51 protein-coding genes (2 of these 51 running past the window's edge) are annotated in these 57,076 nt (G+C 65.7%); 22 read left to right on the forward strand and 29 right to left on the reverse strand.

Annotated features, from left to right (window positions below; all coding sequences use genetic code 11):
- The 3 genes in view from paoC to paoA are tightly spaced (at most 5 nt apart) and all read right to left on the reverse strand, a layout consistent with a single transcriptional unit that may run on beyond the window.
- Positions 1-304: the 5' end (the start) of an aldehyde oxidoreductase molybdenum-binding subunit PaoC gene (gene paoC / locus ASE69_RS00880; protein WP_056481618.1), read on the reverse strand. 1,889 nt of this gene lie to the left of the window's left edge; the window shows 304 of its 2,193 coding nt (coding positions 1-304); the start codon lies at positions 302-304; its stop codon lies off the left edge, out of view.
- A 5-nt stretch (positions 305-309) separates the two neighbouring features.
- A complete protein-coding gene (locus tag ASE69_RS00885; RefSeq protein WP_056481621.1) occupies positions 310-1,260 on the reverse strand; it encodes an FAD binding domain-containing protein in 951 nt (316 codons plus the stop codon).
- Positions 1,257-1,901 (reverse strand): aldehyde dehydrogenase iron-sulfur subunit PaoA, encoded by a 645-nt coding sequence (gene paoA, locus ASE69_RS00890; RefSeq protein WP_056481624.1) that lies wholly within the window; start codon positions 1,899-1,901, stop codon positions 1,257-1,259. Before paoA ends, ASE69_RS00885 begins: the two co-directional genes overlap by 4 nt.
- Positions 1,902-2,011: 110 nt before the next feature.
- On the opposite strand from paoA, the gene ASE69_RS00895 reads away from it, so the two are divergent.
- A complete protein-coding gene (locus ASE69_RS00895; RefSeq protein WP_056481627.1) occupies positions 2,012-2,212 on the forward strand; it encodes a hypothetical protein in 201 nt (66 codons plus the stop codon).
- Positions 2,213-2,355: 143 nt separating this feature from the next.
- Here the strand turns inward: ASE69_RS00895 and ASE69_RS00900 are convergent, their stop codons facing one another.
- The gene (locus tag ASE69_RS00900; protein WP_056481630.1) at positions 2,356-3,771 is read right to left on the reverse strand and encodes a dihydrolipoyl dehydrogenase; all 1,416 of its coding nucleotides are present in this window, start codon (positions 3,769-3,771) and stop codon (positions 2,356-2,358) included.
- Between the two features lie 102 nt (positions 3,772-3,873).
- Between ASE69_RS00900 and ASE69_RS00905 the strand changes: the two genes are divergently transcribed.
- Complete coding sequence (locus ASE69_RS00905; protein WP_056481633.1) at positions 3,874-4,500, forward strand: glutathione S-transferase family protein; 627 nt, start codon at positions 3,874-3,876, stop codon at positions 4,498-4,500.
- A gap of 27 nt (positions 4,501-4,527) precedes the next feature.
- Here the strand turns inward: ASE69_RS00905 and ASE69_RS00910 are convergent, their stop codons facing one another.
- From ASE69_RS00910 to ASE69_RS00920, 3 genes are read right to left on the reverse strand one after another with little or no spacing between them, the layout of a single operon-like run.
- Positions 4,528-5,097 carry a DUF1190 domain-containing protein gene (locus ASE69_RS00910; protein WP_056049223.1) on the reverse strand — a complete coding sequence of 190 codons (570 nt, stop codon included), beginning with the start codon at positions 5,095-5,097 and terminating at the stop codon, positions 4,528-4,530.
- An 11-nt stretch (positions 5,098-5,108) separates the two neighbouring features.
- Complete coding sequence (locus ASE69_RS00915; protein ID WP_056481637.1) at positions 5,109-5,522, reverse strand: DUF350 domain-containing protein; 414 nt, start codon at positions 5,520-5,522, stop codon at positions 5,109-5,111.
- Between the two features lie 32 nt (positions 5,523-5,554).
- Positions 5,555-6,196, reverse strand: coding sequence for a DUF2491 family protein (locus ASE69_RS00920; protein WP_056481639.1), 642 nt, complete (start codon positions 6,194-6,196; stop codon positions 5,555-5,557).
- Between the two features lie 226 nt (positions 6,197-6,422).
- Between ASE69_RS00920 and ASE69_RS00925 the strand changes: the two genes are divergently transcribed.
- Genes ASE69_RS00925 through ASE69_RS00940 form a run of 4 tightly spaced genes read left to right on the forward strand, consistent with a single transcriptional unit; the run spans position 6,423 to position 9,312 of the window.
- A complete protein-coding gene (locus ASE69_RS00925) occupies positions 6,423-6,857 on the forward strand; it encodes a YjfI family protein (RefSeq protein WP_056049210.1) in 435 nt (144 codons plus the stop codon).
- Between the two features lie 25 nt (positions 6,858-6,882).
- Positions 6,883-7,632, forward strand: a complete 750-nt coding sequence (locus tag ASE69_RS00930; protein ID WP_056481642.1) for a PspA/IM30 family protein — start codon at positions 6,883-6,885, stop codon at positions 7,630-7,632.
- On the forward strand, positions 7,632-8,801 hold the full coding sequence (locus tag ASE69_RS00935) for a glutathionylspermidine synthase family protein (RefSeq protein WP_056481645.1): 1,170 nt from the start codon (positions 7,632-7,634) through the stop codon (positions 8,799-8,801). The genes ASE69_RS00930 and ASE69_RS00935 overlap by 1 nt, the downstream gene beginning before the upstream one ends.
- On the forward strand, positions 8,794-9,312 hold the full coding sequence (locus ASE69_RS00940; RefSeq protein WP_056482917.1) for an ankyrin repeat domain-containing protein: 519 nt from the start codon (positions 8,794-8,796) through the stop codon (positions 9,310-9,312). Before ASE69_RS00935 ends, ASE69_RS00940 begins: the two co-directional genes overlap by 8 nt.
- A 67-nt stretch (positions 9,313-9,379) precedes the next feature.
- Here ASE69_RS00940 and ASE69_RS00945 read toward each other — a convergent pair whose 3' ends face one another.
- The 5 genes from ASE69_RS00945 to hppD all read right to left on the reverse strand — a co-directional run bounded on the left by ASE69_RS00945 (position 9,380) and on the right by hppD (position 14,021).
- Complete coding sequence (locus tag ASE69_RS00945; RefSeq protein WP_056481648.1) at positions 9,380-10,366, reverse strand: rhodanese-related sulfurtransferase; 987 nt, start codon at positions 10,364-10,366, stop codon at positions 9,380-9,382.
- A gap of 55 nt (positions 10,367-10,421) precedes the next feature.
- Entirely contained in the window at positions 10,422-10,787 is a 366-nt protein-coding gene (locus ASE69_RS00950; protein WP_056481651.1) for a Rieske (2Fe-2S) protein, read from the reverse strand.
- Positions 10,784-11,428 (reverse strand): maleylacetoacetate isomerase, encoded by a 645-nt coding sequence (maiA, locus tag ASE69_RS00955; RefSeq protein WP_056481654.1) that lies wholly within the window; start codon positions 11,426-11,428, stop codon positions 10,784-10,786. The genes ASE69_RS00950 and maiA overlap by 4 nt, the downstream gene beginning before the upstream one ends.
- Positions 11,425-12,750, reverse strand: a complete 1,326-nt coding sequence (gene hmgA, locus ASE69_RS00960; protein WP_056481657.1) for a homogentisate 1,2-dioxygenase — start codon at positions 12,748-12,750, stop codon at positions 11,425-11,427. The genes maiA and hmgA overlap by 4 nt, the downstream gene beginning before the upstream one ends.
- 200 nt (positions 12,751-12,950) lie before the next feature.
- Positions 12,951-14,021 carry a 4-hydroxyphenylpyruvate dioxygenase gene (hppD, locus tag ASE69_RS00965; protein ID WP_056481660.1) on the reverse strand — a complete coding sequence of 357 codons (1,071 nt, stop codon included), beginning with the start codon at positions 14,019-14,021 and terminating at the stop codon, positions 12,951-12,953.
- Between the two features lie 79 nt (positions 14,022-14,100).
- Between hppD and ASE69_RS00970 the strand changes: the two genes are divergently transcribed.
- Positions 14,101-14,589 carry a MarR family winged helix-turn-helix transcriptional regulator gene (locus ASE69_RS00970; RefSeq protein WP_056481664.1) on the forward strand — a complete coding sequence of 163 codons (489 nt, stop codon included), beginning with the start codon at positions 14,101-14,103 and terminating at the stop codon, positions 14,587-14,589.
- Here ASE69_RS00970 and ASE69_RS00975 read toward each other — a convergent pair.
- A complete protein-coding gene (locus tag ASE69_RS00975) occupies positions 14,544-15,419 on the reverse strand; it encodes a LysR family transcriptional regulator (protein ID WP_056481667.1) in 876 nt (291 codons plus the stop codon). The two genes, ASE69_RS00970 and ASE69_RS00975, sit on opposite strands and share 46 nt — an antisense overlap.
- Before the next feature lie 102 nt (positions 15,420-15,521).
- On the opposite strand from ASE69_RS00975, the gene ASE69_RS00980 reads away from it, so the two are divergent.
- Both ASE69_RS00980 and ASE69_RS00985 read left to right on the forward strand, forming a co-directional pair.
- The gene (locus ASE69_RS00980; RefSeq protein ID WP_414882898.1) at positions 15,522-17,621 is read left to right on the forward strand and encodes a malate synthase G; all 2,100 of its coding nucleotides are present in this window, start codon (positions 15,522-15,524) and stop codon (positions 17,619-17,621) included.
- On the forward strand, positions 17,621-18,148 hold the full coding sequence (locus ASE69_RS00985) for a gamma carbonic anhydrase family protein (RefSeq protein WP_056481672.1): 528 nt from the start codon (positions 17,621-17,623) through the stop codon (positions 18,146-18,148). Before ASE69_RS00980 ends, ASE69_RS00985 begins: the two co-directional genes overlap by 1 nt.
- A 131-nt stretch (positions 18,149-18,279) precedes the next feature.
- Here the strand turns inward: ASE69_RS00985 and ASE69_RS00990 are convergent, their stop codons facing one another.
- From ASE69_RS00990 to ASE69_RS01005, 4 genes are all read right to left on the reverse strand, one after another.
- Entirely contained in the window at positions 18,280-19,614 is a 1,335-nt protein-coding gene (locus ASE69_RS00990) for an OmpP1/FadL family transporter (protein ID WP_056481675.1), read from the reverse strand.
- Positions 19,615-19,664: 50 nt separating this feature from the next.
- Positions 19,665-20,075 carry a DUF2147 domain-containing protein gene (locus ASE69_RS00995; protein ID WP_056481678.1) on the reverse strand — a complete coding sequence of 137 codons (411 nt, stop codon included), beginning with the start codon at positions 20,073-20,075 and terminating at the stop codon, positions 19,665-19,667.
- Between the two features lie 289 nt (positions 20,076-20,364).
- Entirely contained in the window at positions 20,365-22,683 is a 2,319-nt protein-coding gene (locus tag ASE69_RS01000) for a 3-hydroxyacyl-CoA dehydrogenase/enoyl-CoA hydratase family protein (RefSeq protein WP_056481681.1), read from the reverse strand.
- Positions 22,683-23,819, reverse strand: coding sequence for a thiolase family protein (locus ASE69_RS01005; protein WP_056481684.1), 1,137 nt, complete (start codon positions 23,817-23,819; stop codon positions 22,683-22,685). Before ASE69_RS01005 ends, ASE69_RS01000 begins: the two co-directional genes overlap by 1 nt.
- 131 nt (positions 23,820-23,950) lie before the next feature.
- On the opposite strand from ASE69_RS01005, the gene ASE69_RS01010 reads away from it, so the two are divergent.
- Both ASE69_RS01010 and ASE69_RS01015 read left to right on the forward strand, forming a co-directional pair.
- Positions 23,951-25,636, forward strand: coding sequence for a long-chain-fatty-acid--CoA ligase (locus tag ASE69_RS01010; protein ID WP_056482920.1), 1,686 nt, complete (start codon positions 23,951-23,953; stop codon positions 25,634-25,636).
- Positions 25,633-26,025 (forward strand): MerR family transcriptional regulator, encoded by a 393-nt coding sequence (locus ASE69_RS01015; RefSeq protein WP_056481687.1) that lies wholly within the window; start codon positions 25,633-25,635, stop codon positions 26,023-26,025. Before ASE69_RS01010 ends, ASE69_RS01015 begins: the two co-directional genes overlap by 4 nt.
- Positions 26,026-26,352: 327 nt before the next feature.
- Here ASE69_RS01015 and ASE69_RS01020 read toward each other — a convergent pair whose 3' ends face one another.
- Both ASE69_RS01020 and ASE69_RS01025 read right to left on the reverse strand, forming a co-directional pair.
- Complete coding sequence (locus ASE69_RS01020; protein WP_056481690.1) at positions 26,353-28,827, reverse strand: PhoX family protein; 2,475 nt, start codon at positions 28,825-28,827, stop codon at positions 26,353-26,355.
- 49 nt (positions 28,828-28,876) lie between these two features.
- Positions 28,877-31,276 (reverse strand): TonB-dependent receptor, encoded by a 2,400-nt coding sequence (locus ASE69_RS01025; RefSeq protein WP_056481693.1) that lies wholly within the window; start codon positions 31,274-31,276, stop codon positions 28,877-28,879.
- A 170-nt stretch (positions 31,277-31,446) separates the two neighbouring features.
- Here ASE69_RS01025 and ASE69_RS01030 point away from each other — a divergent pair, with 170 nt between their 5' ends.
- From ASE69_RS01030 to ASE69_RS01060, 7 genes are all read left to right on the forward strand, one after another.
- The gene (locus tag ASE69_RS01030; protein WP_056481696.1) at positions 31,447-33,126 is read left to right on the forward strand and encodes an alkaline phosphatase D family protein; all 1,680 of its coding nucleotides are present in this window, start codon (positions 31,447-31,449) and stop codon (positions 33,124-33,126) included.
- Between the two features lie 249 nt (positions 33,127-33,375).
- Entirely contained in the window at positions 33,376-34,269 is an 894-nt protein-coding gene (locus ASE69_RS01035) for a fatty acid desaturase (RefSeq protein ID WP_082452758.1), read from the forward strand.
- Positions 34,266-35,063: a phosphate/phosphite/phosphonate ABC transporter substrate-binding protein gene (locus ASE69_RS01040; protein WP_156362080.1), complete on the forward strand. Its 798-nt coding sequence runs from the start codon at positions 34,266-34,268 to the stop codon at positions 35,061-35,063. The genes ASE69_RS01035 and ASE69_RS01040 overlap by 4 nt, the downstream gene beginning before the upstream one ends.
- A 1-nt stretch (position 35,064) precedes the next feature.
- Positions 35,065-36,027 carry a serine O-acetyltransferase EpsC gene (gene epsC / locus ASE69_RS01045; RefSeq protein ID WP_056481704.1) on the forward strand — a complete coding sequence of 321 codons (963 nt, stop codon included), beginning with the start codon at positions 35,065-35,067 and terminating at the stop codon, positions 36,025-36,027.
- The gene (locus tag ASE69_RS01050; RefSeq protein WP_200924084.1) at positions 36,024-36,794 is read left to right on the forward strand and encodes a gamma-glutamyl-gamma-aminobutyrate hydrolase family protein; all 771 of its coding nucleotides are present in this window, start codon (positions 36,024-36,026) and stop codon (positions 36,792-36,794) included. Before epsC ends, ASE69_RS01050 begins: the two co-directional genes overlap by 4 nt.
- 65 nt (positions 36,795-36,859) lie before the next feature.
- Positions 36,860-39,349: a TonB-dependent receptor plug domain-containing protein gene (locus ASE69_RS01055; RefSeq protein WP_056481707.1), complete on the forward strand. Its 2,490-nt coding sequence runs from the start codon at positions 36,860-36,862 to the stop codon at positions 39,347-39,349.
- A gap of 122 nt (positions 39,350-39,471) precedes the next feature.
- Positions 39,472-39,690: a hypothetical protein gene (locus ASE69_RS01060; RefSeq protein ID WP_056481709.1), complete on the forward strand. Its 219-nt coding sequence runs from the start codon at positions 39,472-39,474 to the stop codon at positions 39,688-39,690.
- A gap of 376 nt (positions 39,691-40,066) precedes the next feature.
- Here the strand turns inward: ASE69_RS01060 and ASE69_RS01065 are convergent, their stop codons facing one another.
- From ASE69_RS01065 to ASE69_RS01075, 3 genes are all read right to left on the reverse strand, one after another.
- Complete coding sequence (locus ASE69_RS01065; protein WP_056482924.1) at positions 40,067-40,651, reverse strand: DedA family protein; 585 nt, start codon at positions 40,649-40,651, stop codon at positions 40,067-40,069.
- Between the two features lie 86 nt (positions 40,652-40,737).
- Positions 40,738-41,238, reverse strand: a complete 501-nt coding sequence (locus tag ASE69_RS01070) for a DUF1993 family protein (protein ID WP_056481712.1) — start codon at positions 41,236-41,238, stop codon at positions 40,738-40,740.
- Between the two features lie 22 nt (positions 41,239-41,260).
- Positions 41,261-41,764, reverse strand: coding sequence for a DNA-deoxyinosine glycosylase (locus ASE69_RS01075; protein WP_056481715.1), 504 nt, complete (start codon positions 41,762-41,764; stop codon positions 41,261-41,263).
- A gap of 111 nt (positions 41,765-41,875) precedes the next feature.
- Here ASE69_RS01075 and ASE69_RS01080 point away from each other — a divergent pair, with 111 nt between their 5' ends.
- Both ASE69_RS01080 and ASE69_RS01085 read left to right on the forward strand, forming a co-directional pair.
- Positions 41,876-43,387, forward strand: coding sequence for an ATPase domain-containing protein (locus tag ASE69_RS01080; protein ID WP_056481718.1), 1,512 nt, complete (start codon positions 41,876-41,878; stop codon positions 43,385-43,387).
- Position 43,388: 1 nt separating this feature from the next.
- Entirely contained in the window at positions 43,389-45,368 is a 1,980-nt protein-coding gene (locus tag ASE69_RS01085) for a PAS domain-containing hybrid sensor histidine kinase/response regulator (protein WP_056481721.1), read from the forward strand.
- A 45-nt stretch (positions 45,369-45,413) separates the two neighbouring features.
- On the opposite strand, the gene ASE69_RS01090 is transcribed toward ASE69_RS01085, so the two are convergent.
- From ASE69_RS01090 to ASE69_RS01120, 7 genes are all read right to left on the reverse strand, one after another.
- Entirely contained in the window at positions 45,414-47,810 is a 2,397-nt protein-coding gene (locus tag ASE69_RS01090; RefSeq protein WP_056481724.1) for a TonB-dependent receptor domain-containing protein, read from the reverse strand.
- Between the two features lie 203 nt (positions 47,811-48,013).
- Positions 48,014-49,423 carry a coniferyl aldehyde dehydrogenase gene (locus ASE69_RS01095; protein WP_414882900.1) on the reverse strand — a complete coding sequence of 470 codons (1,410 nt, stop codon included), beginning with the start codon at positions 49,421-49,423 and terminating at the stop codon, positions 48,014-48,016.
- 19 nt (positions 49,424-49,442) lie between these two features.
- Positions 49,443-50,411 (reverse strand): NADPH:quinone oxidoreductase family protein, encoded by a 969-nt coding sequence (locus tag ASE69_RS01100; RefSeq protein WP_056481730.1) that lies wholly within the window; start codon positions 50,409-50,411, stop codon positions 49,443-49,445.
- Complete coding sequence (locus ASE69_RS01105; protein WP_056481733.1) at positions 50,408-51,613, reverse strand: acyl-CoA dehydrogenase family protein; 1,206 nt, start codon at positions 51,611-51,613, stop codon at positions 50,408-50,410. Before ASE69_RS01105 ends, ASE69_RS01100 begins: the two co-directional genes overlap by 4 nt.
- A 10-nt stretch (positions 51,614-51,623) precedes the next feature.
- Positions 51,624-52,721, reverse strand: coding sequence for an acyl-CoA dehydrogenase family protein (locus tag ASE69_RS01110; protein ID WP_056481736.1), 1,098 nt, complete (start codon positions 52,719-52,721; stop codon positions 51,624-51,626).
- Positions 52,718-54,256, reverse strand: coding sequence for an acyl-CoA synthetase (locus tag ASE69_RS01115; RefSeq protein WP_056481739.1), 1,539 nt, complete (start codon positions 54,254-54,256; stop codon positions 52,718-52,720). The genes ASE69_RS01110 and ASE69_RS01115 overlap by 4 nt, the downstream gene beginning before the upstream one ends.
- A complete protein-coding gene (locus tag ASE69_RS01120) occupies positions 54,256-55,509 on the reverse strand; it encodes an acetyl-CoA C-acetyltransferase (RefSeq protein ID WP_056482927.1) in 1,254 nt (417 codons plus the stop codon). The genes ASE69_RS01115 and ASE69_RS01120 overlap by 1 nt, the downstream gene beginning before the upstream one ends.
- A gap of 96 nt (positions 55,510-55,605) precedes the next feature.
- Between ASE69_RS01120 and ASE69_RS01125 the strand changes: the two genes are divergently transcribed.
- Positions 55,606-56,178 (forward strand): TetR/AcrR family transcriptional regulator, encoded by a 573-nt coding sequence (locus tag ASE69_RS01125; RefSeq protein WP_162236821.1) that lies wholly within the window; start codon positions 55,606-55,608, stop codon positions 56,176-56,178.
- A gap of 57 nt (positions 56,179-56,235) precedes the next feature.
- Positions 56,236-57,076, forward strand: the 5' portion of a protein-coding gene (locus ASE69_RS01130) for a choline dehydrogenase (protein ID WP_056481745.1). The gene runs 779 nt beyond the window's last position; 841 of the gene's 1,620 nt are visible here — the first part of the coding sequence; it begins with the start codon at positions 56,236-56,238; its stop codon lies beyond the right edge, outside the window.

The following is a 57,076-nucleotide window of genomic DNA, read 5'->3' on the forward strand; positions in this document are numbered from 1 at the left end:
CAGCGAGCATCCGCGCCGTGTGGTTCTTGGCTTTGCCGAGCTTGCCGGCATTCTGGTAGGTGACGACCGCGAGCACGCCGGGGGCGGCCTTCGCGTCGGCGTCGTCGATGCTCTCGATCCGGCCCTTGGCGATCGCCGAGCCGAGAATGTAGCCATAGGCGGCGTTCGGCGCAGCATCGTTGCGCTCATAGGCGTAGTGCGCGGTACCGGTGGTCTTCAGCTTGCCGTCGACGCGGTCGAGCGGCTGGCCGAGCACCTTCATCCGGTCGGTCGGATTCGCCGTGGCGGGGGTATCGAACTTCATGGCGATCAGGCCTTCGCTTCTTCGAACACGGCGCCGATGGTGCGTTCGACCAACGGCAGCTTGAACGCGTTCTGTGATGTGGTGCGGGCGCCGGCGAGGACTGCCGATGCGGTCGCCTTGGCGCCATTCGGCATCTGTGCCTCGGCAGCTTCGACGCGCCATGGCTTGTGCGCGAGGCCACCGAAGGCGAGACGGCCGCGACCGCCGGGCTGGATCACGGCAGCAACCGAGATCAGCGCGAACGCATAGGACGCACGATCACGCACCTTCTGGTAGATGTGCGTGCCGCCGATCGGCTTGGGCAGCGTCACTGCCGTGATCAGCTCACCTGCCGCGAGCGAGGTTTCGATGTTCGGCGTGGCACCGGGGAGACGGTGGAAGTCCGCGATCGGGATCGCGCGCGTTTGGCCAGCGGCGTTCACCGTCTCGACCGTCGCGTCGAGTACGCGCATTGCGACGGCCATGTCGCTCGGGTGTGTCGCGATGCACGCGCCACTCGTGCCCATCACGGCAAGGTTGCGGTTGAACCCGCCGATCGCCGCGCAACCGCTGCCGGGCTGACGTTTGTTGCAGGGCTTGGTGGTGTCGTAGAAATACGGGCACCGTGTCCGCTGGAGCAGGTTGCCCGCGGTCGTCGCCTTGTTGCGTAGCTGGCCCGACGCGCCGGACACCAGCGCGCGGCTGAGTACGCCGTAATCTTTCCGCACCCGCGCGTCGGCAGCGAGATCCGTGTTGCGGACGAGCGCGCCAACGCGGAGGCCACCATCCGAGGTTGGCGTGATCTTGTCGAGGCCGAGGCCGTTGACGTCGATCAGGTGCTGCGGCGTCTCGATCTGCAGCTTCATCAGGTCGAGCAGGTTGGTGCCGCCGGCGATGAATTTCGCGCCCGGCGTACGGACTGCCGCGCTGGCCGCTTCCTTGGCGGAAGTCGCGCGCTCGTAGGTGAAGGCCTTCATGCCGTACGCTCCGTGCCGGCGACGTCGTGGATCGCGTCGATGATGTTCGCATAGGCACCGCAGCGGCAGATGTTGCCGCTCATCCGCTCGCGCAGTTCATCGGTCGAGACCGTCGGCTGGGCCGCAATGTCGCCTGTAACGTGGCTGGGGATGCCCGCCTTGATCTCGCCGAGCGTCGCGACCGCCGAGCAGATCTGGCCGGGGGTGCAATAGCCGCACTGATAGCCGTCATGCTTGACGAACGCGGCCTGCATCGCGTGCAGCTTCTCGGGGGTGCCGAGGCCTTCGATCGTCGTGATCTCTTCGCCTTCGTGCATGACCGCGAGCGTCAGGCAGCTGTTGATGCGGCGACCCTCGACGATGACCGTGCACGCACCGCACTGGCCGTGATCGCAGCCCTTCTTGGTGCCGGTAAGCTTCAAATTCTCACGCAGCGCGTCCAGCAACGTGGTCCGCGTATCCACGTTGAGCTTGGTCGTGCGGCCGTTGACCTTCAGCGTAACGGGCATCGTCGGCGGAGCCGACTGCGCGGTACCCTGCGTCTGCGCCTGTACGGCAGGCGCCGCCGCCAATGTAGCCGACGCGACGCCACCGGCGATCACACCACGGCGTGACACCGGAAAACCTTCATCCTGATGCATATCAAATCCCTGTATTTGCTACCGTAACGGGCGAGAGCGGGCAAAGTTGCGCTGCTTCGCAATTGGTTCCGTGAATTTTGCGTCATAAAAATCTGCGATAGGGTATTGAAATGCGGACAGTTTCTTCCAGCGTGTCGGTGCGGCTGTATCACCTCGACGACAGCGGCGAGGGCGGGGCGGCAACGACACTGTTCTATGGTCCGCTCGGGGAGGCCCTGGCGATCGCAGCGCAGCAGGAAGAAGATGTGCAGGCGGGGCTGTATCTGGCCACGGAGAACGACGTCGTCGCGTATCTCGATCTGGAGGAGTAGCGCTCACCTTGCGATCCTCCCCCGCCAGGGGGAGGTGGCTGGCGCTTGCCAGACGGAGGGGGAGGTAAGGGAAAACCTCTGCTCCGTGTCCCCCCCTCCGTCACCTTCGGCGCCACCTCCCCCTGGCGGGGGAAGATCGAGTATTACGTCCCCGGCGTGAACCCGTCATCCCGATCCGGCGGCGTAGGCGAATGCACCTCGCTGCAGATCGAACGAAGCGCCCCCTTCATCCCCTCCTCAAAGGTCGGATGGTAAATCGGCAGGTCGAGCACTTCGGTCGCGGTCCAGCCGCTCTGAATCGCCCACGCGATCAGATGCGCGCTATGCTCGACCGCAGGCCCCGCCATAGTCGCACCGGTCAGTCGGCCATCGCGGCGATCGGCGTAGAAGCGGACCAACCCCGCATTGCATGCCTCGACCTTCGCCCGGCCCTGATCGTCATACGACGCGGTACCGATGACAGTGTCGGCATCGTCATCCTTGGCGATCTTGCCGATGACCGCGACGTTGGGATGCGTAAAGGTGATCGCGAACGGCACGGTACGCTTGCCCGGCGTCACCTCGGGATAGCTCGCCGCGTTCCGCCCCGCGATCATGCCCTCTGCCGATGCCTCGTGCAGTACCGCGCGGTCATGGTCCGCGTCGCCGGCGATGAAGATCGGTGCCGTGCCGCACTGCATCGTCTCGGGGTCATAGTCTGGCATGCCATGCTCATCGAGCGTGAGGCCAGTCGTCTCCAGGCCAATGCCCTTGATCCGCGGCGGCCGCCCGGTCGCAACGAGTAGATAGTCAAAGTGCTGCTCGCCCGATGCAGAACCACTCCAGGCCAGCTTGACGCCATCGCCGTCCGGCTCGACCGTCAGTTCGACGCCGAGCAGGATCGGCATCTCGCGCGAGAGGATCGCGTGATACGCCTCGGCGACGTGGCGGTCCTTCAGTCCGCCGATCGTCTCGCCCGTGTCGAACACCATCGTGTGGACGCCGAGCCGCGCCATTGCCTGCGCCAGTTCCAAGCCCAGCGCGCCCGCGCCGACGACGCCCAGCGACTTCGGAAGATCCTTTAGTTCGAAGACGCTCTCGTTTGTCAGCACCCGGTCGCGCACCGCGCCGAACATCTCGGGGATCGCAGGGCTCGATCCGGTCGCGATCACCACCGACTTCGCATGGACCTCGCGACCGTCACTCAGCGACAGAATTGTGGCACCCGTAAATTTTGCGCGTGCTTCGATCTTCACCTCCTCGGGCAGCTTGTCGATCGAGGTCTCGACACCCGCGACGAACGCATCGCGCTCCTTCCGCACGCGTGCCATCACCGCGACGCCGTCGACCTTGCCCAACGCCTCGACCCCGAACATCGACGCGTGCTTCACCGCGTGCATCGCATTTCCGGCCGCTATCAACAGCTTGGAGGGCATACATCCCACGCTCGCGCAGGTGGTACCGCCAAAGCCTTCGTCAATCAGCAGCGTCTTGGCGCCATTGCGTCGGGCGCTGCGCTCGGCGGCGAGGCCGGCGGTTCCGGCACCGATGATTGCCACGTCGCAGGTCAGCTTGGTCATAAGTCTCTCCGTTGCCGGAGAATTCCGGGGCCGCGGTCAACGAAACCTTCGATGCCGCCCAGCCGTTCCGCGGTGCTACACATTCCTAGTCGAAGGACGCTTATGTTAACGCTCCACCACCTGAACTACTCGCGCTCGATCCGCGTGCTCTGGCTGCTCGAAGAGTTGGGTATCGAATACGACCTCGTCAAATACGAGCGTGACGAGAATTTCCGCGCGCCGGCAGAGCTCAAGGCGATCCATCCGCTCGGCAAGGCGCCGGTGCTGGTCGACGATGCGCTGACGCTCGCCGAGAGCGCGCCGATCCTGTCGTACATCGACGAGCGTTACGGCGACCGCCGCTTCTCGCCGCCGGTCGACAGCGATGCGGCCGCCGTGCACGACGAATGGCTGCAATATGTCGAAAGCTCGGCGTCGTTGCCGATCATGATGACGTCGCTCGGCAAGCGGATGGGCGGCCTGCCCGACGCCCTCAGCAAGTTCACCGGGCCCGAAGTGGCCAAGACGCTCGACTATATCGGCGCGGGGGTTGGCGATGGCCCGTATCTGATGGGCGACCAGCTGATGCTGGCCGATATCCAGATGTGCTACATTCTAGCGATCGCCGAAAGTGCCGCATTGCTCAAGGAGCACCCCGACGTCGCGGCGTATCTGAATCGCCTGCGCGCCCGTCCCGCGTTCATCGCCGCGACGGAAATCGGTGGCCCGCTGATGCCGGCCCGCCGCTAAACACGACGGAAGGGGGTAGCGGCCGCGTTACCCCCCGAAGCTGCGACCACCGAAGCCGCCGCCGAAGCCACCGCGCGAGATCACCGAACTGCGCGACTGTACGCGGGCAGGGGCCCTAGCGGTGGTCGGCGTGAAGGCATCGGAGCCGACGCGGGTCCGGCCCGTCACATAGTCCCGGTTGATCCGGCCGCCGGCGCCACCGTAATAATTGCCGTCGCGGTCGCGGTACATCGGGGCACCGCGGTTGCCGAAACCACCGTTGAGCGCCTGCCCGACCAAGAAGCCGGTCAGCAGCGGCGTGAAGAAGCTCCCGCCGCTGCCGTTGTTACGCGGCTCGCACTGCGCGGCGCCGTATTGCTCTTCGCACGTCTGTCGGTCCTGAAACCTGGGTGCAGTCTTCGCCGCGTCGGCCTTGGCCTGCTCGAACGCGGTATCGCACTGGACTGCCGACAACGCACCCGCCGCGCGGCACTCCTGTACCGACGCATAGCTCTGCGCCTCGACGGGCTTGCCGCCGACATCGCCGTCGCACGCGGTCAGCGAGATGCCCGAGCCTGCGATCAAGCTGGTGAGGACGATCGATCTGGAACGCTTCATCGCTATGCCCCTCAGTTCGTCATGCAAGCGGCGTTGAGGATGCCGACGCACAGCGAGATGCTGCCCATATAGGTCGCCGCCGCGATTTCGCCGCGAACGATCCGGTCGTTGAAGTCGCGCATCACGAAATGCTGGACCACCAGGAACGTGACGATCTGGATCACGCCAGCAAGCAACGCCCACACCGCGAACTCGAGCAGCGACACGGTATGCGTCAGCGCGGACGCGAGTGGAAGGACATAGCCGAGCAACGCCGCGCCGAGCGTGATCGCCGCGGCGGTATTACCCTCCCGGATCAGCGACTTCTCATGATACGGCGTCGCGACCTGATAGACGATCTTGAACAGTATCGTGAACGCCCCCGCCGCGACGAACGCGATCAGGAAGGCGAGCGCGCTGGCGCCGAAGCTGTATTGGTCGATCATGGCATTTCCCCCGGAGTCGTCTGCGCGCGACGCTAGGCCCTGAACTCGCCGAGTTCCAGTGCTACGCCCAGCATGATCTCGAACGAGACGTCGCCGGACTCGGTCTCCATGTCGATCGCGAGCAGCAGTTCGCGGCCATCGTCGCCCGGCAGGTCGCGGCTGAACAGCATGCAGGTCTGGAAGATGCGGCGGTCGACGATCCCGTCGCGGTCGTCGTGCAGTTCTTCCCAGAACGTCACGGGCTCCTGCTCGCTCGCTTCGGGGCCGAACCATGCGCGGCTGTATTCGGGCAGTCCCTCGGCGGTGAAGGTGCGTGCCTTGAGCCGGCTCTTCCACGCCGGGCGCTCGGCAGCAGACGACGGATAGCTGCTGTCCCACGGTGCGAACAGCGTGACGTCCGTCACGTCCTGCCCGTCGCGATCGTTCGACACCGCCTGGAACATGATGTCGTCGTCGGTGTAGAACCGGTGGACGAAGCCGCCTTCGTTGAGGTCGATCAGCCCCTGCGCAACGATCACCAGCGTATCGCGGTCGAAGGGGAACAGGAGTTCCGACCCGAACCTGCGCCAAGCCAGCGGATCGACGGTCACGGTCCGCCCCAGCGTGACGTTGCGGACGACGGGCAGGGCGTTGCCATCAAGCGCTGGCTTGCGGCCGAACAGGCGATCGAACATGCAATCCTCGCGTCTCTGTGGTTGGCGTGCCTCTTAGGGCAAAGCGGGCGGGCTCGCAAAGCGCAACCCCCGTCATCCTGACGAAAGTCAGGACCCAGAGCCAACAGCGCCACCCTCCTTGACCCTAGGTCCTGACTTTCGTCAGGATGACGGAAGTGGGGAGGGTGGCAGGTGCTCGCGAAAAGCCTATGTGTGCGGTCGAGCGACAAGCACGGGAGTTCTTGCATTGACCGACATCTGGACCGTCCGCAGCCTGAAGGCCGCGCTCGACACGTCCGAGCCTGCGAAAGCCGGCGAGTTTTCCGCTCGGATCCTGGAGGGCGCGGACCCGGTGCTGCTGGTGACGATGCACCACCACGGCGACCTCGAATTGTTCGTCAACGTGAGCGAGGCGCAGATCGCGTGCTCGACGTTGCTGTGGCCGTGCGACGAGCAGGAGGACCAGCTGGCGTTCAATACCTTCCTGCTGAAGTCGCAGAAGCTGGTGCCGCTGTCGAACTTCGGGATCGGCACGGTCGATGGCCGCGATTATTACGAGTTGTTCGGCGAACTCGCGACGTCGAGCCGGCTCGATACCGTAATCATCGAACTGCGCACGCTTGCCGAGAATGCGATCGATGCGGCCACCGATCTGCGCCACGCGCAGATTCCCGCCGCCTGATTTAGATACAAACGGAGAGACTGGCATGGCCATCTGGAGCAAGCTTTTCACCCTCGGTCGCGCCGGTGCGCACGAAGCGGGTGCGGCGGTCGTCGATGCGAACGCGCTACGCATCCTCGACCAGGAAATCCGCGATGCCGACAAGGCGCAAGGCAAGGCACGCGACGATCTCGCGGGGCTGGTAGCGCGTCGCCGCATCCTCGAAACCGAAGTCGAGAGCTTCCGCGCTCAGGCGACCAAGTACGAGGCCTCGGCCCGGATCGCGGTCGAGAAGGGCAACATGGATCTCGCGCGCCAGGTCGCGCAGCGGATCGCCGATCTCGAACAGGATATCGCGCTGAAAAGCCCGCAGGTCGAGGACATGCGCGCTGCCGAGGAACAGATCCACACCGCCGTCGCGCAGACCGACCGGAAAATCGAGCAGCTCCGTCGCGAGGTCGAGGTCGTGAAGGTCAACGAGTCGGTGCAGAAGGCGCAGGCCTCGGTCGCGTCGGGCAGCATGGGTGCTGGCAACAAGCTCGGCTCGGCGGCGGACAGCCTCGCGCGCATCCGTGAGCGGCAGGCGATCCGCGGCGAGCGGATCAAGGCTGCAGGCGAACTGGAAGACCGTCGTACCGGCGCCGACCTCGATGAGAAGCTCCGGCTCGCTGGCATCGGACCGGGCCAGTCGTCCGCGGACGACGTGCTCGCGCGCCTGACGGCCCCCAAGACCGGGCAGCTCGGCCAGACGTTGCAGATCGAGCAGCGCGACGACTCCAAGACGTCGGACTCCTGATGCGCCGGATCGCGGTCGACCCGCGCGGCGACTGGCGCGAGCGGGCCGACGCGATCGGGTTCGTCTATCACGACACCGACGGCGAACCCTATTGGGACGAGGGCGCGGCATATGCCTTCACGCTGGCGGAGATCGAGGACGACCTCGAACCCGCCGCGGAACAGCTGCACGCGATGTGCCTCGATCTGGTCGACGAGGTGGTGCGCGACCAGCAGTTGATGGAACGCCTCGCGATCCCCCGCGAGCAGTGGAACTACGTCGCGGAGACGTGGCGGACGCGCCAGCCGTCGCTCTACGGGCGGTTCGACTTTGCCTATGACGGGACCGGACCGGCCAAGCTCTACGAATACAACGCCGATACCCCGACCTCTGTGTTCGAATGCGCGACGTTCCAGTGGATGTGGCTCGAGGACCTGCTCGCCAGCGGCGCGCTGCCGGCGGGGACGGACCAGTTCAACAGCCTGTTCGACAAGCTGCGCGAGCGGTTCCGTGCGCTGTTCCCGAGCGGCGGCTTCGTGCACTTCGCCGCGGACGCGTCGGCGATCGAGGACCGCCAGACGGTGCGGTTCTTCGAGGACCTGGCGTCGCAGGTCGGGATCGAGCCGAAGTTCGTCGAGATGAAGGATATCGGCCTCGCTGCGGACGGGCGCTTCGTCGATACCGATGGCTTCGAGGTGCAGGCCGCGTTCAAGCTGTACCCGTGGGAGTTCATGCTCCGCGAGCCGTACGCGCCCAACCTGTCGCGCGCCGACGTGCGCTGGATCGAGCCGGCGTGGAAATCGATCCTGTCGAACAAGGGCATCCTGCCCCTGTTGTGGGAGCGGCATCCCGAGCATCCGAACCTGCTCCCCGCGTTCTTCGACGACGATCCGTCCGCGAAGATTCTCGGGCCTAAGTATGTACGCAAGCCTTTGTTCTCGCGTGAGGGTGCGAACGTCGAGGTGATCGGCGAGGACGGCCATGCGGTGCTCGACCAGGGCTATGGCGCGGAGGGCGCGATCCGCCAGGCCTACGCACCACCGCCGGTGTTCGACAGCCGCCATCCGGTGATCGGAGCTTGGATGGTCGGCAACGAAGCCGCAGGGATCGGCGTTCGGGAAGATGACACGGTCGTGACGCGCAATCTCGCGCGGTTCGTGCCGCATATCATCGAGGCGAATGATGACTGACGCGCGAGACCTGCCCCCGCTGCCGCCGATGGAGCGGCTGGTCGAACTGATGTTCGACGCCGCGCGGACTGGGCGGGATGAGATGATCCCGGCGCTGCTGCAAGCGGGCGTCGATATCGAGGTGACAGATGCGAAGGGCTACACGCCGTTGGTGATCGCCAGCTACAATGGCCAGGCGGAGGCGACCGCAGCGCTCCTCGCGGCCGGTGCGCAGGTCGATGGCGCAGCGGATGCTCGCGGCAATACCGCGCTGATGGGCGTCTGCTTCAAGGGCTATACCGAGATCGCGCAGATCCTGCTCGATGCTGGCGCCGGCGTGAACCGGCGGAATGGCGTCGGCCAGACTGCGCTGATGATGGCGGCGCTGGTGAACAAGACGGCGATCATCGACCTGTTAGTGGAGCACGGCGCGGATGCGACGATTGTGGATGCGGCGGGAAACAGCGTGCATTCACTGGCGGTGTCGCAAGGTAATGCAGCGTTGGCCGAGCGCTTCGCAACGACCAACTAGCCCCCCATTTGTTCACCCGCGAAGGCGGGTGCCCAGACTGGGCACCCGCCTTCGCGGGTGAACAAGCTTACTGCACTTCGTTAGCCTCGACCTCGAGCGCGGCTCCGGCATGCATCTTTGGCAAAACCGCCCCGACATGCGCCTCGCCTCGAGCCTCGGCCAGCCGCACCTGCCGCTCGCGCTCCGCATAGCCCGCCCGCTGCGTCTCATCCCGCGCATCATGACACGCCGGGCAACTCACTCCCTCGACATACAGCGGCGACGAACGATCCGCCACGCTCACCGGCATCCGGCAAGCATGGCACAGCACATGACTTCCCAACGCAAGCCCATGTCCGACCGCAACCCGCTGATCGAACACGAAACACTCCCCCTCCCAAAGGCTCTCCGCCTCGGGCACGGTTTCCAGATATTTCAGGATGCCACCCTTGAGATGGTACACCTCGTCCAGCCCCTCGGCCTTCAGGAACGCGGTCGACTTCTCGCACCGTATCCCCCCGGTGCAGAACATCGCGATCTTCGGCGGCGTGCCGTCCCCGACCAGTTCGTCACGATGTTCCCGAAACCACGCTGGAAAATCGCGGAACGTCCGCGTCTGCGGATCGACCGCGCCGGCAAACGTCCCGACCGCGACCTCATAGTCATTGCGTGTATCGATCACGATCGTCCCAGGCTCGGCGATCAGCGCGTTCCAGTCCTCCGGCTCGACATAATGGCCGACGCCCGTCAGCGGATCGATCGCGGGTTCGCCCATTGTCACGATCTCGCGTTTCAGCCGAACCTTCATCCGGTGAAACGGCATCGTCTCCGCGCGCGATTCCTTGACGTCGAGATCGGCAAATCCCGGCAGCGCGCGGATATGCGCGAGCACCGCATCGATGGCCTTTTCGGACCCGGCGATCGTCCCGTTGATCCCCTCCGCGGCGAGCAGCAGCGTCCCCTTCACCCCGTTTGAACAGCAGGCGAGCGCGAGCGGCGTCTGGATCGCGGCAATGTCGGCGAACGGCGTGAAGCGGTACAGCGCCACGACGCGGATGGGCAGGGTTTCGATCATCGGTCTATCGTGCAGGGGAGGGGGTGCGCTCCCTTAGCGCAAGTCGCCCGCCACGTCAGCCTGCGGTGACGATCATCCCGTCGACCACCGCGACGGGCCATGGCGTCAGCCGCGTGCCCCCGCACGGTCCGCCGACGCACGCGCCGCTGTCGATCTCGAACAGCGCGGAGTGCCAACTGCATGCGATCAGGTCACCGCCCGGCGTGAGATAGTCGTCGAGCACCTGCGCGAGCGGCAGGCCCATGTGCGGGCAGCGATCGACATAGCCGAACGCCGCATCGTCCTTGCGTACGACGAACCCGTGGAAGCGACCGGCGCGCATCTGGAGTACGAAGTTCCGCGCCTTGCCGTCGATGATTGCATCGAGCGGCGCGAGTTTGATCCCGCCGGGCGTCGCGGTCAGCCGTTCGCTATCGCTCATGCGCGGTCGGCGTCGGGCTGGCGGTCCGGATGTGCAGCGGCGAAGGCGGGGAGGGCGCGGGCCTTGTCAGCGGCGGCTATGAGGCGGGGGTAGGGCGAAAGATCGACCGCGAACCGCTCGGCCGAATAGACTTGCGGCACGAGATGACAATCGGCGATCGTCGGTGTCGCACCGAACGCGAAGCCGTCACCGTAGCGCGCGATCAGCGTCTCGAGCGCAGCGAACCCATCGCCGATCCAGCGCGCGATCCAGCGGTTCACCGCAGCCTCGTCCGCCCCGAACTCGGTGCGCAAGGCGCTCAGGATGCGGAGATTGTTCACAGGGTGGATGTCGCAGGCAACCGTCGCCGCCATAGCGCGGACAATCACCCGGTCATTCGCGCCAACGGGAAGCAGCGGTGGATCGGAATAGGTCTCGTCGATCCATTCGAGGATCGCGGGGCTCTGAGTCAGGATCGCGTCGTCAGTCTCCAGCGCCGGCACGAGTCCCTGCGGATTAAGCACGCGATACCCCGCCTCGCGTTGCGCACCTGTGCGAAGGTCGTGCGTTACCTGCGCATACGCCACGCCCTTCAGGGCCAGCGCGATGCGGACGCGGTAGGCGGTGGTCGAGCGCCAATAGCCGTGCAGCGTCAGGCTCACTTCGGCAGGATCGCCTTGGGGAAATCCGACCAGACCGCATCATAATCGAGTTGCGAATGCTCGATCGCATAGGCGGTCGGCTTGTACGGCCAGCAGCTCTCCAGCATGAACGCCATCGTCCCGTCGATCTTGTGCGGCTTCAGGTCGGCTGCGCTCGCACCCTGCCAACTGGCCAGATCCGGCCCGTGACCCGACATCAGGTTGTGCAGCGAGATGCCGCCCGGCGCGAACCCCTCGGCCTTCGCATCGTACGCGCCGGTGATCAGCCCCATCGCTTCGGACATGACGTTGCGGTGGAACCATGGCGGGCGGAACGTCCCCTCGGCGACCATCCACCGCGGCGGGAAGATCACGAAATCTGCGTTTGCGCGACCGGGCACGTCGCTCGGCGAGGTCAGCAGCGTGAAGATCGACGGATCGGGATGGTCGAAGCTGACCGTGTTGATCGTGTTGAACCGCGACAGGTCGTAGCGCCACGGCGCGAGATTGCCGTGCCACGCGACGACGTCGAGCGGCGAGTGATCGAGCGTAGTCGTCCACAGCGACCCCATGAACTTCTGCACGACCTCGACCGGCTCGTCGCGATCCTCGAACCAAGCGACCGGCGTCTCGAAATCGCGCGGGTTGGCAAGGCCATTGGCACCGATCGGACCGAGATCGGGCAGGCGGAACAGCGCGCCGTGATTCTCCGCGACATAGCCGCGCGCTTCGCCATCGGGGAGTTCGGCGCGGAAGCGGACGCCGCGCGGGACGAGCGCGATCTGGCCGGGGGCGATGTCGATCCGGCCGAGTTCGGTCAGCAACCGGAGCCGTCCGGCCTGGGGGATGAACAGCAGTTCGCCGTCCGCATCCATGAACACGCGGTCGGTCATGTCGGCGTTTGCGGCATACACGTGCAGCGCGACGCCTTCGAGATCGGCGGGATCGCGGTTGGCGAGCATCGTCGTCATGCCGTCGATCAAATCAGTGCCGGGGGCGGGGGCCTCGATCGGGTCCCAGCGCAGGCGATTGGGTGCTAGCGGCGCGTCGGTGGTGCCAGGCGCGAACCGCTGGGCGCCGGCGTAGCGCTCGAACGGCGGATGCTCGGCGGTCGGACGCATCCGGTAGAGCCAGCTGCGGCGGTTCTCATGCCGGGGCGCAGTAAATGCGGTACCGGAGAGCTGCTCGGTGTAGAGGCCGAACGCGGGACGCTGCGGCGAATTGCGGCCGATCGGCAGCGCGCCGGGGATCGCCTCGGTCGATACGTGGTTGCCGAAGCCGGGCTGGTACTCGGTCTGGCCGGCGGTCTCGCCTGCGGCGTTGGTCGGCTGGTGGATTGTCATGGCTTCCTCTCCGTCACCTGTTCCGATCAACGCCCGAACCGCCGGCCATTCAAACTCTTTCTTGTCCCCCTCCCCCGGGGAGAGGGAGGGAGACGCGCGCTTGCGCGGCGGAAGGGTGAGGGCACGTGCTGGCGTCGCGCGTGCCCTCACCCTCGGCGCTGGCGCGCCTTTCCCTCTCCCCAAGGGAGAGGGTTTAGAATTTACGCGTCGACCGTGATTACGCCTCTACGGATCTGATCCAACTCGATGCTCTCGTACAACGCCTGGAAATTGCCGTTGCCGAAGCCCTCATTCCCCTTGCGCTGGATGATCTCAAAGAAGATCGGCCCGAACATGTTCTCGGTGAAGATCTGCAGCAACAGCCCCTCCTCGCCGACATTGCCGTCGATCAGGATGCGGTTGCGGCGGAGGCGTTCGAGGTCGTGGCCGTGGTTCGGGACGCGCTTGTCGACCAGCTCGTAATAGGTCTCGATCGTGTCCTGCAGCTTGACGCCGCGGGCGCGCAGCTTCTCGACCGTCTCAAAGATATCGTCGGTGGTAAGCGCCAGATGCTGGATACCCTCGCCGTTGTAATCCTTGATGAATTCCTCGATCTGGCTCTTGTCGTCCTGGCTCTCGTTGAGCGGGATGCGGATCGCGCGGTCGGGCGCGATCATCGCCTGGCTGAACAGCCCGGTCGCCTTGCCCTTGATGTCGAAATACTTCTGCTCCTCGAAGCCGAAGATCTGGCCGTAGAACTCCGCCCAGGTCCGCATCTGGCCACGCTTCACATTGTGCGTGAGGTGATCGAGCAGGTCGAGCCCGACGTTGTTCTCGGCCTCGGCTTCGGCCGCGCCCGGAACCGCATTCCAGTCGTCGTACAGGCTGCCGGCCGCGCCATGCTTGTCGACCAGATACAGTAGTGAACCGCCAATCCCTTCGAGCACATAGCTGCCCTCGCCGAGCGCGCCCATGCTGGCATCGGCCGCCCTAGCGCCGCGTGCGAGCGCCGCGTCGAACGCTTCCTTGGCGTCATGGACGCGGAACGCCATGCCGCTCGCTGACGGGCCATGATCCGCGCGGAACGCCGCCGAATGGCCGCCGTCCTCGCGATTGAGCAACAGGTTGATCCGGCCCTGCTTGTAGCGCGTGACGGCCTTGGTCGGGTGGGTCGAGGCGGCGACGAAGCCGAACTGCTCGAACTGCGCGGCCATCCGGTCGGGATCGGGCGAAGTGAATTCGGCGAACTCGAACCCGTCAAGACCCATCGGGTTTACGTCCATATGGTCCATGATCACATCCTGACAGTTGGTATCCGTTGTTACCAATCTGGCGGGTTGAACAACTGGTGTCAATCGTTACGATTTCCACATGGCTCACCGTGCACTCGTCCTGGACGATTTCATCCCGTATCGCCTGTCGATCACCTCGAACCTCGTCAGCGAGGCGGTGGCCGATACGTATGAGGCGCTGTTCGGGCTGACGATCCCGGAGTGGCGGCTGGTGGCGGTGGTCGCCGAGGCGGACGGCATCACGCAGCAACAGGTCGGCCAGCAGACGCGGATGGACAAGGTGACCGTCAGCCGCGCGGCGATCGCCTTGGTCGAACGCGGGCTGATGCAGCGGCATGCGAACCCGGAGGATCGCCGCTCGCATCTGCTGAGGCTGACCGACGACGGTCACACGCTCTACGCGTCTGTCGCACCGAAGGCGCTCGATCTGGAGCAGCGCATCTTCGCCGGGTTCTCAAGCGCGGAGGTCGAGCAGTTCGTCGCGATGCTGCGGCGGATCGATGCGGTGACGATCGACTTGGTTCAGGACTCCCACGGCGGCGTTGGCGACCAGAGACCACGCAGGTAATCGAGTAGTGCAGCGGTACCCGACGACACCGGGCCGCGCGCATGGACTGCATAGATTCCGACGTCCGCAGACCCGGCCAGTTCCGGCAGGATGCGGACGAGGCGGCCACTCGAAAGGTCCGCGCTCACGTCCCACAGCGAGCGCAGCGCGATGCCGACGCCAGCCAGCGTGAGTTCGCGGACGACTTCGCTGGAGTTCGTCGCGACGTAGCTCGGACGGTCGATCGTGACGTCGCCATCGGCTCCGGCCAGGCGCCACGGCATCTGGCCTTTCGCCGCGAGCAGGCGATGTTCCGTAAGGTCGGCCGCACCGCGCGGGGCACTGTAGCTCGGTGCGGCGCAGAGGACGCGACGGCTGTCGGCGAGGCGATGGCCGGTCAGGCTTGGCGGCACGCCGGGGGCGATCCGGATCGCGAGATCAAGCCGGTCGCCGATGACGTCCGAAAAGCCGTCCGACAGATCTAGGTCGAGTTCGATCGCAGAGTGCGCGTCGAGGAACGGCTTCAGGTGGGGCGCGATATGGAGACGGCCGAACGAGGTTGGCGCGCTGACCCGAAGCGGCCCCGCCGGCGTCTCGGCGCGGTCGGACACGCGCGCCTCGGCATCGCGGATCGCGGCTAGGATCTCGACCATGTCGCGGTGATACGCCGCCCCGCGTGCTGTCAGATCGAGCCGCCGCGTCGTCCGGTTGAGTAACCGCACGCCGAGCCTCGCCTCAAGCCGCGCGATGCGCTTCGAGACCATAGCCGGCGAGATACCCATCGAACGCCCCGCCGCGCTGAGGCTGGCGGTGCGGACGACTTCGGCGAAGAGGACGATGTCGGGATCCATTCGTTCTCCATGCGATCAACAGCTTTCCGTTTATACTGTCTAGTGGCGAAGGTGGCGGGCGTCTATCGTCCCGACAGAGCATAGGAGAGCAGCATGACCGAGATGATCGAAAAGGCAGGCCTGAAGGTCGCCGCATCGCTGGTGGACTTCGTCGAAACGCGCGCGTTGCCGGGGACGGGGCTTGAAGCCGCCCCGTTCTGGAAAGGCATTTCCGATATCTACGCGCGGTTCGCGCCGGAGAATGCGGCGCTGCTCGCGGTTCGCGACGACCTTCAGGCCAAGATCGATGCCTGGCACGAAGCCCGCGTCGGCAAGCCGATCGACCAGGCTGAGTATCAGGCGTTCCTGCGCGAGATCGGCTATCTGGTCGACGAGCCTGCGCCGTTCGCGGTCGCCCCGACCAACGTCGATGCGGAGGTCGCCTCGCTCGCTGGCGCGCAGTTGGTGGTGCCGATCCTAAACGCCCGCTTTCTGCTGAACGCGGCGAACGCGCGTTGGGGGAGCCTGTATGACGCGCTCTACGGGACTGATGCGATCCCGGGCGCGGCGTCCGGCAGGGGGTATGATGCGACGCGAGGTGCGCAGGTAATTGCGTGGGCGAAGGCGTTTCTCGACGATGCCGTACCGCTGGCGAACGGATCGTGGACCGACTGGACGGGTGGCACGCCTGAGCTCGCCGAGCCGAGCCAGCTCGTCGGGCATGCGGGCGACAATATCCTGTTGCGTCACAACGGCCTGCACATCGAACTCGTGATCGACTCTGAGCATGCGATCGGTCGCGACGACCATGCGAACCTCGCCGACGTCGTCCTCGAATCCGCACTCAGCACGATTGCCGATCTTGAGGATTCGGTCGCCGCGGTCGATGCCAAGGACAAGGTGGCCGCCTACGCCAATTGGCTCGGCCTGATGAAGGGCGACCTGACCGCCAGCTTCGACAAGGGCGGTCGCACGGTCACGCGCGCGCTCGAACCGGACCGGCAGTACACCGCACCCGACGGAAGCGCGTTCACGCTCCCCGGCCGCAGCCTGATGTTCGTCCGCAACGTCGGCCACCTGATGACGACGCCGGCGATCCTGCTCGCGGACGGCAATGAGGCGCCCGAAGGCATCCTCGACGGCATCGTCACGTCGCTGATCGCGCTGCACGACCTGAAGGGCACCGGCCCGATCCGCAACAGCCGCGCGGGCTCGATCTACATCGTCAAGCCGAAGATGCATGGCCCCGACGAAGCCGCCTTCACCAACCGTCTGTTCGACGCGATCGAGGATCTGCTCGGGCTCGCACGCCATACGATCAAGGTCGGCGTGATGGACGAGGAACGGCGGACCTCCGCCAATCTCGCCGCGTGCATCGCCGCGGTGAAGGACCGGGCCGTATTCATCAACACCGGCTTCCTCGATCGTACCGGCGACGAGATGCACACCTCGATGCGCGCCGGCCCGATGATCCGCAAAGGCGACATGAAGGCCTCGTCGTGGATCAAGGCGTATGAGGATCGCAACGTCCAGATCGGGCTCGCCTGCGGGCTCAGCGGCAAGGCGCAGATCGGCAAGGGCATGTGGGCCGCGCCCGATCGGATGGCGGACATGCTCGAGCAGAAGATCGCGCATCCGATGACCGGCGCGAACACTGCCTGGGTACCGTCGCCGACCGCGGCGACGCTGCACGCGACGCATTACCACCGCGTCGACGTCTTCGCGCGGCAGACGGAGCGGCAAGCAGAACCGATCGCGTCGCTCGATGCGCTGCTGACGATCCCGGTCGCGACCGGCCACAACTGGCAACCCGACGAGGTTAGCGAGGAACTCGAGAACAACGCGCAGGGCATCCTCGGCTACGTCGTGCGCTGGGTCGACCAGGGCGTTGGGTGTTCGAAGGTGCCCGACATTCATGACATCGGCCTGATGGAGGACCGCGCGACGCTGCGGATCAGTTCGCAGCACATGGCGAACTGGCTGCTCCACGGCATCGCGACGCCCGACGAGGCGGATGCGGCGCTGCGACGAATGGCGGCGAAGGTTGATGCGCAGAACGCGGGCGATCCGCTGTACCGGCCGATGGCGGGGCATGAGGACGACAGCCTCGCATTCCAGGCCGCCCGCGCGCTCGTGTTCGATGGTCTCGCGCAGCCGAGCGGTTATACCGAGCCGCTGCTCCACGCGTTCCGCGCGCGGGCAAAGGAAAGGGACGCTTCCTGATGCCGCTCTACGAGATCGAGGGTAAACGGCCGACGCTGGCCGACGACGTCTGGATCGCGCCGTCCGCCGACGTGATCGGCGACGCGCGGCTGGGGGAGGGGGTGAGCGTCTGGTTCGGCGCTGTGATCCGTGCCGACAACACGCCGATCCTCGTCGGTGCACAGACCAACATCCAGGAGGGCGCGATGCTGCACTCCGATCCCGGCGCGCCGTTGACCGTGGGGCAGGGCTGTACGGTCGGTCATCATGCGATCCTCCACGGCTGCACGATCGGCAGCAACGTGCTGGTCGGGATGGGGGCGACGATCCTCAACAAGGCGGTGATCGGCGACGATTGCCTGATCGGTGCGAACGCGCTGGTGACCGAGGGGAAGGTGTTTCCTGCCGGGAGCCTGATCGTCGGCGCGCCAGCCAAGGCGGTCCGCGAACTGACTCCGGAAGCGATTGCCGGCCTGAAGATGTCGGCGGCCGGTTATGCAGCCAAGCAGCGCGTTTACGCCGAGGGCTTGAGGCTGGTCGAAGTCTAAAATCCTCCCCCGCCAGGGGGAGGTGGCGCTGAAGGCGACGGAGGGGGAGGATACGGAACAGACGTGTCGCCTGCCTTCCCCTCCGTCTGGCAAGTGCCAGTCACCTCCCCCTAGCGGGGGAGGATTATTCACTAGAAGCTCAGCCGGCCACCGAGCGACAGCACGACGGCCGACGCATCGCGAAGTGCGCCGGAGGTCAGGATGTTCGTCTGTGCGGCGGTGCCGACATAGGCGGCCGTCCTGCGGTCGATCGTGGTGTTTTCGAAATCGACATATTGCGCGGCGGCGTCGAGCGCGATGCGCGAGGTCAGCTGGTACGAGCCACCCGCCGCATAGGTCCAGCGGTCGGCGTCGGGTACGCGGGCATCGCGCAATCCGTCCTGCGTCGGCGTCTTGGTACGCTGGACACCCGCGCGGATCGTCGCTTTGGGGGTGACGGCGTAGTCGAAGCCGCCCGCGAGGCTCCAGCTGTCCTGGTAGTTTTCGGGGATCGCGGTGTTCAACGGCGCGCCGAGATCGATCGTGTCGAACTTGCTCCAGTTGTAAGCGACGACCTGCGCGTTGAGCGTCAGCGCGTTGGTGGCGCGGATGCGACCAGCGACGATCACCTGGCCCGGCGTGTTGAAGCTCGCCTTGGCGCCATCGATCGAAACGTTCGAGCTTGCCAGCGGACCGACCAGTCCGGTGACGTTCAGGCTGCCCTTCAGATTGTGGCGGATGCTCGACTTGTAGCTGACACCGACGGTGGCGAAGTCGTTGTGCAGCTGAACGCCTGCGGTCCAGCCGAAGTCCCAGCCGTCACCCTTCAGCTCCTGGAAGCCGTCGGGCAGCGCCGCCGACAGGTTGGGGAGCGCATTGTTGAGCGTCGCATCGGTATATTCGACGTTCAGCGCACCACCGACACGCAGCCAGTCGGTCACCGCAACGCCGATCGACGGTTGGATATCGATCGTCCGCAGCCGCGTCTTGTCCGCGCTGTAGCGTGCCCAGCTGTTCGCTTCGTAGTTGGTTGTGAAGCTGAAGGGCGACGTCACCGCGACGCCGATCGCGATCCGGTCGGTCAGCGGATAGGCGATCGCGCCCGACGGAACGACACCCTTGTTGATCGGATCGCTCGACGTACCGTTGCCGCCGACCGGCGCGTAATTGAACCCCGTTGGCCGGCCGGTCGTCGGCGAGAAGATCGGGCGGCCGATGAGCGTGCCGGTGTCGACGACGTCGCCCTTGGGCAGGATCGCGCTTGCACTCAGTGTCGCGCTGCCGTCGCGGATACCGGCGATCGCGGCCGGGTTCCACCACAGCGAGTCAGGGCCGGTATCGGCGCCTTCACCCGAGAATGCGCGACCGGCGCCGCGTGCGGACTGTGCCTGGAGATAAAAGGCATCAGCATAGGCGGTGCTGGCAAATCCGAAAGCGGAAACGAGTGCTGATACCGCCAGAAGCGGAGCTTTGGTGCGAAGCGTCATGGGTAAGGTCCTGAAAGCTATACTGATAATAGGGAGGTGGAAGCCGCGCCTCAGCGCACGCGGGTCCAGGTCTGGGTCTTGCAGAGCGGGAAGAAGACGCAGCCGCGCAGCTTCAGCTGGTTCGCACCGAGCGGCGTGATCTTGCCGCTATACGTCTTGCCGTCCTCGGCGTTGTAGACTTGGCCGCTGCTCCAGACGCCGCCTGAGTCAGACTTGAACCCGCTGAGCATCTGCAGGCCCTGGATCGGGCGGTTGCGCAGCGCGGTGTTGGAGTTGTTCGCATCCTTCATCGAAGGATTGGCGCGCAACGCATCGGAGGTGAGGATTTTGCCGCAGATCGACGGGCCACAGCGGGCGATCTCGACGACGGCGTTGTGCGTCTCGGTCTTCCAGCGGCCGATGACGGTCTCGGGCGTGGCGGACGCGCCGGCGAGCAGGGCGGTGGCGATCAACAGGGACATCTTCTATCCTCTCCTAGTGTCGTTGGGTGCGCCGTATGCGTACGGTCGCTAAAATCTCGTAAAGTCGCCGACGTTACCGCGACCTCGTTGCCGTATACGGCAGTTATCGGTCCCGACTAGAATTGTACGAAGACAAGTCAAGTCTTCTTACTGATTTCGTGCGGTGAAAAAGTGTTCACGTGCCTTTCCCTGTCATTCCCGCGGAAGCGGGAACCCATATTGGCTGACGTTGCGATCGTGCACATAGGCCAGCCAGTATGGGTCCCCACCTGCGTGGGGATGACGGAGATCAGTTCCGCAGCGGCTTGCCAGTCTGCAGCATGTGCACGACTCGCGCCTGCGTCCGCGGATCCTTCACGCTCGCCATGAACGCCGCGCGCTCCAGATCGAGCAACTGGTCCTCGGTCACATTGTCGACCAGATCGGCCTCGCCGCCGGTGATCACCTCGGCAAGCCGATCCGCGACGATGAGGTCGTAATCGGTCGCCATGCCCTTCTTGTGGAAGTCCGCGACCGCCATGTTGAGACCCGTCCGGCCGCTCGCGCCCGCCAGGCGGAAGGTCGGCTTCTCCGGCGCGACATAGCCTTCGACCAGCGACAGCGCCTTGGCCTTCGCATCCGCCAGCAACCGGTCGCGGTTCATCGTGATGCCGTCGGCCTTGCGCAGGATCATCATCTCCTTCGCCTCCGCTGCCGACTTGGCGACCTGCGCGGTGGAGACCGCCTGGAACACCTTGGTCAGCACCGGCATCGGCCCGTTCGGCAGCGTGCGCGACTTGGTCCAGCGGTCGAGCATCTCGCCATTGCCGCCCCAGCCGGGGACGAGCCCGACGCCGCATTCGACGAGGCCTGCGTAGGTCTCGGCATGCGCCTGCACCGCGTCCGAATGGAGCAGGATCTCGCACCCGCCGCCGAGCGCCAGCCCGGCGGGCGCGCTGACGACCGGGAAGGGCGCGTATTTGAGCGCCTTGTACGCCTGCTGACCGCCCGAGACGCTGGCCTCGACCATGTCCCAGAGGCCCGCACCGACCGCGAACATCGCCGCGCCGAGGTTCGCGCCCGCCGAGAAGTTCGACGCGTCGTTATACACCACCAGCGCCTTGAAGCGCTCGCGGACGACCGGGATCGCTTCGTAGATGAGCGCCACGACCTGATCGTCGAGCGCGTTCATCTTGGTGTGGAACTCGAGCGCCGCGACGCCGTCGCCGACGTCCCAGAGCGACGCTGACAGGTTTTGCAGGATCGGTTGCGAGCGAAGCTTGATGTCCTCGAGCAACTCGACGCCGTCAGCGCGCGGCACGTCGGCATACTCACCGCCAGCCGTGAGGTACTGACGCTGGCCGTTCTCTACGCGGTAGAACGGACGATCGCCCGCGGTCGTCAGGATCGCAGGAACGTCGCGACCTTCCTCGGCGAGGCGCGCAGCGAGCACGCCGGGCCCCATCCGGTCGACCAGCTCGAACGGCCCGTATTTCCAGTTATAGCCGAGCTTCATCGCATCATCGATCGCGACGACATCGTCCGCCGCCTCGCCGACGAGCATCGCCGCGTAGGACAACGTGTTGCCGAGGATTGACCACGCATAGATGCCGATCTTGCCCGGCTCCGCGATCAACGCGGCGAGATCCTTGCCGGTCTTGCCCGGCAATTCCGCCGGCTTGGCTTCAGGGCGATACTCGCCGGTCGCGAGATCGAGCGACAGCTTAGTGCGGGTCGCCTTGTCGAACCGGTAGAAGCCACCCTTGCCCTTGCGGCCGGTGAACCCGTCCGCGATCATCTTGTCGACCAGCGGCAGCGGGCGGACCGTATCGAAATACGGATCGCCAGCCGGAAGCGTGGAGGAGAGGCTCTTCGACAGCAGCGGCATGAGATCGACGCCGACGAGGTCGACCAGCCCGAAGATCCCGGTCTTCGGCACGCCCATCGGACGGCCACCGATCTGGTCGGCTTCCTCGACGGTCAGCCCCTGGTCCATCGCCGCGTTGATCGCGATCGCCAGCCAATAGGTGCCGATGCGGTTCGCGATGAAGCCCGGCGTGTCCTTCGCGCGGACGATCCGCTTGCCCATGAAGCGATCGACGAAATCCTCGACCTTCTCGGCGACCGCGACGTCGGTTGCCACGCCGCGGACGATCTCGACCAGCCGCATGTAGCGCGGCGGATTGAAGAAGTGCGTGATGAGGAAGTCGGCCTTGAACTGGTCCGAGCGCCCCTCCACCAAGTTGCCGAGCGGGATCGTCGAGGTGTTCGACGACACCGCGGTGCCGGGGCGCTTCAAAGTCTCGAGCTTGGCATAGAGCGCCTGCTTGATGTCGAGCCGTTCAACGATCGCCTCGACGATCCAGTCACACTCGGCGACGCGATCCAGATGATCGTCGATGTTGCCCGTCTCGACCAGCTTGGCCGCGCGCTTCGACATGAAGGGGGCGGGATCGGTCTTGAGCATCTTCGCGACCGCGCCCTTGGCCACTGCGTCACGATCGTCACCGTCGCGGGGGACGATGTCGAGCAACAGCACTGGGATGCCGGCATTGGCGATCTGCGCGGCAATGCCCGCACCCATCACGCCCGCGCCGATGACGCAGACCTTCTTGACCTGATCGACCATTATGCGCGCTCCAGCACCGTAGCGATGCCCTGACCGCCGCCGATGCACTGCGTGGCGAGCGCATAGCGGCCGCCTTCACGCGCTAGCAGCGATGCCGCCTTGCCGACAATCCGCGCGCCGGTCGCGCCGAGCGGATGACCGATCGCGATCGCGCCGCCGTCGAGGTTGATCGTCTCGTCCTTCAGCCCGAGGTCGCGGATGCAGGCGATCGCCTGGCTCGCGAACGCCTCGTTGATCTCGACCACGTCGAGGTCCGCGACGGTGATCCCGGCACGCTCCAGCGCCTTCTTCGACGCACCGATCGGGCCAAGCCCCATCGTCTCGGGCGCGCAACCCGACACGCCGATCGACTTGATCCGCGCGAGGATCGTCAGACCGTGCTTCTTCGCGAATTCCTCGGAAGTCACCAGCACTGCCGACGCACCGTCGGTCAGCGGCGACGACGTGCCAGCGGTCACCGAACCGTCCGCTCTGAACGCAGGCTTCAAGCCGGCGAGCGCTTCGGTGGTCGTGCCGGCGCGGATCGTGCCGTCCTGGCTGACCGGGCCCGCCTTCGTCTGGATCGTCACGATCTCGTCGGACAAGCGGCCATCGGCGCGCGCAGCCGCCGCCTTGTCCTGGCTCTTCACCGCGAACGCATCCTGCTCGGCGCGGGTGATCTGGTACTGCCGCGCGACGTTCTCGGCGGTCTCACCCATGCCCATGTATGCGCCGGCGCTCTTCTTCGCGAGCTCGGGGTTGGGGAGGGGGTTGTAGCCGCCCATCGGTACGCGGCTCATCGATTCGAGGCCCGCGCAGATAAACGCCTCGCCCGCGCCGACCGCGATCTGGCCGTAAGCGATGTGGATCGCGCTCATCGACGAGCCGCAGAACCGGTTGACCGTCATCCCGCCGACCGAGATCGGCAGGTCGGCGATCTGCGCGATCAGTTTGGCGACGTTGAGGCCCTGTTCCCCCTCGGGGAACGCGCAGCCGAGGATGATGTCCTCGATCTCGGCCGGATCGACGCCGGTCTTGTCGAGCAACCCGCGAATCGTCTGTGCGGCGAGATCGTCCGGACGGACGCGGGCGAGTTCGCCCTTGCCGGCGAGGTGGAACGGCGAACGGGCGTACCCGGCGATGACGACGTTGGTCACGATGATCCTCTCATATTGCGGTCGACCCGGTTAACGCTTGCGGGTTACCCTTAAGGTGCGATACCTCACCTTTACGTCAAGGTGAAGCGGCCGACAATATGGCTTACGCACACTGAGCAATGGAGAGCGAGATGCAGGACACTTCCGGGGGCAAGGCGATCGGCGTTCCGCTGCTGGGCGAGCCGCGGCTGCTGGGCGACATGCTCGACCTGTCGGTACAGCGGTTCGGGTCGCGCAACGTGCTCGACTTCATGGGCCGGACGCTGACCTATGCCGAACTCGGCGAGGCGGTGGATCGGGCAGCGCGGGGGCTCCAGGACATGGGTGTCGTCAAGGGCACGCGTGTCGCGCTCTGCCTGCCGAACACGCCCTATTATCCAATCCTGTTCTTTGCGATCCTCAAGGCCGGCGGCGTCGTCGTCAACGTCAACCCGCTCTATGTCGAGCGCGAGCTTGCGCATCTGCTCGAAGACTCCGGCGCAACGATCATCGCCACCTGCGACATCGCCGAGATCCACGCACGCGTGCTCAAGGTCGCGGGGCAGATGGGCGTGAAGCACGTCATAACCTGTCCGATCGCGGGCGCGCTGCCGACGCTGAAGTCGATCGCCTACCGCATCTTCAAGCGCGCCGAGATTGGCCATGCGCCTAGCGATGCGCGCCATTCCACGTTCGACTCGCTGCTCAAGGCGAAGGGTGCGCCGTCCCCCGTTACCGTTTCCCCGGACGAGGTCGCGGTGCTGCAATATACCGGCGGCACCACCGGCGAGCCCAAGGCAGCGATGCTCAGCCACGCCAACCTCGTCGCGAACGCCGACGCGATGGTAGTGTTCGTCGGTGGCGAGCAGCCCCACCAGGACCGCGTGCTCGGCGCACTGCCGCTGTTCCACGTCTTCGCGCTGACCACAGTGCTGACCTATTCGATCCGCACCGGCGCAGAGATGATCCTGTTGCCGCGCTTCGAGCTACAGCAACTGCTCAAGACGATCGAGCGGACCAAACCGAGCTATTTCCCCGCGGTGCCGACGATCTATGCGGCGATTACGACAGCCGCCGAGACGCAGAAGATCGACCTGTCCTCGATCCACGCCTGCATCTCGGGCGGGGCACCGCTTCCTGCGGAGGTGCGGATCGCGTTCGAGGCGGCGACCGGCGCCAAGCTGTGCGAGGGGTATGGTCTGTCGGAAGCTTCGCCGATCATCACCTGCAACCCGATCGATGGCCTCAACAAGCCGGGCTCCGCCGGGCTGCCCTTTCCCGGCACGACGATCGAGATCCGCGACCGCGAGGACCCGACCCGGCTGCTGCCCGTAGGTGAGAATGGCGAGATCTGCGCGCGTGGGCCCCAAATCACGCAGGGATACTGGCACAAGCCCGCCGCCACCGCCGAGTTGTTCGCGGATGGCGCGCTACGCACCGGTGACGTGGGCCACCTCGACGCGGACGGCTATCTGTTCATCGTCGACCGGATCAAGGATCTGATCCTCGCCGGCGGGTACAACGTCTATCCGCGCGTGATCGAGGAGGCCTTGTACGAACACCCCTCCGTGCTCGAAGCCGTCGTCATCGGCGTCCCCGACAAATACCGCGGGCAGGCGCCGAAAGCGTTCGTCGTGCTGGCCGAAGGTGCGGCCGCTACCCCGCTCGAACTACGCGATTTTCTCCGCGACAAGATCAGCAAGATCGAGCTTCCCCGCGAGGTCGAAATCCGCGACAGTCTCCCCAAGACGCTGATCGGCAAGCTATCCAAAAAGGAACTTGTCGCTGAAGAGACCGCAAAGGCGGCGGCGTCGGAGGCGAGGGGAGTGGACGCGTGAACGACCGACAGGACGATCTTACCGGCATACAGGAAGTCTCACGCATGCTCGGCGTGAGCGCGCGGACGCTGCGGTTCTACGAGGACAAGAGGCTGATCGAGCCCTGCCGGATCGGCACCACGCGGGTCTACACGCGGCGCGAAGTCGCCCGGATGCAGCTGATTTTGCGTGGCAAGCGGCTGGGTTTCACGTTGCGCGACATCGAGGAATTTCTCGACCTCTATGACGCCGATCCGCAGCATGTAGAGCAGATGCGTGCGCTGGCGGAACGGTGTCGCCAGCGGATCGACCTGCTCGACGCGCAACGCGAGGCGATCGTCCAGACGCGGGATGAGTTGGAGAAGATCGAGCAGGAGGCTCTCGCGCGGATTCCGGCGGGAACGGTTTAAGGCCTGCGGGACGCGGCCCCCCTGAAATTGCACCACCCCTCGAAACTGCCCCACCCCGGCGAAGGCCGGGGCCCAGTTGGAGCGGTGGCAATAACGAAGCGTAGCGCCATTCAGCGACGTCTCCCAACTGGACCCCGGCCTCCGCCGGGGCGGGGTTTGTCGGTGTGATCGAGGGGCACTAAAATCCTCCCCCGCCAGGGGGAGGTGGCTGGCACTTGCCAGACGGAGGGGGAGGACACGGAAACTGATGTTCCGTGTCCTCCCCCTCCGCCACCTTCGGTGCCACCTCCCCCTTGCGGGGGAGGATCGGGAGTCCGCCCCCGAAGCTTAAAGCCCGACCACACCCCCATCGGTCTTCGTGATCACGATCGTCGCAGACCGCGGCCGCGAAGGAGCCGTCACCGTACCCGCCTGGTTGGCAGGCCAGCTGCTCGTAATGTTGGTCGGCCCGCCATTCTCACCCGGATGCTGAATGTTCACGAACAGCGACCGCCCATCCGGCGTCGTATGGATACCGGTGATCTCGCACTCCTTCGGCCCGACCAGGAAGCGACGCAGTGCCGCCCCAGGTGCCTTGCCGACGCGCGTCGTCACCGAGCCGGTTGCCGCACCGATCGTGTTGGTCACCGTCCGCGTGCCGCCATCGTTGACGATCCCCGGTACCGAGGCGAGCAGCATGCAGTTGGTGACGTCCGTGAATGCGCCGTCATCCGTCTCGATCCACATCACCGGTGCGATCGTCCCCGAAGCATTGCTCGGCAGGCCGAACCACAGGCCGTCGGGCGACGAGAAGTCGTTGGTCGCATCGAGACCCGACAGGTTGATGTTGGTCGCATCCAGATCGGAGCCGGCACCGAACGCGTAGATGTCCCAAGCGAACGTCGTTGCCTCGGATGTGTCACCGGTCTCGCGCAGGCGGATGATGTGGCCGTTGGCGTTACCCGTGGTCTGGCCGCCCGTGGTCTTGGGATCGACATAGGCGCGCGGGTTGGGCGCGTCCGCGGTAGCCACCGTCCGCGACGAGTTGTTGGTGAGCGTGCAATACATCTCGCCCGTTGCAGGATTGACCGCCGTCCACTCCGGCCGATCCATCCGCGTCGCACCCAGCGCATCCGCTGCCAGTCGCGTGTTGATCAGCACATCGACCTGGCTCGAGAACGGATAGGCTGCGTTGGCCGAGGTGAGGGGCCCTTGGCCGAACACCAGCGGCAACCACTGGCCGCTGCCGTCGGCTGCGAGCTTCGCGACGTAGAGCGTTCCAGCATCGAGATACTTGTCACCGATCGCGAGACGGTTCGCGGCGCTCGCATCCGCCGCAGACCAGGGCGTCGCCGATACGAACTTGTAGATATACTCGTTCTGCGCATCGTCGCCCATGTAGAAGGCCGGCTTCACGCCAGCGATCGTCCGCCCGATCTGGCAGCCTTCATGGTTCATACGGCCAAGCGCAGTCCGCTTGCGCGGCGTCGAGGCCGCGTCGAACGGATCGATCTCGACCACCCAGCCGTACTGGAAGATCTCGTTGCGGAAATCGCCCGTGCCGTCGGCCGGCGCGCTGGCCTGTGCGGTGATGTTCCAGCGCGAATAGATCGTGCTGGTCGTGTCCGTCGGCGTGACCGTCGACCACCCATAGTTGCCGCCGGTGTTGCTCTCGCCCTTGCCGTAGCGCGTCAGCGAGGTGTTCGCCTTTACGCCCACGGGGCCAGTTGCCGCGCGCCGCGCCGCGTCGCCGACCTCACGCTTGAAATAGCCGACCCAGTTCTCTTCGTTTGTCAGGTACGTGTGCCAAGGCATTGTACCATTGGCGCAATTGTTGATCGTGCCCCGACCCGTGGTGGCATCCGGCGAATAGCGCGTCTTGAGGCTGTCGGCACCGCGCACAGGGCCCGAGAAGCTCATCGGCGTCAGCGGGGTAATACGGCGGTTGAAGGACGACGCGGTCGTGTAGCTCCAGGCGGCGGCGCGGTTGACCTCGATCACCGACACGCCGTGGCACTCCATCTCCTTCAGCGCTTCGGCTTCGGGACGGGCGCCTGCGGTCGTGGTCGGGCCGTTCGGATGGAGATAGGCTTGCGTGATGTTCTCATGGTTGAGCACGAGCAGGCCGCGCGTGTTGCCGTTGGCGTCCGGGGTACCGGTGGCCGACATGCCGAAATAGCTCATGCCATCATGATGATCGCCCGCACGCTTCGAGAAGGTCGTGTCGGTGCCATCATTGGCATACGTGCCGACCCCGCTGCCGATCGGATCGCCGAGCCGGTACAAGACCGTCACCGCGTAACCCGCAGGAACCGCAACGACATCCGCGAGGCTCTTCGCAACCGCGGTGAAGCCCAACGAGGCCGCGCCGACGGTCACGCTGGTCGTAGCGCTGACCGAACCGCTGGCCGATACTGCGGTAAACTGGAAGCTGAGGACGGTCCCGGCAGCAGCACCCGGTACGACGAAGGTCGCGGTGGCGGTCGAGGCACCGGCGAGCGTGACGGCGGGGCCGGCGGTCTGCGTCCAGGTCACGCTGTCGACTTGGCCGATCGCCGCACCGGTCAGCGTCGCGACGCGACCCGCGGTGGAACTGCCACCAGCGGTCGCCGTCACCGTGACGGGGCTCGAGCCGTTGCCGTCATTGTCGTCGTCGCAGCCGGTCAGCAACATGCCGCCGAACACCGCCGCAGCGGTCGCGGACATGCCGCCCATCAAGGTCTGGCGACGCGAATAGCGCGACTCGATCAGGTCGTTGATATGCGGATTGGCGGTCGGGTTGGTATCGATATCGCCGTCGGTATAGATGGTCTCGAACGTCATGCTTGGTCCCCCCGGGGATGGTTGCGTGGTGTGTAACGATGCGTGGAAATCAGAATTTCGCGCCCAGCTCGACGCCGTAGAAGCGTGGCTCGCCGGCTATGTAGGTCGGGATGCCGAAGCCGCCGCCAGTGTTGCCCGCGTCGATCAGGTAGCGCTTGTTGGTCGCGTTCCGGACGAACCCGCCGACGCTGTAGCGACCTTGCGCGAACTCGATCCCGGCGCGGGCGTTGACCAGCGTGTAGCCGGGCGTGCTGATGGCCGGGTTGTTCGGCAGCTCGAAGAACGCCTTGGTGCGGTAGGTAACGCTCGGCGTGGCGTAGACCGTCGCGCCGCCGACCGGCAGGCGAAGGATCACGCCGCCCGACGCGGTCGTGTCCGGCTGGAGGCGGAAGCGGTTGCCGGCGAACACACCGTTCGCCGCTTCGTCGCCGATGCCACCGTCGATGTAGGCAAACGTCCCGAATACCGAGAGATACGATGCGAGCTTCAGATTGCCTTCGAGCTCGACGCCGAGGTTCTTGGCCGATCCGGCGCTCTGTGTCGTCGTCACGCCGTTGTTCGTCACAGACACCTGGAAGCCGTCATAGGTCTGGTAAAAGACCGATGCCGCGCCGCTGAACGGGCCGACGCGACCCTTGATGCCGCCTTCGTAGTTCCAGACGTTCTCCTGCGGTACGACCTGCAGGTTGGGACCGACCCCAAACGCGGTGCGCTGAGCGGCGAGCTGGACCACCGGCGAACGGCGCCCCTTGCTGATCGTCGCGTAGAGATTGACCGCGTCGTTGAGCTTCAGCAGCGCGTTGAAGCGCGGCAGGATCGCGGTGAAGCTCTTCTCCGCGACGAACTTGTTGCCGTTGGTGTTGGCCGTCCCGAGCAGACTCGACTGGATGCCGAGGGCTGCCAGGATCACCGAGTTCGGCTGGACCGACGAATAGCCCGACTGGCGGTCCTCGATCAGGATGCGCGCGCCGGCGGTCAGTTCGAGCGCGGGTATTGGAATGTACGTCGCGTCGGCGAACACGGAGTAGGTGTCGTTGTTGCCGTAGTTCGTGAACTCCGCGGCGTAAGGTATTGCGGTAGCACGACCACCCGTGAGCGCTGCGGTTGCGCGCGTCGCCGGAACCGTGCCGTTCGGTGCCACGCATCCTGTCCCGGTCGGGATGCCCGCGCCGTTCAGCGCCGCGCGGATCGGGGCGTAGGCCGCCGCAACCGAGCAGGCGAGATACGTACCCTCTTCGGTCGCGAACGGGACGCGCTGGAAGCCGTTCTCGAAGAATGCGTTCCAGCCGACCGAGGCGCGGTACTTGGGCCCTTCGAAAGCAAAGCGGCTCTCATGGCTCCACTGGTCGCCCTTCGCGTCTTCGGCGAACTCGAGATACGCAGCGGGGCCACCATCGGCGTCGAACACTTCGAGTGCGTCGAACTTGCGATACCCGTTGACGGTGGTGAAGGTGATGCCCGGCGACAGGTCCGCGGTGATCGTCAGGTTCGCGTCATAGACGTTGCGGTCGAGACCGAGCTTGCGTGCGCCGAGAGCCGCGGCGCTGTATGGCGAGCCGGAGAGTTCCGCGTAGCCATAGTCGCCGGTCTGGCCGCCGGTCGGGGCATGCGCGCGGCTTTTGAACGCGGTGCCGGGGTTGCGCTGTCCGTCATAGGTCAGGACGAGGTCGGCGGTGATGCTGTCGCTCGGGCGATAGCGGAGCGAGCCGCGGATGCCGCGCTGGTCCTGGCCGTTCAGATCGTCCTGGTCGACGCCGCCCTGGTTCTGGTTCGGCACGTTCGCGTCGCCGGCGATGTTGCGGACGTAGCCCTTGCGATATTTATACGCGAAGGCGATGCGGCCGGCGAGCACATCGTTGCCCGCATTCAGGAAGCCCGACACCTGGGTTCGGTCGAAATTGCCGTACGTGCCGTTGATCGCGCCCGACACGCCGGGCTCCGGCTTGGCCGAGACGAGGCTGATCGCGCCGACCGCAGCCGCGGTGCCGAACAGGGTCGCCTGCGGACCCTTCACGACTTCGATCCGCGAGAGGTCGAACAGGTCCTGGTACGCGCCGCGCGAACGGCTGATGTCGATGCCGTTGTAATAGAGCGTGACACGCGCGCCCTGCTGCGACGAGCCGTTGTCCGAGGTGATGCCGCGGATCACGAAGCCCGGGTTGTTGGCGCTCTGCTCCTGGATCTGGAGGCCGGGAATATAGGCGGCGACTTCGCTCAACGAGTTGACGCCGATCGACGCCATGCGAGCGCCAGTCAGCGCGGTGACGGTAATGGGGACGTCTTCGATCCGCTGTTCGCGCTTCTGCGCGGTGACGACGATCTCGTCGTCCGACGTTGCGGCTTCGGTTTCGGCTTGGGCAGTGGCTGGCGTGCTGGCTTGTGCGAGCGCCATGGTCGAGCAGGTCGTGGCGAGCGTCGCAACCGCGAGCCGCGTGAAGATACGTGTCATTAAGTCCCCCGTGTCGTTGCCGTCGCACTACGGGGGCGAGGTGACGTTTCGATGGCGTCTTCATGAAAGCAAAATGACTATTCCGTAACGACGCTGTCACATCGTTGCCGCCGGGGTGTCTTCGATCGTGGCTAGCAGGCGGGCAACAGCCGTTACGAAAGCCCGAGACGATGACGATCAACCGCCGCGATGCGCTCAAGTATGCCCTGAAACTTACGGGCTCGGGTGCGACCCTCGCGCTTCCCGCGGTAGCGACACAAGCGGCCGACGCGGCGAAAGCGCGCTTCGATCACGGGGTGGCGAGTGGTGATCCTTCGGTCGACGGCGCCATTCTTTGGACGCGGGCGACACCGGTCGATGCGGCGCAGGCCGGCGACATCGCGCTGACCTGGCACGTCGCGGAGACCGAAGACGGCAAGCCGATCCGCTCGGGCACGGTCAAGGCCCGCGCCGCGCGTGACTTCACCGCCAAGGTCGAGGCGACCGGGCTCCAGCCGGGGCACGAATATCGCTACTGGTTCGACGCCGCGGACGGCACGCGCTCGCCGGTCGGCCGGCTCCGGACGCTGCCGAAGGGCAAGGTCGCCGACGTCGTCATGGCGGTCGTTTCGTGCCAGCTCTACGCCGGCGGCTTGTTCAACGCATATGACGCGATCGCCAAGCTCGACCGGCTCGACGCCGTCCTGCACCTCGGCGACTATATCTACGAATACGGCGTCGACGGGTACGGCGCCGACATCGCCAAGAAGATCAATCGTCTAGTCGAGCCGCGTCACGAGATCGTCAGCCTCGCCGACTACCGGATGCGCCACGCTCAGGTGAAGCGCGACGTCGACATGCAGGCCGCCCATGCGCGCGCTGCGTTCATCTGCGTGTGGGACGATCATGAGGTCGCCAACGACGACTGGATGCACGGTGCCGAGAACCACGACCCCAAGACCGAGGGCGACTGGGACGCGCGCAAGGCGGCGGCGATGCAGGCGTATTTCGAATGGATGCCGATCCGCGACCCCAAGCCCGGCCAGCCTTGGGCGGCGATCAACCGCAGCTTCGATTTCGGCGATCTCGCGACGCTGGTGATGGTCGAGACGCGGTTGCTCGCGCGCAGCCATCAGGTCGTGTCGAAGGGCGAGGCGATCACACCCGCAGAATACGCGCCGATGCTGGCGGAACGCGCGCGGCCCGATCGCGAACTGCTCGGGCCGGCGCAGCTTGCCTGGGTCGAGAAGACGATGGCGGCATCGGTGACCGCGGGAAAGCCCTGGCAGGTGCTGGGCAACCAGATCGTGATGGCGAAGGTCGCGGGGCCCGACATGGAGCGGCAACTCGGGCCGGTGAAATTCGGCGAGACGATGGCGAAGCTGCCGGCGATGTGGCGCGAGCGACTGGCAGCAGGCATCGCTTCGTACCGTGCCGGCATGCCGTTCGGCCTCGACAGCTGGGACGGCTATCCGCCCGCGCGCGAGCGCCTGTACGCGGCGTTCCGGCGTGCGAAGTCGCGGCCGATCGTGCTGTCGGGCGATAGTCATGCGGCTTGGGCGAACGATCTGCACGACGATGCGGGCAAGCTGGTCGCGGTCGAATTCGGCTGCACCGCGATCACCAGTCCGTCCTACGGTTCGCTATTGCCGGGTATCGGCACGTTGATCGCAGACGCCAATAAGGGCGAAGTGCGGTTCTGCGACCAGGACGCCAAAGGCTTCACGCTGCTGACGCTCACGCCTGAGCAGGCGACCGCGGATTTCGTGACCGTGTCGACGGTATTTGCCAAGCCGTTCACCCAAGCGACCGTGAAGCGGTTTCGTGCACAGGCTGCGCGGCCCGAACTGCCGCTGGAAGAGATCGCCTGAAACGATCTGCTCCCGCGAAGAGGAGGTGTCGCCGACGGTGACGGAGGGGGAATACGGAACATCGGTTATCGCTTGCCGCCCCCTCCGTCAGGCAAGCGCCTGCCACCTCCCCCTGACGGGGGAGGATCAGAATGATCGTCGGTGGCTGGCCCTACTGCCTGACAATCAAAGTTTTTCCGTCGCGAAGTTCAATCGACTGTCAATTCCCATTCTCTCAGGGGATATTCATCTCCTCGGACGGAGATGGGAATGCAGCGAGAGGCTTCGAGTTCGACGGTAGGATGGCCGACCGTCCTTCTGGCAGGTATCGTGTACGGCGGATGGATGGTCGCGACGGCATGGCATGTGGTCATTCCGACGCCGTTGCTGGTGCCGATCGGCGGGTGGCTACTTGCCTGGCAGGAATCGCTGCAGCACGAGGTCATTCACGGGCATCCGACGCGGATCCGGTGGATCAACGACGCGATCGGGTTTGCACCGCTGTCGCTATGGCTGCCCTATCGCCTGTACCGCCGCAGCCATGTCGCGCATCACCCCGCGGAGGTCATCACCGATCCTCGGCATGACCCAGAGTCCCGCTACCGGGTACAGGCGCGTGGTTTCGCCGCAGTCCTCGGCCGGCTTCAATCCACGCTTCTCGGTGAGATGGTCTTCGGACCTGCGATCTCGGTCGGCCGGCTCTTCCTGCAAGAGTCCCGCCGACTGGCGCGCGAACCGGCGTGCGTAGCGCGCGACTGGGCGCCACACCTCGTCGCGGTCGCGCTGGTGCTCTGGTGGCTCGACCATGTCGGTCTTGGCGTCGGCCGTTACGTGCTCTGCTTCGTCTATCCGGGCATGGCGCTGACCATGGTGCGCTCCTACGCCGAGCACCGCGCCGATCTCGCGAGCCCCGGTCGCGCCGCCAGCGTCGAGCATGGCGGGCTCCTCGGGCTGCTGTATCTCAACAACAATTTGCATGCCGCGCATCACGAGCGGCCGTCGCTCGCCTGGTACGACCTGCCAGCGTACCATCACCGTAACCGAGCGCGGTTCGCCGACGCGGGGGCACCGATCTATCAGGGGTATGGCGAGATCGTCCGGCGGTTCGCGTTCAGCGCGCATGACGACATGGTCCATCCCCTCCACCGCGAGCCCGTCTCTTGACGGACCGGATCGCCTCGCTTGGGATGTACGATCACCCCGCGCAGCATGATGCCAACGACCGGCTGTGGTCGGCGATTGCCGCCGTCCTGCGCGAACGCGGTGTCGCGGAGGTGCCCGATCGGCTCGATCGAACACGTGACGTCCATGCGATCTGGCGCGATCCGGCGCTGCTGTTCGGCCAGGCCTGTGGCTATCCGTTGATCGCCGATCCGACGCTGGATCTGCGCGTGATCGCGTTCCCGATCTACGCCGGGCGAGAAAGCGGCAGTGTGATCGTGGCGAGAGCGGACGATCCCCGCGGTTCGGTCGCGGTGTTCCGCGGTAGCCGCGCGGCCATCAACGACCGCCAGTCGAACACCGGCATGAACCTGTTCCGCGCGACGGTAGCGCCGTTTGCAGGGCAGGGGCCGTTCTTTGCCGAGGTGGTCGAAACCGGCGCGCATCGAGCCAGCATCGTCGCGGTCGGGACGGGCAAGGCGGATCTCGCCGCGATCGACCGCGTAACCTATGCGACCATCGCACGGTTCGAGCCGGCGTTGGTCGCGCGCCTGAAGATCGTCGCGCCCAGCCCCGCATCGCCGAGCCTGCCCTTCGTGACCGCGACCGGGACCGACGCCGAGACGGTGGCGGCATTGCGAAGCGCGCTCGATCATGTCGCCGCCGATCCCGCGCTCGCGGCGGTACGCGAGACGCTGCTCCTCGCCGGGATCATACCCGCCGAGCCAGGCGCGCTGACCCCGATATCGACGCTGGAAGCCGAGGCCGTCCGGGCCGGCTATCCCACGCTCCGCTGACATGAAGGACAACGCCGTGTCATCAGCATCCGACCCGATCGACCTCGCCGCGACGATCGACGAACTGCGCAGCGCACGTCGCGCCTGGCGGCAGGAGCAGGACGGCCGACATAGCGTCGCGCGCTTCCCGTCGCTGGACGAGACCGGGCGCGCGCTCGACGATCTCGTCGCGGCGCTGTTTCCCGGGCGGCTCGGCATGTTCGCAGGTCCGGTCGAGCGCGAGGACGCGTTCGTCGAGACGCGGCTCCGACAGGCGCTGGAACGGCTGCAACGGCAGGTCGAACGCGAATTCGCCTATTGGCAGGAAGAGGCGGTGCTGTCGTTCGACGTCAGCCATGCGAGCATGATCATCGGCCTGTTCTGCGCCGAACTGGGGCCGATCCGCGAACTGGTCGACGACGATGTCCGCGCGGCATTCCTCGGCGATCCGGCGGCCCGCAGCGCGGACGAGATCCTGATCTGCTACCCCGGCATCGTCGCGATCCTGTATCACCGGATCGCGCACGCGCTCTACGGCCTCGGCGCGCCGATCGTCGCGCGGATCATCTCCGAACTCGCCAACAACCGCACCGGCATCGACATCCACCCGGGCGCGACGATCGGCCGCAGCTTCTTCATCGATCACGGCACCGGCGTCGTGATCGGCGAGACCGCGATCATCGGCGACCGGGTGCAGATCTACCAGCACGTCACGCTCGGCGCGCGCAGTCCGCTCGGCGTGACCGACGTGTCGGCGCGTGAACGGCTCGCGCGGCATCCGATCGTCGAGGACGACGTGGTGATCTATGCCGGTGCGACGATCCTTGGTCGCGTGACGATCGGGCAGGGCGCGACGATCGGCGGTAATGTCTGGCTGCTCGAAGACGTACCCGCCGGCAGCGTGGTCGCACAGCCGACCGCGATGATCCTCGCGGGCGATGCGGCGGACCAGTTGCACGAGACGCTGAGAGGGCGCGCCGCATGATGCGTTTTGCCTGCTGCCGTCGGGAGGATGGGCCGCCCAAGCCCGTGATCGGCGTGTTGTGCTGCAACGAAGTGGTCGATCGTCCGATCCAGGCGGTCGCCACCCGCTTCGTCGAGCCGCTGGTGCGCTATGCCGGCGCAACCGTCCTGCTGGTGCCGGCCGTGGCGGATGCGATGGACACGCGGGCGCTGGCTGGACGCCTAGATGGCCTGTTGCTGACCGGGTCGCGCTCGAACGTCGCAGGGGCACGCTACGGCAAGTCGGACGCGGCCGACGATGCGCTCGATCTGGACCGCGATGCGGTGGCGCTCGAACTCGCGGGCCGGATGATCGAGGCGGGGCGGCCGGTGTTCGGTATCTGCCGCGGCTTGCAGGAGTTGAACGTGCTGTTCGGCGGCACGCTGACCGATGCGCTGGACGATGGCCATCACCGATCGACCGACGACGCGACCGCGTACGAAACGCTGTTCGACCATGTCCATGACGTCACGCTGCGATCTGGCGGGATGCTCGCGGCCGCGATCGCCGAGCCCAGCATCTCGGTCACGTCGGTCCACCGCCAGGGTATCGATCGGCTGGGCGAGGGGCTCAGCGTCGAGGCGCATGCGGTTTCGGACGGGCTGGTCGAGGCGTTCTCGGCGCGCCCGTGCGGCGGCGACGTGCTGGCGGTGCAATGGCATCCCGAATGGGACGTTGCAGCCAGCGCAGCCAGCCGCGCATTCTTTTCACTTATCGGCCAGTCGCTTGGGACCTATCGGGACCGATGACTGCGACCGTTCGTTTGGTTCGCACGGAGATCGTCGCAGAGCGATCCACTAACAGGGACACTATCATGACTGCTTATCGTACCGCGTTGACGCTCGCCGCCTCGACCCTCGCCTTCGCCAGCGCGCATGTTGCTTATGCGCAGGACGTGCCCGCGCAAACGGCGACGGCGCCTGCCGCAGACCCCGCTGCGGCGCCCGACACGGGAGACGATATCATCGTCACCGGCACGCGCGCCGTCGGTCGCTCGCGGCTCGACAGTGCCTCGCCGATCGACGTGTTGAGTTCGGCCGCGATCCAGCGCCAGGGGACGACCGAGCTCGGTGCGGCGCTGTCGGCGGTCGTGCCGTCGATCGACTTCCCGCGGCCGTCCGCGGTCGATGGCACCGACGCGATCCGCCCGGCGACGCTGCGCGGCCTGTCGCCCGACCAGACGCTGGTGCTGGTCAACGGCGTGCGCGGCCATACCGCGGCTTTGCTCAACGTGGGCGGTTCGGTGGGGCGCGGGTCGGCCGCAGTCGACCTGAACACGATCCCGACCGTGGCACTCGATCGTATCGAGGTGCTGCGTGACGGGGCGTCCGCACAATATGGCTCTGATGCGATCGCCGGCGTCGTCAACCTGCGGCTGCGCGAGGCCCGGTCGGGCGGCGGCATGACGGTCAATTACGGCTTCTACAACACCGATATCGACACCGCGCGCGGCAGCCGCAGCACGAACGGCGAGCATGCGCTGACCGTGTCCGGCTGGCAGGGTATCGGCTTTGGCGATGACGGTTTCCTGACCGTTTCGGGCGAGTATCTGGATCGCCAGGCGACCAACCGCGCCGACTTCGACACGCGCACGCTCGTCAAAATCCCCGGCACGCCGGGCCGTGTGACCGGCCTCTTCGGCGACCCCAAGGTCGAGCAATACAGCATCTTCGCCAACGCCGGCACGACGCTGACCGGCACGTGGAAGCTGTACGGCTGGCTCGGCTATCAGGACCGCGACACGCGCAGCGCGGCCTTCCCGCGATTGCCGCTGCAGTCGGACCCGGTAGCAGTCGCGCGACTGGAGCTGGCAGGGCTGTCCGATGGCTTCCTGCCGCTGATCAATACCAAGTCGCGCGACATCAACTCGGCGATCGGCATCAAGGGCGTGGTCGCCGACTGGAACGTCGACCTGACCGCCAGCTATGGCCGCAACAAGATCGGGTTCCGCACGCTGGATTCCGCGAACTATGCCTATGGGCGCGCCACGCAGCGCGACTTCTCCGACGGTGCGCTGATCTACGACCAGTACATCGTCGGGCTCGACGTCGATCGTAAGTTCGATGTGTTGCAGGGCGTCAACGTCGCGTTCGGGCTCGAAGGGCGCCGCGAGGGGTTCAAGATCCAGTCGGGCGAACTCGCATCCTATGGCTATCCCGCCGCTGGGACAGTGACCGGCGCACTGCCGAGCGCACCCCCAGGCGCGCAGGGCTTTGGCGGATTCTCACCGGACAACGCGATCGAGCGGAGCCGTCGCAACGGCAGCGTCTATCTCGATGTAGAAGCGCAGGTGACGGACAAGTTGCTGCTCGGACTCGCCGGACGCGGGGAAGACTATTCCGATTTCGGCTCGACCGGCACCGGTAAGGTCTCCGCGCGCTATGACTTCGCGCGCTGGTTTGCGCTTCGCGGAACGGCATCGACAGGCTTCCGCGCGCCGGCTCTGCAGCAGCAGTATTTCACGTCGGTCGCAACCGTCATTCAAAACGGAAACCCAGTTCAGACCGGAACCTACCCATCGGTAAGCCCCATTGCGGCTAGGCTCGGAGGCCTTCCTCTCGAGCCTGAGAAGTCGACGAATTTCTCGGTCGGTACCGTCATTCGCTTTGGCGGGTTCGACCTGACAGTCGATGCGTACCGCATCCGCATCCGCAATCAGATCGGTCTTTCGGAGAACATCACCACGTCGCCGACCCAATCCGCCGCGGTCAATGCGCAGATCCTCAACTTGCTCGCGGGATCAGGGGCAACGGCAGCGCGGTTCTTCGTCAACGGCATCGCCTCGACCACCAAGGGCATCGACGCGGTCGCGCATTACCGGCTGCCGACCGATGCTGCCGGGACGTTCGACCTGACGATCGCCGGCAACGTCAACGACGTGGACGTGACGCGCGTGCCGACATCGACCTCGACGCTCAACCCGGCACCGACGCTGTTCGCTCGCAACCGCATCGAATCGCTGGAGAACGGTACGCCGGGCGAGAAGGTGACCGGGTCGATCGATTGGTCGCTCGACCAGCTCGGCGCACTGGCCCGCGTCACCTATTATGGCGACGTGACGCAGCCCGGCACGACGGCTGCCGGCGACGTGCACAGCGGCAAGCACCTGATCACCGATCTCGAACTCCGCTACCAGGCGAAGAAGGGCGCGCAGATCGGGCTCGGCGTCAGCAACCTGTTCGACGTCTATCCCGACGCGACGAGCATCGCGAACAACCCGACCGGGGTGATCGGCTACCCGTATTACTCGCCGTTCGGGTTCAACGGCCGCTACGTCTACGCACGCGCCGGCCTGAGCTGGTGATTAAATCATAGTCGTGCGATAGGGTATTGCGTTCGGCCGCATCGCTGGGTAGCTTTCGGTTCCAGGATCGATTTCGCGCATTGCAGTCGTAATTCTGCACTAGTCATCACGGAGACCATTCGATGAAGAAGATCACGATCGTGCCAATGATTGCAGTCCTGGCGCTTGGCCTTGCCGCCTGCACGAAGCCCGCAGCGACCGAGAACGTTACCGACATTCAGTCGAACACGGTCGTCGAAGAGTCGGACGCGAATCTTTCCGCGGTAGATGGTATCGAAACGAGCAACTCGGCTGATCTCGAGAACTCGGTCGATTCGAATTCGAGCGGCAACGCGCTCTGATCAGTGACTTCAAATTGTAAAAGACGGCTTGGTTCGGTAATCGAACCATCTGTTTGAAGACTAGAAAGGCGACGTACTTTCCGTTCTGGGGAAGTCGTCGCCTTTTGAATTTTTGCGCTGTAGAAGTACGTTTTCAAGCCGATGCATTTCGGCGTAATTTATACTCTACTCACCGAGGGTAGGGAATAACTCTATTCCTATTTGATAAGTGGGTATTACAACGGGGCAACGTCAGGCGAAGTGAAGCTCCCTAGACGGAACCTAGTGGTCCAGTGGAGCCCTTCTGCTGGGCCACCATTTTTGAGCGCGAGCTCTGGAAGAGTTCGCGGCCTGCCGGCATCTGACAGGGGCCGTATTCTCGAATATTCCCTATTAGTCAGCTGGTCTTCGGTACCGCGTTGGATCGACGTCCGCGCCAATAGCGGATCGCGGTCATCACCACCGCGACAACGACTGCGAGGATCGCAACGCCGGCCAACTTATGCCTCGGCATGATGCTGTGGACCGCGTCGAGCAGCGTATCCCCGAACAGATAGCCGATGCCGGTGAACATCACGCCCCAGACTACCGCAGAGATCGCATTGAGCATCATGAACGTGCGTGCGGGGACATGCGACGTGCCGATAGCTATGGGGCTGATCGTGCGCAGGCCGTAGAGGAAGCGGAAGCCGAGGATGAAGACGGTCGGATGGCGTTCCAGCGTGTCGAGTGCCTTGGCGAAGGCCGGCTTGGCGGCGATCTTGCGAACGCGGGCCGTGTCGCGGAAACGACGCCCGGCGAGGAAGAAGAGCTGGTCCGCGGCGAACGATCCCGCGACGGCCGCAGCGGCGCTGCCCCAGAGCGGCAGCAAATGCTGATGCGCCAACACACCGCCCGTGACGACCGCGGTTTCGCCTTCGAGCCCCGCACCCAGGAATATCGCGGCGAGGCCGTATTGGGCGATGAGCGTTTCGATCGACATCGCTCGCCCTTGCCGCAGCGCGGAGTTCTCCGCCAGTATCATTTATCCGCCTCGCTACAGGCGGTTATCGACGTCGATGCAGGCTTCTACCGACCGAGATAGTCCATCTTGCCGATCGGCACGCCGCGCATCCGCAACAACGCGTAGGCGGTCGTGATGTGGAAATAGAAATTGGGCAGCACGAACCCGAGCACGTAGTTCTGCCCCGTAAAGTCCAACGTCCGGCTGGGCGTGACGATCGTGACGACGGCATCCTCCTTGCCGTCGATCGCCTCGCGCGGCACGCCCTCGAGGAACGCAACCGTTGCGGCGATGCGCTGCTGCAGCGCTGCGAAACTCGTTTCGTCGTCGGCCATCGCGATCGTCGGGACGCCGCCAAGCCGGACCATCGCGCCCTTGGCCGTGTCGCTGGCGCGCTGGACCTGCGCGGTCAGCGGCGCCATGTCGGTGATCAGTCGCGTGCCAAGCATGTCCGCCTCGGCGATGCCGTGCTCCTGTGCATAGGCTTCGCCCGATTTCAGGATCGCCGAAAGACTGGCGAAACCGCGGCGAAACGCGGGGACGGTGAGGTCATAGAGCTGGGTCATGGACACAGACGTAGGCGCGCAGTCACGTCCGGTCGAGGAGGAACGCGGCGAGCTGGTTCCAGGCGGGCTGCTTTGCCGCGACGCCGATCGTGTGCAGCGGGCTGCTGGAGGGAAGCGCGACGATGGTCGGTCTAGCATAGTTCGGTCCGAGCAGCTTCAGGCCCTGCTTGAGCGCGGTACCGCCGTTGAAAGCGACTGCGCGAAGCTTCGGTAATCGTCCGATGAGCGCGACGATGTCGTTGCCTTCGGCGTCAAGGATCGCCGCGTCGCTGCTTCCACTCCGCCGCGCCGAGCCGATTACGTCCCACAGCGCCACGCCGCTCGCCCGCAACGCCGCCAACCGATCCTCATAGTCGAGCGTAACGAGATCGCAGCCGACGACCGGCGACATCAGCTGCCAGAACTGGTTCTGCGGATGCGCATAATAGCGCTGGGCAGCGAGTGACCGGTCGCCCGGCAGGCTGCCCAGAACCAGAACCCGCGCTTCAGAATCGAAAATCGGCGGAAACGAGTGCTTGAGCGACATTAAGATCCCCGGACTGTCACGACCGCAAGACTATGCGATACGCCGGTTATAACCTAGGGTCGGCACATATGGTCGCACCACGCGCGGTACGATCACAGGAAGGACTGCCACTTGGCACTGAACGGACAATTACCGGCGCTCGCACGGACCGGTATCGACGGGCTCGACGACATTCTGAATGGGGGGCTGACACCGGACCGAATGTACCTTGTCGAGGGTACGCCCGGCACGGGCAAGACGACGCTCGGGCTTGGCTTCCTGCTCGCCGGCGAATCGGTCGGCGAGGCGGGGTTGTATATCACGCTGGCCGAGACCGAAGTCGAGTTGCGCGCGGTGGCGCAGACGCATGGCTGGTCGCTGGACCCGCTGACGCTGTTCGAGATGGTGCCGGCCGACGGCCTTGGCGAAGACCATGAACAGACGTTGCTGCATCCAAGCGAGGTCGAGCTCGGCGAGACGATCCGCGACGTGATGGCGAAGGTTGACGAGCTTCGCCCCAAGCGCGTGGTGATCGACAGCCTGTCCGAACTGCGCCTGCTCGCGCAAAGCCCGATCCGCTATCGCCGCCAGATCCTCGCGCTCAAGCACTTCTTCTCGACGCGGGCCTGCACCGTGCTGTTCCTCGACGACAAGAGCGGCTCGGGCAGCGATCTCCAGTTGCACAGCATCGCGCACGGCGTCATCTCGCTCGAACAGACCTTGTCCGGGTTCGGCGCGCAACGTCGCCGCATGCACGTCGTGAAGATGCGCGGCGTACGGTATCGCGGCGGCTATCATGATTTCGAGATCGAGCGCGGTGGGCTCTGCGTCTATCCGCGCCTCGTCGCGTCCGAGCACGTCATGAAATATTCGGACGAGGCAGTTTCGACCGGCTCGACCGAACTCGACACGTTGCTGGGTGGCGGTCTTATCCCGGGCACCGCGACGTTGCTGACGGGGCCTGCCGGTGTCGGGAAGACGACCGCGTCGGTCCAGTCGGTGATCGCAGCGCTGGAGCGGGGCGAGCGCGCGGCGTACTTTCTGTTCGACGAGCGGTTGCCGACGTTGCTGAAGCGGAGTGCGTCGCTGGGCATGGACCTGATGCCGTTCGTCGAGAACGGGCAGCTCGAGCTGCGGGCGATCGATCCCGCCGAGATGTCGCCAGGCGAGTTCTCCGGCGCGGTGCGGGCTGCGGTCGAGCAGCACAAGGCTAAGATCGTCGTGATCGACAGCCTCAATGCCTACCTCCAGGCGATGCCGAACGAACAGTTCCTGATCCTGCAGATGCACGAGATGCTGACGTATCTCGGTCAGAAGGGGATCGTCAGCCTGCTGATCCTCGGCCTGCACGGGATCACCGGAGACGTCCGGTCCGACGTCGACCTCAGCTATCTGTCCGATACGATCGTCCAGCTCCGCTATTTCGAGGCGCATGGCGAGGTGCGGCAGGCGATTTCGGTCATCAAGACGCGTACCGCACGGCACGAACGCACGATCCGGGAGTTTCAGATCGGTAGCAACGGATTGCTGGTCGGCGAGCCCCTTCGCGAATTCCAGGGCGTGCTGACCGGCGTTCCGACATTCTCGGGCGAAGGAAAGACGTTGATGGCCAGTCGGATGGGGATGCAGGACTCGCGCGTCTGACATGGACGATCGCGTCCTGATCCTGGCGCCCCGCGGGCGCGATGCGGCAATCGCGTCGGACCTGCTCGGGCGGAATGACATCGTCGCCTACGTGTGTCGCGACCAGATGGACCTGATCGCCGAACTCGCCAAGGGCGCGGGCGCGGTGATGCTCACGGAGGAAGCACTCGCGACCGAGGAAGTTGCTCCGCTGGCGGAATGGGTCGCGGCGCAACCCAATTGGGCGGATATCCAGTTCGTCGTGCTGGCCAACGGAACGCGGACGCCGCGCACGCCGCGGGCCACCCAACGCCTTACCGACCTGGGCAATGTCCTGCTGCTGGAGCGCCCGTTGCATGCCGAGGCGATGCTGGGTGCGATCCGGTCGGCGCTCACGGCACGGCGGCGACAATATGAGTTGCGCGACGTCGCGGTGACGCTGGAACGCGCGGTACTTGACCGGACCAGCGAGCTCCGAACCGCGCGCGAGAGCCTGGAGATCGCGCTCGAAGCTGCTGGCATGGGAAGCTGGGACATCGACCTGACGACCGGCGAGTCCCGGCGGACGCTGCGGCATGACGCGATCTATGGCTATCCGGAGGGCCGACCCGACTGGACCATGGAAACGTTCCTCAGCCATATCGACGTGAAGCAACGCGGTATCGTCACGCGCGCGATGACCGAGGCGACCCGAACCGGCGTTATCGACGTCGAGTACCGCATCGATGCGGCCGACGGTGCTTCGCGATGGCTGGTCGCCAAGGGGCGGGTCCAGTATGACGATGCCGGCAAGGCGGCGCGGATGACCGGCGTGGTCTCCGATGTCACCGATCGGAAGGAAGCCGACGCGCAACTCGCGCAGGCGCAGAAGATGGATGCGATCGGCCAGCTGACCGGCGGTGTCGCGCATGATTTCAACAATCTCCTGACGCCGATCGTCGGCAGTCTCGATTTGTTGCGGCGGCGGCACAAGGACGACGAGCGTACGCAGCGGATGATCGGCGGCGCGTTGCAGGCGGCGGAGCGGGCGGCGACGTTGACGCAGCGGTTGCTGGCGTTCGCGCGACGGCAGGCGTTGCAACCGCGGGCGGTCGATATCGGCGCGCTGATCGACGGGCTGGTCGACCTGATGCGGCGGTCGCTCGGGCCGTCGATCGCAGTGACGATCGAGATTCCCCGGCATTTGTCGTCGGCGCGGGTCGATCCCAATCAGCTCGAACTCGCACTGCTCAACCTGGCGATCAACGCGCGTGACGCGATGCCTGGTGGCGGCAAGCTTACCCTTACCGTTAGCGAAGTCGTGGTCGACGAGCGCAATCTCATTGGTCTGGCGCCAGACAGGTATGTCCGGATTGCGGCGATCGATACCGGCGTCGGCATGGACCGCGCCACGCTCGCGCGCGCGACCGAGCCGTTCTTCTCGACCAAGGGCGTCGGCAAGGGCACCGGGCTGGGGCTCTCGATGGTCCACGGGCTCGCCGCGCAGTCGGGCGGCACGCTCCGCCTGACCAGCGAACCCGGCTCCGGCACGACGGTCGAGCTATGGCTGCCGGCAACCGAGGAAGCGGCGACCGAGACGGTCGAGAACACCGCCGAGCCGGTCATCGCGCGGCGTGCGGCGAAGGTGTTGCTCGTCGACGACGAGGATCTGGTACGCGCCGCGACTGCCGACATGCTGCGCGACATCGGCTATGTCGTGGTCGAGGTCCCGTCCGCTAGCCAAGCGCTGTCGGCAATCCGATCCGGCGTCGATGCAGACATACTCGTCAGCGATTATCTGATGCCGGGGATGACCGGCGGACAACTCATCACCGAACTCTGGTCGTCGGGCAATCGCATCCCGGCTTTGCTCGTGACCGGCTATGCCGCGGCGGGCGAGGACGTGCCCGAGGGCGTCACTCGTTTGTCGAAGCCGTTCCGCCAGACCGATCTCGCCGCGCGGGTCGACGAACTGCTGCGCCAGTCGCCGCCGGGCCGCCCCAAGCTGCGCGCGGTCGAGTGAGATCGGACCGGGCGAACGTCGCCCGGTCCGATATTCTTGCGGACTTTAGAAGCCCTTCTTCAACGACACGAAGAACTGCCGTGGCGCGCCAGCGAGCAACGTCTGGTTGTCACCGCTGGCGGTGAAACCATTCGATCCGATCGTCGAAATATACTTCTTGTTGGTAAGGTTGGTCACGTTGCCCTCGATCGCGACGCCGTGAAGCGCACCGTCGCCCTCGAAGCGGTAGCCGATGCTGGCATCGACCAGCACGCGGCTCGGCACCGACTGGTCGTTGAGGTAGGTGAAGTAGCGCTTGCTCATGTAATCCGCGCCGACCCGGCCGGTGAAGCCCGACTGTTCGAGCACGATCTCGCCCTTGACCATGTGCTTGGGCGTATCGACGACGGTGTCGCCCTTGCGAACCTGGACCGAGCCGGAAGCGTCGGTGACCGTGTCCTGATATTCCGCGTTGGTGTAGGAATAGCTCGCGAACAGCGAGAGCGGGCGGAACACGCGGTAATTGGCGGAGACTTCCGCGCCGTACGTGCGCACGCTGCCCGCGTTGTTGAGCGTCGGGGCGTTGCCGAGGATGCCGACACCGTTCGCAAAGGCGAGCAGGCGGTTCGAGAAGTCGACATAATAGCCGACCGCCGAAGCCTGGAACGGTCCGCTGTGGAGGCGGACGCCGCCCTCCGCAGTCTTCGAGCGCTCGGGCTTGAGGCGGCCGCGGACGGCGTTGAAGCCGGCCTGCGTCGCCGCGAACGGTCCGGTCGTCGCCGATGACACGAACGCCCGCATGTTCTCGGTATAGTCGGCAAACACTTCCGCCGCCGGGGTCAGCTTGAACAATATGCCGGCCTGTGGCTGGAACCAGTCCTTGGCGGAGATACGGCCGACCGACAGCGGCGAGCTCGTATCGGGCAGCATCGTCGCGCTGTTGACGACATAGGCGCCCTTCCACCCGGCGTTGACGATCAACCGGTCGTTCATGAGCTTCAGCGTGTCCTCGACATGATACTGCATCGTGTCGGTGCCGTATTTGCCGTCCCACTGCGTCGCGTAGGAATTCTTCTGGAACTTCAGCACGTCGCGGTTGGGCGTCGCGCTGTCGGTCATGCCGTAGAAGCGCCGCGCCTGCGTGAAGGTGTTGATCTCGAGCCAGCCGCCCACCTCGAAGGTGTTCGCACCCGTCTCATAGGCGATGTTGCTGAGCGCACCGCCGCGCTTGATGCTGTATTCGGTCGTCCGGAAGCCGAGCGGGCTGGGCGCAGTGATGGCGCTGCCGTCTTGGTTCAGCGCACCCGCCGGGGTCGGCGAATAGGGCGTGATCCACGACCCCTGACCCTTGTTGTCGTGATAGTAACCGGTCGTGGTCATCGTTAGCTCGGGCGTCAGGTTAGCATCGAGCGTGACGCCGCCAAGGTAATCGCGCCGGACGCCGCCTGCATCGAAATACGCATCGTCGACCGTCCCGAACCCGGTCGGGAAGGTCGTGCCGGTGCCGGCCCACGGTGCGACGAAGCCGACCGACGAGCCGTTGTTCGCCTTCGTATACGTCGCGAGCGCACCCTGGTTCTGGTAGGTTTTCGCGATCTGCAGCGCGAGCGGATAGTTGTCGGCGATGTTGTCGTTACGCAGGCCGCGACGACGGATGATGTCGTAGCTGAGATCCTGGTAATCCTGCTCGCGACGATCGGAGAAGTTCAGGAACGCGGACAGGCTGCCGAACGCACCCAAATCCTTGACGATCTTGCCGTTCGCCTGGTGCTGGCGCTGGACGCCGTCGCCCTTCCACTTGTCGGTGGTGAGGTAGCCGTAGCTCAGATAGCCCTTCAGCCCGCCGCCGAGATCGCCGCTGTCGATACGCGCATAGCCGCGGTACGTGTTGTCCGAGCCATAGGTGCCGCCGCCGGTGACGTTGGCGGTGTCGCGCGGTTTGTCGCTGAAGAACTGGATCGTGCCGCCGAGATTGCTGGTCGATGCGGTGCCGAGCGCGCCCGCGCCCTGCGCGACTTCGGTGCGGGCGACGTTCTCGGAGATGATCGCGCGGCTGATGTGCAGGCCATTGACGTTGCCGTAGCTCATGTCACCGAGCGGCACGCCGTCGAGCGTGAAGCCGAGCTGGTTCTGGTTGAACCCACGCAGCGAAATCCGGACCGCCCATTCATACGCGCCGAACGGGTCGGACGCCTGGAAATTGACGCCGGGAAGCTTCTCGATCGCTTTCAACGGGCTTGAACCGGGGGTGAGACGCGCGAGGTCGACGGCGCTGACGCTCTGCACCTGGCGGCTCTGGCCAAAGCCGAGCACGACGATGTCGGACGACGTCTCGGGTGCCGGATCGGCTTGGACTTCTGCCGGCGCAGCTACCGGGGTTTCCGGTGCGGCCTGGGCAAACGCGGCAGGCGTGGCGAGCGCCGCGAGTGCGACACCGGCGAAGAGCGACGATATGGTCTGCATGATGTCCCCTGAAGCGCGACGGCGCTCAGCGGCCCTTTGCCGATCGACGTGACGCGTCGGCGACAGATCCAAGACGATTTCGAGACGGTCGGCGATATTGTTACGGTAGTGACCTGAATGCCTCGCCTAACGGGAGAGAGAAGGGGCCCGCGGCTACTTGGCTGCGGGAAGGGTGAGGGCACGTGTGCCAGTCACGAAGGCCATCACCCCCGCATCATCCGCGCGATCGTCTTCGCCGCCGCCGCGCCATAAGGCGGCTTGAGCCCGGCAATCTTGGCGACGTCCAACTTCGACTGCTTGTAGACCGCCCGCGCATGGCTGAACGTGCGGAAGCCGTCGATGCCGTGATAGGCCCCCATCCCCGACGGTCCGCTGCCGCCGAAGGGAAGGTCCTCCATCGAGACGTGGAAGATCACGTCGTCCAACGTCACGCCGCCCGAAATCGTCCGGTCCATCACCCGCCGGCGCTCAGTGTCATCGGTGCCGAAATAATAGAGCGCGAGCGGCCGGTCGCGGCGGTTCACCTGCGCGATAGCGTCGTCGATGCCGTCGTAGCGGCGGATCGGCAGGACCGGGCCGAAGATCTCCTCCTGCATCACGATCATGTCGTCGGTCGCGTCGCGGACGATGTGCAGCGGCATTTTCCGCGAATTGGCGGCGCCGAAATCCTCGTTGGCGGGGTTCACGACCTCGACCGTCGCGCCCTTGGCCTTAGCGTCGGCGATCCAGTCGGTAAGTCGCTGGTGGTGGCGATCGTTGACCACCGACGTATAGTCGGCGTTAGCGAGCAGCGTAGGGTACATTGCGCTCGCCGCCGCCTTGATGCCGTCGACGACCTGCGCCTCGTTTGCGGAGGGCACGAGCAGGTAATCGGGCGCGAGGCAGATCTGACCGGCGTTCATCATCTTGGCGAGCGTCACGCGTTCGGTGGCACGCGTGATATCCGCCGACGCCCCGAGGATGACGGGCGACTTGCCGCCCAGTTCGAGCGTGACGGGCGTCAAATTGTCGGCGGCGGCATGGAGGATATGGCGACCGATCGCAGTTGCGCCGGTGAAGATCAGGTGGTCGAACGGCAGCGCGGCGAACGCCTTCCCGACATCCGCACCGCCCGAAATGACGGCAAATTCGTCCTGCGCAAAATACTTCGGCACGACCTCCTCGAACAGCGCGGCCGTCGCGGGCGTGTACTCGCTCGTCTTCGCCATGGCGCGATTGCCCGCGGCGAGCACGCATGCGAGCGGCGCCATCAGGAGGTTAACCGGGAAATTCCATGGCGCGATGATGCCGATGACGCCCTTGGGCTGGTACTCGACCCACGCCCTCGCCCCGAGCAGCCCCAGTGGAAACTGGACCGCGCGCCGCTCCCGCCGCAACCACCGATCGAGATGCTTCGCGGCATGCGCGATGGGCGCAAGCGAAGCGCCGATATCGGTGATCATAGTCTGCTCGCGGCTACGGTGCCCAAAATCCTCCGACACCGCGTCGCAGAACGCCGCAGCATTGTCCCGAACCATCGCCGCCGCACGCTTGAGCCGATCGAGGCGGACGGCTTTGGTCACGGGCAGCTCGGCCATGAACGCATCACGCTGGCCGGCGAGGATAGTCTGCATATCGGTCATTGGCGGTCCTTCAGGGCACGAGCACGATCTTGCCGACATGCGTTGCGGCAGCCATGGCGGCAAACGCGTCCCGCCATTCGGCCAGGGGATATATGGCATGGACGCGGGGGCGGAGGCGACCTTCGCCCGCCATCGCCCATATCGCATCGAGGTTCTCCGTGCCGAGCCGCGGGTAGCGGCGGGCATATTCGCCGGCGCGGACGCCGATGACGGAAAAGCCTTTGATCAACGCGATGTTGGTCGGCAGCGTCGCGATCCGGCCCGAGACGAACCCGACGACCATCAGGCGTCCGCCGAATGCGATGCAGCGCGTCGACTCGTCGAACACGTCGCCGCCCACGGGATCGACGACGATATCCGCGCCCCCGCCGGTCAGGTCGCGCACCGCTTCTCGAAAGCCGGGTGCGGGCAAGGTTACGGCGGGTGCGTACGTGTCGGCAACGACCTGCAACTTCTCAGACGAGCGCGACGTGGCGATCACGCGCGCGCCCAGGGCTTGCGCGAGATCGACCGCGGCAAGCCCGACGCCGCCGGTAGCACCGTGGACCAACACCCAGTCGTTGGTCGCGAGTGTACCCAGGCGGACGAGCGCCACATAGGCGGTCAGGTAGGCGACGCCGATCGAGGCTGCCGTCACATAGTCGAGGCGCGGGGGAATGAGGCGGGCGGCGCTGGCATCGCACGCGACGATCTCGGCGAACGCGGCGAGCCTCGTGCCGCACACCACCCGGTCACCGGGAGCGAAACCGCTAGCTGCATCCGCTTCGATCACGTCGCCCGCGACTTCCATGCCCGGGACGAACGGGAGCGGCGGTTTCAGCTGATACTCGCCGCGCGTCATCAGCAAGTCCGGATAGTTGAGCGAAGTCGCACGCATCCGCACAAGCAACTGGCCCGGCGACCGCTTCGGCTCGGGTATGTCGTCGAGCGCCACGCCCGACAGGTCCGCCGACAGCGCTGAGACGCGTACCGCTCTCACGCGCCGACCGGGAGGTCCCGGAACGCCTGATCCTTGTCGACGCGGATTTCGCCGGGAAGGCCGAGGACGCGTTCGGCGATGATGTTCTTGAGAATCTCGTCGGTGCCGCCGGCGATGCGCAGGCCTGGTGCCCACATCGTCGCGGCGTGGAACGCGCCTTTCAGCGGCGTGAGCGCGGGGGCGGATATGATGCCGTATTGATCGCCCGCCTCGACCGCGGTGTTGCCGATCGCTTGCAACTGGTTGGCGGCGACGATCTTGCCGATCGAGCTTTCGGGACCGGGCACCTGTCCCTTCGACAGCGCGGTGATGGTCCGCATCCGGGTGTTGCGCAGGCCCTCAGATTGCACCCACCAGTCGGCGAGCGTCTGGCGAAACGCGGCGTCCTTCAGCAGCGGGCCGTCTGCGCCATTGGCCTGGGCGGCGAAGGCGAGAATGTCCTCGGGGCCGACGCCGCCGCTCGTGCCGATCGCGAGACGCTCGTTCATCAGCGTGAACAGCGCGACTTTCCAGCCGCCGTCGACCGGGCCGAGCCGTTGCGCGTCGGAGATCCGGACGTCCTCGAACCAGACTTCGTTGAAGCTCGACCCGCCGGACATCTGGTGGATCGGGCGGATCTCGATCCCCGGTGCCTTCAGGTCGAGCCAGAACATCGTCAGGCCCTGATGCTTGGGGACGTCGGGATTGGTACGAACGAGAACGATGCCATAGTCGCTGTAATGCGCGCCCGAGGTCCAGAGCTTCTGGCCGTTGATCACCCAGTCGTCGCCGTCGCGCACCGCGCGCGTGCGGATCGCGGCGACGTCGGAGCCGCCGGCGGGTTCGGAGAAGAGCTGCGACCAGATCTCGTCGCCGCGCACCGCGGGGCCGACGAAGCGGTGCTTGGTCGTGTCGTCGGCATAGGCCATCACGGTCGGCACGCACATGCCGAGGCCGATCGTGAAATAGCCGCCGTCGACCGCGTGTTTCGCCTCTTCCTGGCCGAAGATGACGCTTTCGATCGGCGTGCCGCCGCCGCCGCCCCATTCCTGCGGCCAGGTGATGCACGCATAGCCGCCGGCCGCTTTCCGCGCCTGCCATGCCTTCGCCTTGGTCATGTCGTCGGGGTAGTGACCGGCGGCATGCTCGGCGATGTTCGCATCGAGCCAGTCGCGCGCGGCGGCGCGATACGTGGCTTCGGCGTCGCTGTCCTTGAAGTCCATGCTCGTCCTTTCAGGCGGCGTTGCGCATTTCGAGTTGGCCGACGAGGCGTTCGCGCCACGCGGCGGGGCTGCCGGCGACGAGCGCGAGCTGGCGCGAGCGGCGGTAATAGAGGTGGCAATCGGACTCCCAGGTGAAGCCCATCCCGCCATGCGTCTGGATGTTCTCCTTCGACGCGAACCAGTAGGCGTCGGAGGCGGCGACCCGCGCGGTCGCGGCGGCGAGCGGCAGTTCGGCGGCGCCCGCGTTCAGCGCCCATGCGCCGTAATAGGCGTTCGAGCGCGCGAGTTCGTTCTTCACGTACATGTCGGCGAGCTTGTGCTTGATCGCTTGGTAGCCGCCGATCTGTCGGCCGAACGCGTAGCGATCGAGCGCGTAGCCCTTCGCCATCTCGAGACAGCGATCCGCGCCGCCGAGCTGCTCGAACGCGAGGAGGACGGCGGCGCGGTCGAACACCGCCTGCATCGCGGCGATGCCGTCGTCGGTGCCGAGCTTCTCGCACGGGGCGTCGGTGAAGGTGAGTCGGGCGGCGCTGCGAGTCGGGTCGAGTGTTTCGAGGACTTCCGCTGTGACGCCAGCGCCCTTTTCTATAAGGTAAAGACCGTCGCGGGCGAGGACGACGATCAGGTCGGCGACGTCGCCATCGGTGACGGGAATCTTCTCACCGGTAAGTTTTCCACCGGCGACGGTGGTGCGGATCGATCGTGCGGTGACCGGGCCGGCGCCTTCGGAGGTTGCGAACGCGCCGATGACGTCGCCCGCCGCGATCCTCGGCAGCCATCGGACCTTCTGGGTGTCACTGCCGTACAGCATCAGCGCCTCGGCGACGAAGTAGACGGTCGACGCGAACGGGATTGGTGCGCAGGCGCGGCCGAGTTCCTCGGCGATCGCGCAGAGTTCGATATGGCCGAGGCCTAACCCGCCGAATTCCTCGGGGATCGCCGCGCCGAGCCAGCCTTGTGCGCCGACCGCCTTCCACAGCTCCATGTCATAGGCCTTGGCGGGATCGTCGAGTACCGCGCGGACACGGTCGCTGCCGCAGTGCGCGGCCAGGAATTTGCGCGCTTCGTCCTTGAGGAATTTCTGGTCGTCGGAATAATCGAAGTTCATGCGGACTCCTTCGAATGCGCCCAATATTCGTCGCGGAGCAGGCGCTTGTAGAGCTTGCCCGTCTCGTGCCGCGGCAGCGTCTCGCGGAAATCGATCCGGCGCGGCGCCTTCACATGGCTGAGGTTCGCGCGGGCGAAGGCGCTGAGTTCGGCGGCGAGCTGCACGCGGTCTTCGGACGGGTCGGCAGGGCAGACGATCGCCACCACCTGCTCGCCCATCTCGTCGTCGGGCGCGCCGATCACCGCGACGTCGGCAACTTTTGGGTGGGTGACGAGGAGGTTCTCGATTTCGGCCGGATAGATGTTGACGCCGCCCGAGATGATCATGAAGCTCTTGCGGTCGGTGAGGTAGAGATAGCCCTCTTCGTCGAGCCAGCCGACGTCGCCGAGCGTCGTCCAGCCGTGTGCGTTGGCGGCTTCCGCGGTCTTGGCGGGGTCGTTGTGATATTCGAACGCGCCGCCGCCCGCGAAATACACGTCGCCTTCGGCACGCGGTGGCAATGCGTTGCCATCCTCATCGCAGATCATCGTCTGCGCGGTAAGATTGCGGCCGACCGAACCCTGGTGCGTTAGCCATTCCGCGCTGGAGATCGCGCAGAACCCGTTGCCTTCGGTACCGGCGTAATATTCGCCGATGATCGGCCCCCACCAGTCGATCATCGCCTGCTTGACCGGGAGCGGGCAGGGGGCCGCGGCGTGCCATACCGCCTTCAACGACGATACGTCGTAGCGCGCGCGGACTTCGGGCGGCAGTTTGAGCAGGCGGATGAAGTGCGTCGGTACCCATTGCGCATGCGTGACGTGGAACCGTTCGATTGCGGCAAGCGCGGCTTCCGGGTCGAAATGCTCCATCACGACGACGGTGCCACCAACCTGATGCACCGCCATCGACCAGCGCAGTGGCGCCGCGTGATAGAGCGGCGCGGGCGAGAGATAGACCATCTCGGGCGTGAACCCGTACAGCCCCTTGCCGAGCATCACGAGGGGCGAGACGTTGGTGCCGAACGGCTCGTCCGACAGCGCGTGCTTAACGCCCTTCGGCTTGCCGGTGGTGCCCGACGAATAGAGCAGGATACCGCCGGGCGAGGGATCGGCAATGGGCGTGGCGGGTTTCGCGTCGCGCACCGCTTCGTAGGACGCGTATCCGTCGATCGCGCCGTCGACGACGTAGCGGCGCACGTCGTCGAGCATCGGAACCAAGGCCGCTGCCACCTCTGTGCAACCCTTGCTCGCGATCAGCACGCGGCAGTCGCCATCTCCGATGATGTACGCTGCCTCTGCCGCGGTCAGTTTCGACGAGAGGCACGTGCAATAGACGCCGGTGCGTTCGGCAGCCCACATCACCTCCAGATAGCGCGGCGAATTGTCCATCAGCACCGCGATGCCCTCGCCGCGCTTCAGCCCGAGCGACCGAAACAGATGCGCGCCCTGGTTCGCCCGTTCGTCGAGGTCGCGATACGTCACCGTCTCGCCCGTCGCCGCCATGATATAGGCGGGTTTCTCGGGGGTCGTCAGCGCGTGCGCGACGGGATGCATCAGACGCGCTCGATGATGATCGCCGGCGCCATCCCGCCGCCCGCGCACATCGTCACGAGCCCGCGCTTCAGGTCACGGCGTTCGAGCTCGTCCAATATCGTGCCGATCAGGATCGCCCCGGTCGCGCCGATCGGATGGCCGAGCGCGATCGACCCGCCGTTGACGTTCACCTTGTCGCGGTCGAGCTTCAGGTCGCGGATGAACTTCTCCGCGACCACCGCGAACGCCTCGTTGATCTCCCACAGGTCGATATCGTCGACCGTCAGCCCGGCCTTCGCCAGCACCTTTCGCGCCGCGGGAACGGGGGCGTTGAGCATCAGCGTCGGATCGTCGCCCATGTTCGCCATCGCGACGATCCGCGCGCGAGGCTTCAGCCCGTGCTTGGCGGCATAATCGGCGCTTGCAAGCAGCACGGCGGCGGCGCCATCGACCACGCCCGACGAATTGCCGGCATGATGAACGTGCGCGATTTCGAGGCCGGGATAGCGGCGGTTGATCTGCTTGCGATACGTCGTGCCCTTGTCGTCGAGCGGTATGTCGGCGATCCCGGCGAACGAAGGGCGCAGCGCGGCGAGCCCCTCGGCGGTGGTGTCGGGCCGTGGATATTCGTCCTTTTCGAGCACCAGTGCGCCGGTATCGTCGGTGACGGGGACGAGGCTGCGATCGAACCGCCCTTCCGCGATCGCCACCGCAGCGCGGCGCTGGCTTTCGAGCCCGAGCGCTTCGAGCGTTTCGCGGTCGATCCCCTCGATACTGGCGATCGCGTCGGCGCAGATGCCCTGGTTCGATTGCGGATGCGCCGCGTCTAGCCGTGCGTTGCCCGAACCGATCCCGAGCGGGCGCTTGCCCGCCGCCATGTCGTCCTGCATCATCGTCGTGGTCAGCGACATCATCTCGGTGCCGCCAGCGATCACGAGGTCTTCCATCCCGCTCATGATCTGCGCCGCGGCGAAGTTTACCGCCGTAATCCCACCGCCGCAGAACCGGTCGAGTGTCGTCCCGCTCGCCTTCACGTCATACCCCGCATCGAGCGCCGCCATCCGCCCGAGATCGCCGCTCTGCTCGCCGCGCTGAGTCGAGGTCGACCAGATGATGTCGTCGACATCGGCGGTATCTAGCTTGTTTCGCTCGGCAATCGCCTTCAGGACGGTCGCGGCGAGATGTTGGGGGTGCATGTGCGCAAGCGCGCCCTTGCCGGTCATGCCGATACCGCGCGGGGTACGGACGGCGTCGATGATCAGTGCCTCGGCCACATCGCTCTCCTGTTGCACCCGCCGGTTCGGTCGTGGTGCCTGATGCCGGATTGCGTCCGGCTTCGGTACGACGTAACATTCGTTATGGGGAATGGCTTGTCAAGCAGGGTATTGTTGGAAGACGGGGCGGCACCACGCGCAGATCTGGCGCCGCGCGACTGGTTGGAAATCGGCTTGCAGTTGCTGAAGAATGGCGGGCTCCGCGCGCTGAAGCTTCGCGGCCTGGCGCAGGCGCTTGGTGCGTCAACGGGAAGCTTCTACCATCATTTCAAAGACTTCGATGGATATCATGCGGCACTCGCGGGGTATTTCGTCGAGGCGCATATCGATCCGTTGATCGTCACGCTGTCCGCCTCGGAGCTTCCACCGGTCGAGCGGATCCGCGCATTCGCGGATCATGTTCGCGACCACGACATGGCGCAGCTGGCCTTGGCGATGCGGGCCTGGGCGAAAAGCGACGCGCGGGTGGCCGCGGCGATCCGCGAGCATGACGACACGGTGATGGCGTTCCTCGTCGAGCAGCTCGTTGCGCATGGCTTCGAGCCTGCCGAGGCGGGGATTCGCAGCTATGCGCTGTTGGCGATCGGCCTCAGTCAGGTCCATGCCGCCGAAGGGATTGAGCGCAGCGTCGTTCGAGAGGGATTGCTGACACTGCTGTGCGAGCGCTAGCGTAGTGGACTGACGCGACTCCGTAAAAAAGCGGAGCGCGAACAAGAGGATGCGGGCATGCAGACGTATGACTACGTAATTATCGGCGCGGGCTCGGCCGGCTGCGTGCTCGCCGCGCGACTGACCGAGGATCCGGCGGTGAGCGTGCTGCTACTCGAGGCGGGCGGACGCAACGACGGCGTGCTGGTGCGAATGCCCGCGGGCGTCGGCGAACTCATCAAGAGCAAGAACGCGAGCAACTGGGGCTTTTCGACCGAGCCCGAGCCGCATCTCGACAACCGTCGCCTGTGGTGGCCACGCGGCAAGGGGCTGGGCGGCAGTTCGTCGATCAACGGCATGATCTACACGCGGGGCCATCCGCAGGACTATGACGAGTGGCGGCAGATGGGCTTGCCCGGCTGGTCGTTCGACGACGTGCTGCCGTATTTCAGGCGGCTTGAGGGGCATCATCGCGGCGAGTGCGACCTGCATGGCGGCAGCGGGCCGCTGACGATCTCGGGCGGCGAGTCCGACAGCCCGTTTTACGACGCGCTGGTCGAGGCGGGACGGCAGGCGGGCTATCCGGTGACCGAGGATTTCAACGGCGCGAGCCAGGAGGGCTTCGGGCGCTACGACCTGACCGTCGCGGACGGGAAGCGCTGGAGCACCGCGGCGGCGTATCTGCGCCCGGTATTGTCGCGGCGCAACCTGACCTGCGTCACCGGCGCGCGGACGACGCGGATCCGGATCGACAAGGGACGTGCGACCGGCGTCGATTACGTGCTCGACAAAGGTGCGCGCGCGGAGTCGGTGACCGCCACGCGCGAAGTGCTGCTATGCGCGGGCGCGGTGCAGTCGCCGCATATCCTTCAGCTATCGGGGATCGGCGATCCGGACCGGCTGACCGCGGCGGGTGTCG

The sequence above is a fragment of the Sphingomonas sp. Leaf208 genome (assembly GCF_001421415.1).
Lineage (GTDB): Bacteria > Pseudomonadota > Alphaproteobacteria > Sphingomonadales > Sphingomonadaceae > Sphingomonas.

What these genes read in the sequence shown, in the direction of transcription:
- ASE69_RS00885 (WP_056481621.1), bottom strand. Translation starts at nt 1,260, where the DNA reads ATGAAGGCCTTCACCTACGAGCGCGCGACTTCCGCCAAGGAAGCGGCC.
- paoA (WP_056481624.1), bottom strand. Translation starts at nt 1,901, where the DNA reads ATGCATCAGGATGAAGGTTTTCCGGTGTCACGCCGTGGTGTGATCGCC.
- ASE69_RS00895 (WP_056481627.1), top strand. Translation starts at nt 2,012, where the DNA reads ATGCGGACAGTTTCTTCCAGCGTGTCGGTGCGGCTGTATCACCTCGAC.
- ASE69_RS00900 (WP_056481630.1), bottom strand. Translation starts at nt 3,771, where the DNA reads ATGACCAAGCTGACCTGCGACGTGGCAATCATCGGTGCCGGAACCGCC.
- ASE69_RS00905 (WP_056481633.1), top strand. Translation starts at nt 3,874, where the DNA reads ATGTTAACGCTCCACCACCTGAACTACTCGCGCTCGATCCGCGTGCTC.
- ASE69_RS00910 (WP_056049223.1), bottom strand. Translation starts at nt 5,097, where the DNA reads ATGAAGCGTTCCAGATCGATCGTCCTCACCAGCTTGATCGCAGGCTCG.
- ASE69_RS00915 (WP_056481637.1), bottom strand. Translation starts at nt 5,522, where the DNA reads ATGATCGACCAATACAGCTTCGGCGCCAGCGCGCTCGCCTTCCTGATC.
- ASE69_RS00920 (WP_056481639.1), bottom strand. Translation starts at nt 6,196, where the DNA reads ATGTTCGATCGCCTGTTCGGCCGCAAGCCAGCGCTTGATGGCAACGCC.
- ASE69_RS00930 (WP_056481642.1), top strand. Translation starts at nt 6,883, where the DNA reads ATGGCCATCTGGAGCAAGCTTTTCACCCTCGGTCGCGCCGGTGCGCAC.
- ASE69_RS00935 (WP_056481645.1), top strand. Translation starts at nt 7,632, where the DNA reads ATGCGCCGGATCGCGGTCGACCCGCGCGGCGACTGGCGCGAGCGGGCC.
- ASE69_RS00940 (WP_056482917.1), top strand. Translation starts at nt 8,794, where the DNA reads ATGACTGACGCGCGAGACCTGCCCCCGCTGCCGCCGATGGAGCGGCTG.
- ASE69_RS00945 (WP_056481648.1), bottom strand. Translation starts at nt 10,366, where the DNA reads ATGATCGAAACCCTGCCCATCCGCGTCGTGGCGCTGTACCGCTTCACG.
- ASE69_RS00950 (WP_056481651.1), bottom strand. Translation starts at nt 10,787, where the DNA reads ATGAGCGATAGCGAACGGCTGACCGCGACGCCCGGCGGGATCAAACTC.
- hmgA (WP_056481657.1), bottom strand. Translation starts at nt 12,750, where the DNA reads ATGACAATCCACCAGCCGACCAACGCCGCAGGCGAGACCGCCGGCCAG.
- hppD (WP_056481660.1), bottom strand. Translation starts at nt 14,021, where the DNA reads ATGGACCATATGGACGTAAACCCGATGGGTCTTGACGGGTTCGAGTTC.
- ASE69_RS00970 (WP_056481664.1), top strand. Translation starts at nt 14,101, where the DNA reads ATGGCTCACCGTGCACTCGTCCTGGACGATTTCATCCCGTATCGCCTG.
- ASE69_RS00975 (WP_056481667.1), bottom strand. Translation starts at nt 15,419, where the DNA reads ATGGATCCCGACATCGTCCTCTTCGCCGAAGTCGTCCGCACCGCCAGC.
- ASE69_RS00980 (WP_414882898.1), top strand. Translation starts at nt 15,522, where the DNA reads ATGATCGAAAAGGCAGGCCTGAAGGTCGCCGCATCGCTGGTGGACTTC.
- ASE69_RS00985 (WP_056481672.1), top strand. Translation starts at nt 17,621, where the DNA reads ATGCCGCTCTACGAGATCGAGGGTAAACGGCCGACGCTGGCCGACGAC.
- ASE69_RS00990 (WP_056481675.1), bottom strand. Translation starts at nt 19,614, where the DNA reads ATGACGCTTCGCACCAAAGCTCCGCTTCTGGCGGTATCAGCACTCGTT.
- ASE69_RS00995 (WP_056481678.1), bottom strand. Translation starts at nt 20,075, where the DNA reads ATGTCCCTGTTGATCGCCACCGCCCTGCTCGCCGGCGCGTCCGCCACG.
- ASE69_RS01000 (WP_056481681.1), bottom strand. Translation starts at nt 22,683, where the DNA reads ATGGTCGATCAGGTCAAGAAGGTCTGCGTCATCGGCGCGGGCGTGATG.
- ASE69_RS01010 (WP_056482920.1), top strand. Translation starts at nt 23,951, where the DNA reads ATGCAGGACACTTCCGGGGGCAAGGCGATCGGCGTTCCGCTGCTGGGC.
- ASE69_RS01020 (WP_056481690.1), bottom strand. Translation starts at nt 28,827, where the DNA reads ATGACGTTCGAGACCATCTATACCGACGGCGATATCGATACCAACCCG.
- ASE69_RS01025 (WP_056481693.1), bottom strand. Translation starts at nt 31,276, where the DNA reads ATGACACGTATCTTCACGCGGCTCGCGGTTGCGACGCTCGCCACGACC.
- ASE69_RS01030 (WP_056481696.1), top strand. Translation starts at nt 31,447, where the DNA reads ATGACGATCAACCGCCGCGATGCGCTCAAGTATGCCCTGAAACTTACG.
- ASE69_RS01035 (WP_082452758.1), top strand. Translation starts at nt 33,376, where the DNA reads ATGCAGCGAGAGGCTTCGAGTTCGACGGTAGGATGGCCGACCGTCCTT.
- epsC (WP_056481704.1), top strand. Translation starts at nt 35,065, where the DNA reads ATGAAGGACAACGCCGTGTCATCAGCATCCGACCCGATCGACCTCGCC.
- ASE69_RS01050 (WP_200924084.1), top strand. Translation starts at nt 36,024, where the DNA reads ATGATGCGTTTTGCCTGCTGCCGTCGGGAGGATGGGCCGCCCAAGCCC.
- ASE69_RS01055 (WP_056481707.1), top strand. Translation starts at nt 36,860, where the DNA reads ATGACTGCTTATCGTACCGCGTTGACGCTCGCCGCCTCGACCCTCGCC.
- ASE69_RS01060 (WP_056481709.1), top strand. Translation starts at nt 39,472, where the DNA reads ATGAAGAAGATCACGATCGTGCCAATGATTGCAGTCCTGGCGCTTGGC.
- ASE69_RS01065 (WP_056482924.1), bottom strand. Translation starts at nt 40,651, where the DNA reads ATGTCGATCGAAACGCTCATCGCCCAATACGGCCTCGCCGCGATATTC.
- ASE69_RS01070 (WP_056481712.1), bottom strand. Translation starts at nt 41,238, where the DNA reads ATGACCCAGCTCTATGACCTCACCGTCCCCGCGTTTCGCCGCGGTTTC.
- ASE69_RS01075 (WP_056481715.1), bottom strand. Translation starts at nt 41,764, where the DNA reads ATGTCGCTCAAGCACTCGTTTCCGCCGATTTTCGATTCTGAAGCGCGG.
- ASE69_RS01085 (WP_056481721.1), top strand. Translation starts at nt 43,389, where the DNA reads ATGGACGATCGCGTCCTGATCCTGGCGCCCCGCGGGCGCGATGCGGCA.
- ASE69_RS01090 (WP_056481724.1), bottom strand. Translation starts at nt 47,810, where the DNA reads ATGCAGACCATATCGTCGCTCTTCGCCGGTGTCGCACTCGCGGCGCTC.
- ASE69_RS01095 (WP_414882900.1), bottom strand. Translation starts at nt 49,423, where the DNA reads ATGCAGACTATCCTCGCCGGCCAGCGTGATGCGTTCATGGCCGAGCTG.
- ASE69_RS01105 (WP_056481733.1), bottom strand. Translation starts at nt 51,613, where the DNA reads ATGGACTTCAAGGACAGCGACGCCGAAGCCACGTATCGCGCCGCCGCG.
- ASE69_RS01110 (WP_056481736.1), bottom strand. Translation starts at nt 52,721, where the DNA reads ATGAACTTCGATTATTCCGACGACCAGAAATTCCTCAAGGACGAAGCG.
- ASE69_RS01115 (WP_056481739.1), bottom strand. Translation starts at nt 54,256, where the DNA reads ATGCATCCCGTCGCGCACGCGCTGACGACCCCCGAGAAACCCGCCTAT.